The organism is Burkholderia sp. LS-044 (assembly GCF_004803625.1).
In the GTDB taxonomy this organism is placed as follows: Bacteria; Pseudomonadota; Gammaproteobacteria; order Burkholderiales; family Burkholderiaceae; genus Burkholderia; species Burkholderia cepacia.
This window is the reverse complement of record NZ_SSWO01000015.1, coordinates 170,379-218,546: the sequence shown is the minus strand read 5'-3', so window position 1 is coordinate 218,546 and position 48,168 is coordinate 170,379. Positions and strand designations below refer to the sequence as shown.

Below are 48,168 nucleotides of genomic sequence, written 5' to 3'. Positions count from 1 at the left end.
CCATCCCGATGTAGACGCCCGCGTCGCTGTGATAGAGGCGCAGCGGCGTGTGGATGATGCCCAGCGCGATCAGCGTGTGGTTCAGGAGGCCGTCGTCCTTCAGGATGCCGATCCATGCGTACACGCGAATCAGGAACGACGTCCAGAACGGCAGCATCACGGCCATCATCAGCACGTTGCGGCGGTTCGGTTCCGAGCGCGCGATGTAGTACGCCATCGGATAGCCGATCAGCAGGCACAGCACGGTCGACACGGCGGCCATCTTCAGCGAGCTGAGGTAGGTCGCGATGTACAGGTCGTCCTGCAGCAGGAACGCGTAGTGCGACAGCTGCAGCGCGAAGTGCACGACGCCGTCCTTGATCTCGACGAGCGACGTGCACGGCGGGATGCCCATCACCTGGTCGGCGAAGCTGATCTTCAGCACCAGCACGAACGGCAGCGCGAAGAAGATCGCGAGCCACACGAACGGCACGCCGATCGCGACGCTGCGGCCCGACGGCAGGAAGCGCGACAGCATGGAGAAACGGCCCGGGCGCGCGCGGCCGGCGCCGGTGCTCGCGGCGCCGGACGACACCGGCGCGGACGGAGTGGAAGCTGAGGTTCTCATCGTGGCCTCCTCACTGCGTCAGCACGACGCCGCTGGCCGGCGACCACGACACGAACACGTCGTCGTTCCACGCCGGCGCGTTGTCGTTCATCAGGTGCGAGCTCGACAGGTTCGACACCACCGTCTTGCCGCTCGGCAGGCGCACGTGGTACAGCGAGTAGCTGCCCATGTACGCGATGTCGGTCACGACGCCGCGCGCCCAGTTGTGTTTCGAGCCCGGCTTCTCGCGCGACACGTGCACGCGCTCCGGACGCACCGAGATGCCGACCGGCATGCCGAGCGGGCCGGTCACGCCGTGGCTAACGTACATGCGCGCTTCGAGGTCGTCGCTCTCGACGAAGATGTGGTCGGGCTCGTCCTCGACCACGCGCCCTTCGAAGAGGTTGGTCGAGCCGATGAATTCGGCCGAGAAACGGCTGTTCGGGTATTCGTAGACTTCGCCGGGCGAGCCGATCTGCACGATCTTGCCTTCGCTCATCACCGCGAGGCGGCTCGCCATCGTCATCGCTTCTTCCTGGTCGTGCGTGACCATCACGCAGGTCACGTCGACCTTCTCGATGATGTTCACCAGTTCGAGCTGGGTCTTCTGGCGGATCTTCTTGTCGAGTGCGGACATCGGCTCGTCGAGCAGCAGCAGCTTCGGGCGCTTGACCAGCGAACGGGCGAGCGCGACGCGCTGCTGCTGGCCGCCGGAGAGCTGATGCGGCTTGCGCTTCGCGTACTTGCTCATCTGCACGAGCGCGAGCGCGTCGGCCACGCGTTCCCGGATCTCGTTCTTCGGCGTGCCTTCCTGCTTCAGGCCGAACGCGACGTTCGATTCGACCGTCATGTGCGGGAACAGCGCGTACGACTGGAACATCATGTTGACCGGGCGGCGATACGGCGGCAGCGACGCGAGGTCCTCGCCGTCGACGAAGATCTTGCCGGAGGTGGCCGTTTCCAGCCCGGCGAGCATGCGCAGTAACGTCGACTTGCCGCAGCCGGAGCTGCCGAGCAACGCGAACAGCTCGTTCTTCGCGATCGTCAGGTTCACGTTGTCGACGGCCGTGCTGTCGCCGAATTTCTTCACGACGTTTTCGATGCGGACGAAGGCGTCGTTCGGCTTGAGCATGTTCGTCGTCGGTCGATGCATCGCATCAGGTGTACTGAATGAATCCCGTTTCATGATGGTCCGTTTCAAGCAGGTAAGCGAATCTCAGGCGTCACGCGCGACCGGCGGCAGTCGGGCGGTGCTGGCGGAGAGGGATCGAGCGATTCCTCGTCCGGAACGAATGGCGCAACGAAACAGGCAGGGAAAACGCACGGCGATCGATGGCGATCAGTCGCGAACGACCGCGGCCACCGCGCTGGCTGTCATGAAGATTTCATCGGTTTTCATCGGGCTTTCCGCACGTTTTCGTCGTCTCCAGTGCGAATTTTTAAACCCGTCAAAAACCTTTTGGATCGCGGATTTCCGTTCCGGACATTGAACGGGATCGATGTTTGGGGAGGTTGGAAAACGGGGGCACGACCCGCCTCGCGCGGCAGCGCGGGCGCCCCGGCGGCACGGGCGCCGCCGGATGACACGGAAGACGAAACGGAGGGTGGGGAAAACGAGCAGCCGGACGGCTGCAACGCACGGCCTGGGCGCCGCGCAGGTGACGTCACTTCGCGTTCAGTTCCTTCCAGCGCCGGTACACGTCGATCGCGCCGCCGTGCTTCTGCTGCACCATCGGCAACCGGCGCGCCTCGATCGGCTTCGCATATTCGGCGTAGAACGTGTCGAGCTCGAAATACTTGCGGTCGTCGCGGTAGAACGGCGCGTAGTCCTCGCGCGTCGTGATGTAGACCACGCGTTTCGGGCTGCAGTAGTACAGCGCGCCGAGGCACATCGGGCACGGGCTCGCGAGAATGTAGATCTCGCAGTCGGTCAGGTGCTCGGTGCCGAGCTTGCGGCACGCGTCGCGCACCGCGAGGATCTCGGCGTGCGCGGTCGGGTCGCTGGTCTGCGCGACGAGGTTCGGGCTCTCCGCGACGATCTCGCCGTCGCGGACGATCACCGTCGCGAACGGGCGGCCGCCCTCTTCCACGTTCTTCATCGCAAGATCGATCGTGCGTTTCACAAAATCCATGGCTGCGTCCTCGTTGAAACGGCATGGCGCGAACGTGCGCCGGCCGGCGGCCGATGCACGTCGGGCGAGAGCCTGCACGGCACCGCTGCCGCGGCGCCGCGCCGGCGTCAGAACGGCTTGGTCGGCAGGTACTTGCCGTCGAGCGTGATCACCGCACGCGAACCGCCCTCGGGATCGTCGACCTTCTTCACGTCGAGCCGGAAATTGATCGCGCTGATGATGCCGTCGCCGAACTTCTCGTGGACGAGTGCCTTCAGCGTCGTGCCGTACACCTGCAGCATTTCGTAGAAGCGGTAAATGGTCGGGTCGGTCGGCACGCGATCGTCGATGCTGCCGCGCAGCGGGATCGTCTGCAGCAGCAGCACCGCGTCGTCGTCGAGGCCGAGCTTGTCGGCAACACTGCGCGCCGCATCGGCCGGCAGCGCATGCTGGCCGAGCAGCGCGGCCGTCACGAACGCTTCGCTCAGGCCCGTGCCTTCGGTGAGCTGCGCGAACGACAGGTTCTTGCGCGCCTTCGCGAGAACGACGGTCTCCGCGAGCGCGTGGCGGGCGGTCTGGCTGTGCTGGGACTGGATCATGGCAATTCCTCGTGGGTAGGTTGGAGCGAGTCAGGCCGCGACGGGAAGCGTCGCGGGTGTGGCGCGGACCTCGGGATGGTCCGCCAGGGAGACGAACCGGCCGGTCGCGCCGTCATGGGCGTCGATGCAGCCCGATTCGATGTCGTAGACCCAGCCGTGCAGCGCGAGCCGCCCTTCTTCGAGCGCGAGCCGCACGGCGGGGTGCGTCTTCAGGTTCGCCAGTTGCGCGACGACGTTCTCGCGCACCATCGAGTCGATCCGCTCGCGTTCGCTGCGATGCGTGCGCGCCTCGTTCACGACGCGCGCCGAATCGGCATAACGCAGCCAATGGCCGACTGCCGGCATGTGGTCCATGCACTGGCAGGTGGCAATCGCGGTCATCGCGCCGCAATCGGAATGGCCGCAGATCACGACGTCGGTCACGCGCAGCGCGGCCACCGCGTATTCGACGGACGCCGACACGCCGCCCGGCTCGGGGCCGTACGACGGCACGATGTTGCCGGCATTGCGGATCACGAACAGGTCGCCCGGTTCGCGCTGCGTGACGAGTTCGGGCACGAGCCGGCTGTCCGAGCACGAGATGAACAGCGCGCGCGGATGCTGGCTGCGCGCGAGATCGCGGAACAGCGTGGCGCGCGCCGGATACGCGTCGCGCTGGAACTTCAGGAAGCCTTCGATGATGTCCTTCATCGCGTGTTCTCCGGTGCGGGTGGAATCGATGAAGGGCAGGTTACGCCGGACTTCCAATAACGTAAAAGACTGATTTATGATCTACCGGATAAGCAGGACTTATAGGAACCGCCATGCTGCTGCGCCATATCCATTACTTCCTGGCCGTCGCCGAGCATCGCAGCTTCACACGCGCGGCCGCCGCGCTGCATGTGTCGCAGCCCGCGCTGTCCCAGCAGATCCGCCAGCTCGAGGAGACGCTCGGCGCGCAGCTGTTCGACCGCACCGGGCGCGTGACGCGGCTGACCGACGCCGGCGACGTGTATTTCCGCTATGCGCGGCAGGCGCTGCACGATCTCGCGGAAGGCCGGCGCGCCATTCACGACGTGCAGGATCTCAGCCGCGGCTCGTTGCGGATCGCGGTCACGCCGACCTTCACGAGCTATCTCGTCGGGCCGCTGATCGAGGCCTTTCACGGCCGCTATCCGGATGTGTCGCTGTCGGTGCGCGAGATGTCGCAGGAACGCATCGAGGCGCTGCTCGTCGACGATGAGCTCGATGTCGGCATCGCGTTCGACGAGGTGCAGACGGCGGATCTCGAAGCGCAACCGCTGCTGGTCGAAACGCTCGCGCTCGTCGTGAACCGCCGGCATGCGCTCGCCGGAAAACGCAAGGCCGGCCTGCGCGCGCTGCACGACGCGTCGCTCGTGCTGCTCACGGCCGAATTCGCGACACGCGTGCAGATCGACCGCTATTTCCGCGAGCACGACGTGCGGCCGCGCGTGTCGATGGAAGCGAATTCGCTGGGGGCCGTGATCGAGATCGTGCGCCGCACGAACCTCGCGACGCTGCTGCCCGCGACGATCGCGAGCGGCCACGACGATCTCGCCGCCGTCGCGCTGGATCCGGCCGTCCTGCGGCGCACGGCCGTGCTGCTGCAACGCAAGGGGGCATACCGGAGCGCGGCCGCGCGCGCGTTCGTCGAACTGGCGCTGGCGCATGGGGCGGGGCCTGTCAGGCGCGCGCGATGACCTCGGCCGCCGGGGTGCACGCCACGCGCCCTGGCGCTACCGGCAACCGATCGTGCCGCCGAACCGACTCACAGGAATACCGACATGCCGAACCTGCTACGCCGCCTGACACTCAACCCGGTCGCCATCGCGGCATTGCTGGCGAGCGCGGCCTGGTGGATCCACGCACAGACGCGCGCCGACGGCCCGTATCGCGTCGTGGGGTTCAACTACACCGATCGTGGTGTCTACAGTTTCGTGGTGGATGGCTTCGGCGCGGGCAGCGTGCACGCGCGCCAGTTCGGCGGCGGGGGCGGCACGATGTGCTGCATGAGCGTGCCGCGCGGCAAGAAGACCTGGCACGTCAGGATCACGTACGATCTGACGCCTGAAGAAGACGCCCGGAACCAGGCGCCCGACATCGTCGAAACCGACGTCGCCGTGCCGGCTTTGCCGAACCGGCGCGACGGTTACATCGAGTTCCATTTTCTACCCGGCCGCAAGATCGACGCCCGATGGGTGGCGTACCCGACGATGCCGCGCATGCGCGCCACCGGGTGACCGGGAAGGGACTGCGCAGCCCACCCGCCCGGCGCTGCGTCAGTTGTAACCGAGAATCGCCACCGCCGCGACGTCCGGCCGATCGATCGTATTCCCGACGAGCGACGTCATCGGCTCCTGCAGCACGGCCTGATACGACGTCACGCGCGGGGCCTCCGGCACGCCCGCGTCATCCGGTGCCGGTTCGTCGAACGCGGCATCGAAGCCGCTGTAAAACCCCGGTTGCTTCTGCGAAAAAGTCATCTCCACTCCTTTACCTGATCATGTTTTCGATGTTCTAACCGACCTGCTTCAACGCCGCCGCGTGCACCGCCGCGCCGTCATGCGCACTGTCATGCGCCGCCTCCGATCGCGCGAGCTGCGCGCGCGTGCGCCGCGTGATGTGAATCACCGCGAACACGACCGGCGCGATCAGCAGGCCTTCCGCCAGTTCGGGATCGACCGGCAGGTTCATCACGTGCAGCGCCTTGAACGCCGCCGTCGCGAGCGACAGCACGTAGTACGAAATGGCGGCCACCGACAGCCCCTCGACCGCGTGCTGCAGATGCAGCTGGTTGCGCGCGGTGCGCTCCATCCCGGCCAGCAGGCGCGTCACGTCCTTTTCCTGCGCGAGGTTCACGCGCGTGCGCAGCAGGTCGACCGCTCGCGCGATCCGCGCGGCGATCTGCTCGTGGCGCGCCCATACGCTGCGACAGGTTTCCATCGCCGGCGCGAAACGCCGCTCCATGAATTCGGCGATCGTCGGCATCCCTTCGATGCGTTCCTCGCGCAGCTCGTGGATGCGCGCCAGCACGAGCTTCTCGTACGCCCGCGACGCGCTGAAGCGCGCGCCCGATCCCGACAGCGACTCGACCCGCACCGCCAGATGCGTGAGCTTGACGAGCAGCGCGGTGTCGTCGCCGTCGGCGCCGCTCGCGTCCATCCGCTGCATCAGCGCATGGAGCGCCGCGTGGATCTCGTCGAGTTCGCGGCTCATCCGGCGCGCGACGGGCAGCGCCAGCAGGGCCATCATCCGGTACGTCTCGATTTCATGCAGGCGCTGCAGCAGGCGGCCGCCCTGCTCCTCGCGGAAATCCTCGTCGACGACGAGAAAGCGCATGAAACCGTCGTCGCGCACATGCCAGTCGCAGAACACCTTGCCGCCGCCGAGCACGTTGCTGCCGACGAGCGCGGGCCCGTCGATCCAGCGGCGCAGGTCGCCGCAGACGAGCCGCGCGGCGTCGCCCGTGAGCAGCTCCATGCGCACCGCGACGAAGCGGATGCCGGCAAGCCGCGCGAACCACGCGGCCGGAATGCCCTCGATCGCGAGATCGTCGAAATAACCGCTGTCGCGACGCGGCGCGACGAACGTGAAGGTCGAGAATTCGGTGTGGCGCTCCCACTTCAGGTGCCAGCCGCTCGGCGACTGCACCGCGTAATGCGTCGCGCCTTCGTGCGGCGCGGCGATGCCGGTATCGCGACACAGCGCGTGCAGCAGCGTTTCGTGGATGTCGGGCTGGCCGTCCGCGTAGATCGCGTAATGCGTGAGCGACACGGCTTCGGCGAGCCGCAGGAACGGCCGGGCATGCAATTCCGCGGCCAGCGCCGCGCGCAACGGATGGTCCATCATCGATACACCACGCTTCCCTGTTCAGTCCCGCACACCGGATCGTCCGGCCCGAACGCCGCGCCGCCCTCGGGCGAAACGTCAGCGTGATCGCACTATGGCAGACACACAGCAACAATAAAAACGCATAATGCTGATCGTTACGTTCAGTTTTCCTGATACCCATGAAGATGCTCGATCACGACGTGCTGGCCACCGTCGTCGCCGTCGCGGAGACCGGCAACATGACCCGCGCGGCCGAGGCCGTGAACCGTTCGCAGTCGGCCGTGAGCATGCAGATCAAGAGCCTGGAAGACGCGATCGGGCGGCCGCTGTTCGTGCGCAAGCCGCGCAGCATCGTGCTGACGCGCGAAGGCGAGGTGCTGCTGGGATTCGCCAGACGAATGCTGGCGCTGCGCGACGAGGCCTGGGCGGCCGTGGTGCGGCCGGAAGTGACCGGCAAGGTCGTGATCGGCGTGCCGGACGACTATGCGTCGTCGCTGCTGCCGTCGGTGCTGAAGAAGTTCTCGGCGACCTACCCGAAGGTCGAGATCCAGGTGATGGGGCTGCCGAGCAGCGCGCTCGCGCCGCTGATCAAGGAAGGCACCGTCGATCTCGTCTGCGGCACGCGCATCAAGGGGCTGTCCGGCGACTTCATCCGCCACGAGCCGATGGCGTGGGCCGCGATGACGAACGGGCCGCGCGTGTGGGAAGAGCGGCCGCTGCCGATCGCCGTGTTCATGCCGGGCAGCGTCGCGCGCGAGAACGCGATCCGCAGCCTCGAACGCGCGAAGGTGCCGTACCGTACCTCCTATGAAAGCCCGAGCCTGCTCGGGCTGCTCAGCATGGTCGAGGCCGGCCTCGCGGTCGCGCCGCTCGCGCGCTGCGCGATTCCCGCGCAACTGTCGATGCTCGGCCGCGCGCACGGGCTGCCCGACCTGCCGCCGCTCGAACTGATTCTCGCGCGCAGCACGAAATCGAAGCGGCCGCCGTGCGACTTTCTCGCGGAACAGTTGATGGAAGACCTGCAGCGTCAGACCGGGCAGACCGGCGACGCGTGATCAGCGCATCGCGCCGAACCCGGCCGCGCCCAGTGCCGCGTTGACGTTCGCGGCCACCTGATCGACGAGCGCTTCCAGCGTATCGCCGCATACCTGCGTGTGTTCCGGTGCGACATGCTCCGCGCGTTGCCAGCCCCACTGCGCGCCCGACGCGACCGACAGCGTCGCGCCGAAGCGGTTGCCGTGGCGGCGGCCGAAGGTGCTCACGCGCCGCCCGGCCATGTAGTCCTGTTCGGGCAGACAGAGCCGGATCTCGACCGCGACCTGGTCGCGATCGTTGACGCGCGCGGCCGGGCTGACCGTCGCGGCGAACACCTTGCCGATCCGCCAGGTCACGTCGCGCTCCCACGCCGCGAGCGGCCCGCCGGCCGCGTCGACCCGCTCGGTGTCCACCGACCACTGATGCCGGTCGGGCACGACGATCGCCTGATGCAACAGCATTTCGGCCACGCGCACCGTCGTCATGAGCTGACGCGCGAGTTGCTGGCCCGACGGCAGCGACGCCGCCCGTACCCGGCCGTTTGCCGGCTGCACGACAGGTACTGCTTCCAATAGATCCATGACTCCTCCGCATGCATGATCGGCGCCGCGCACGCAGCATCGCGCGCCTGTCCGCCGCCTGAGGGCGGACAGCACGGCGACCGGCGATCGGGCGGCGGATCGGACAAGCCATCAAGGAACGAACCACAACCCACGAGCAACAGCCGTTCCCGACTTCACCGTGCCTTCGGCCCGACCCGCAACCGGCGCGCGACCGGCCCGATCACCGCATCGGCCTGCTGCGCGATCAGCATGTGCAGCGTGAAATCCAGGTCTTCCGGCGCGATGTCGAAGTGCACGTGGACCACGTCGCGCACGGCACGCGCGCCGACGACGTACACGCCGAGCGGGGAATGCAGCAGCGCCGCGAGCCGCGCATGCGCGTGTTCTCCGGAGTCGGCCGTCAGCGTGACGGGCAACTGCAGGCGCGGGCGCGGCGGCGGGAACGGAATGACGTTGTTGCGTACGCCGGCGCGCAACTGGCGGCCGGCGACATCGAAGGCGGGAACGGGATGAATGAAGGTCATGGAGCGGACGGAAGCCGTCTCGGCTGTTCGACACGTCCCCAGCTTAGAAGAGACCGCATAAACGTCGTGCAAAAAAACGGGCCGCCCGTGCAAAAAACGGCACGGGGGACACAACACGTCAATGGCCAGCGGCATGGCGGCCGGCCGTGCGGTCGCGATGCGCGCGCCGCGACCGCCCGCCACCCGCCGCGGTTCGTGCCCATCACGCCGTGCGTCGGCCGCCGCGCTACGCGAACGCTTCGAGCGACGCGCGCCGCCGCTCGTCGACCATCGATTCGATCAGCGACACCAGATCGTCGGTCAGCGGATCGCAGATGCCCGGCGAGCGATGCAGTTCGAGATCGGCCGCCGGCAGCAGCGGCAGCCCGTCCGTCTCGTCGAGCACGCGCCAGTTCTCGGGCAGCGTGCAGCGGTCGATCATCGTCACGGCCGCGCCGTGGTTCACCGCGATCTTGATGCCGGTCGGGCTCTGGCTCGTATAGACGACGTGATACGGCCGCCCGGCCGTCGCGAGCGCCTGCAGCCCGCGCTGCCGGTAGCAGCACGTCTCCGGAAACAGCGCGAGCGGCACCGACGCCTGCGGGCCGAGCACGAAATCGCGGTGCGCGGCCCACACGACATCGTGACGGCCGAGCAGCCGCCCGCCCGCGTTCGGCCCGTGCCGCACGACGAGCGCGACGTCGAGCTCGCCGGCCTGCAGCCGTTCGAGCAGTTCGAGCGACGTGCGGCAATGCACGTGAAAACGCGCGCCCGGCCGCATCGCATAGAACGATTTCAGCAGGTCGGGCAGCCACAGCTCCGCGTAGTCCTCCGGCAGCCCGAAGCGCACGACGCCGCGATCGCTGCTCGCCTGCTTCAGCGCGAGGATCGCGTCGTTCTGCACCTGGATGATGCGGCGCGCATGGATCAGGAAATTCTCGCCGTCGCGTGACAGTTCGAGCCGTCGGCTGTTGCGCATGAACAGGTGCGTGTCGAGCCGCTCCTCGAGCGTGCGGATGCGCAGGCTGATCGTCGACTGCGTGCGATGCAGTTGCCGGGCCGCCGCGGTGAAGCCGCCGCTCTCGACCACGGCGACGAATGCCCGGATCAGTTCCGGATCGAGCGAACTGAGCTTCGACCAATCGGGCCTTTGAATGGCAGCCATCGGAATTACTCGCTTTCGAAAAAAGAAGGGAAGACGAAAGATAGGGCTCGGAGTACGCCGATTGTTGTCCGGATGCGCCCGGCCCTCCAACCCCTGCCCGGGTATGACAAACCCGGAGCCGGTTCACGAACGAGCACCCGGCAGTTCCGCCCCGCCCGTCGTCACGACACCGGCCGAGGCCCGCCCGGCGGGCGTCCGCGTGACGGGCCCAGGGCTTTCCCGGAGACGACGAAAACTCATAGCCCGATCAGAAAACATCGATTCACCGGCCGCGCCGCGGCCCACCACAATCGCCTCACACCCAACCTCATCGACGAGACATCGCAATGACCGCATCCCAACCCAGGCAGCTTTACATCGGCGAAGGCTTCGAAGGCCCCGGCGTCAACCTCGCGCACATCAACGTGCTGGTCGGCCCGCGCAACGGCCCCGCGGGCCAGGCGTTCGCCACGGCCCTCGCGACGCCGTCGGCCGGCCATGCGCCGTTCGTCGTGATCGCGCAGCCGGGCGTGCCGACCAAGCCGCTCACGCTGTACGTCAACAAGGCGCAGATCGCCGGCGATTTCCACGGCAACGCCACGTGGGGCGCGTCGCAGGCCGGCATCGCGAAGGCCGTCGCCGAAGCGCTCGAGAACGGCACGCTGCCGCCCGAAGCGGAGAACGACTGGGTCGTCGTGTCGGCGAACTGGGTGAACCCGCAGACCGACGATCTCGATGCCGTGTTCGAGAACAACTATCGCGCGTGCCGCACCGCGATCGTCGCCGCGATGGAAGGGCTGCCGCATCGCGATGCGGTATTCGCCGCCGCGCGCGACGTGTCGAACCCGTTCTACACCCCGAAGAAAAACTGAAGACGACAAGCGGCCGACACAAGGCCGCACCTGGAGGAAGCATGGAATACGTCCGCCTCGGCCAGTCCGGCCTGAAGGTGTCCCGCCTGTGTCTCGGCACGATGAACATGGGCACCCCCGACTGGAAACCCTGGATCTTCGACGAAGCGCAGAGCGAGCCGATCGTGCGCCGCGCGCTCGACGCCGGCGTGAACTTCATCGATCTCGCCGATTTCTATTCGACGGGCGTCGGCGAGGAAGTGGTCGGCCGCATCCTGAAGCGCAACGCGCGCCGCGAGGAGCTCGTCGTGACGACCAAGGTCGGCTACGACATGGGCAGCTACCCGAACGCGGGCGGCCATTCGCGCAAGCACGTGCTCGACGGCATCGACGCTTCGCTGACGCGGCTCGGGATGGATTACGTCGACATCTTCATGCTGCACTTCTTCGACGTGAACACGCCCGTCGAGGAAACGATGAGCGCGCTGCACGACATCGTGCGCGCGGGCAAGGCGCGTTATATCGGCGTATCGACGATGTATACGTGGCAGTTCGCGAAAATCATGCAGGCCTGCGAACGAAACGGCTGGGACAAGCCGATCAACATGCAGCTGCAGCTGAACCTCGCGTATCGCGAGGAGGAGCGCGAGATGGTGCCGTACTGCATCGACCAGGGCGTCGGCGTGTCGGTGTTCAGCCCGCTCGCGCGCGGCCTGCTGACCTGCGAGCCGCAATCGACGCGCAACCAGACCGACTTCTTCACCGCGCAGATGTACGGCGATGCCTCATCGCTCGCGATCGCGGAATCGGTCGCGAAGGTCGCGAAGCGACGCGGCGTGCCGCCCGCGCAGATCGCGCAGGCGTGGGTGCTGAGCCGCCCCGGCGTCGCGAGCATGCTGGTCGGCGCGGATTCCGTCGCGCAGTTCGACAGCGCGCTCGGCGCGCTCGAGACACAGCTCACCGAAGAGGAATTGCACGAACTGGAGCGCAACTACACGCCGTGCGACCTGATCAACGACTACACGGCCGGCAAGCGCATCGCGCGCGCGTCGCGTCCGGCGCAGGGCAGTTTCGCGACGGACTGACGCACTGAAGGAACGACACACGATGAACGAATTTCTGAGAACCGGCCATTACATCGGCGGTGAATGGCACGAACCGCATGGCGCGAGCGATGCGACCTATCCGGTGCGGAACCCCGCGACCGGCGAAACGATCGCGAAAGTCGCGAAAGGCGGCGCCGACGACACGCAACGCGCCATCGACGCGGCCGCGCACGCGTTCCCCGCGTGGCGCGCACTGACCGCGAAGGAGCGCGGCGCACGCGTGAAGCGCTGGGGCGAGCTGATGCTCGAACATCGCGACGCGCTCGCCGGGCTGCTGACGCGCGAGCAAGGCAAGCCGCTCGCGGAAGCGCGCGGCGAAGTCGCTTACGCGGCGAGCTTTCTCGAATGGTTCGCGGAAGAAGCGAAGCGCATGTACGGCGACGTGATCCCGAGCCCGAAGCCGGATGCGCAGATCGTCGTCACGCGCGAGCCGGTCGGCGTCGTCGCGGCGATCACGCCGTGGAATTTCCCGCTCGCGATGATCACGCGCAAGGCCGGCCCCGCGCTCGCGGCCGGCTGCACGATGGTGCTGAAGCCGTCGGAGGAAACGCCGCTGTCGGCGTTCGCGCTCGCGGTGCTCGCCGAGCGCGCGGGCGTGCCGGCCGGCGTGTTCAACGTCGTGTCGGGCGACGCGGTCGCGATCGGCGAAACGCTGACGAGTTCGCCCGTCGTGCGCAAGCTGTCGTTCACGGGCTCGACGCGGGTCGGCAAGCTGCTCGCGAAGCAGTCGGCCGACACGCTGAAGAAGCTGTCGCTCGAACTCGGCGGCAACGCGCCGTTCATCGTGTTCGACGATGCCGATCTCGATGCGGCGGTCGCGGGCGCGATCGCGTCGAAGTTCCGCAACACGGGCCAGACCTGCGTGTGCGTGAACCGCTTTCTCGTGCAGGACGGCGTGTACGACGCATTCACGCGCAAGCTCGCGGACGCCGTGCGCACGCTGCGCGTCGGCAACGCGCTCGCAGGTGAGGTCGACCAGGGGCCGCTGATCAACGAGGCGGCGCTCGGCAAGGTCGAGCGGCACGTGGCCGATGCGGTCGCGAAGGGTGCGCACACGCTCACCGGCGGCAAGCGTCATGGGCTCGGCGGCACGTTCTACGAGCCGACCGTGCTGACCGGCATGACGGCCGACATGCTGATCGCCGAAGAGGAAACCTTCGGCCCCGTCGCCGGCTGCTTCCGCTTCACGACCGAGGAAGAGGCCGTCGCCGCGGCCAACGATACGCCGTTCGGGCTGTCCGCGTACTTCTATACGCGCGATCTCGGCCGCGCGTGGCGCGTGTCGGGTGCGCTGGAAAGCGGAATGGTCGGCGTCAACGACGGGATCATCTCGACCGAAGTCGCGCCGTTCGGCGGCGTCAAGCAATCGGGGCTCGGCCGCGAGGGCTCGAAGTACGGCCTCGACGAATACGTGGAACTCAAGTACACACTGATGGCCGGCCTCGGCCGCTGACCGCTGACCGCGGTCGACCCGCGCCGCGCGGCGCCCGGCCGCGCGGCGCCTTGCACGGCGCTCGCGGCGCAGCGCCGCCTGCGCGCGCCGCCGCGCGCCAGATAACGATCCAGGAGGCAGCTTGACCCAAGCCGACGTTCAATCCGGCACCGCGCGCGCGTTGCCGCTGTCGCGTGGCACCGATGCGCCGCACCGCCCCGTCGCGCTCGACGACGTGCCGCTCAACCGTTTCCACGTGAAGATCGCCGGCCTGACGTTCGGCGCGCATTTCACCGAAGGCTACACGCTCGGCACGATCGGCTACGCGCTCGCCGCGCTCGGCAGGCAAATGCCGATCGACGCGTTCTGGATGGGGATGATCGGCAGCTCGGCGCTGATCGGTATCTTCCTCGGCAGCCTCGTGTTCGGCTGGCTGTCCGACCGGATGGGCCGCCAGAAGATTTTCCTGACGAGCTTCGTGATCATCACGGCGGCCGCGTTCGCGCAGTTCTTCGTCACGTCGCCGCTCGAACTGTGCGTACTGCGCGTGCTGATCGGCTTCGGGATGGGCGGCGATTTCACCGTCGGCCACGCGATCCTCGCCGAATTCTCGCCGCGCAAGCATCGCGGCACGCTGCTCGGCTCGTTCAGCGTGATCTGGACGATCGGCTATGTCGCCGCGAACGTGCTCGGCCTCGCGTACGGCGACGCCACGCCCGACGCATGGCGCTGGCTGCTCGCATCGGCTGCTTTGCCTGCGCTGATCGTGCTGGTGCTGCGGATCGGCACGCCCGAATCGCCGCGCTGGCTGCTCGGCAAGGGCCGCGTGCAGGAAGCGCGCGCCATCGTCGCGAAACATTTCGGGCCGCACGTGATGCTCGACGGTTCGGCCGAACCGCATGCGAATGCCGGCTTCGCGCGACTGTTCCGGCGTGACCTGATCCGCCGCACGATTTTCAACTGTGCGTTCTTCGTGTGTCTCGTGATTCCGTATTTCGCGATCTACACGTTCCTGCCGACGATCCTGAAGACGATCGGCCTCGCCGAAGGCTTCGGTGCGGACCTGTTGCTGAACGCGTTCCTCGTGCTGGGCGCGCTGATCGGCATAGGGCTGACGATCCGGCTGTCGCGACGCGGCTTCCTGATCGGCTCGTTCGCGGTGACGTGCGCGTCGCTCGTTGCGCTCGCGGTGCTGCCGTCGGCGGCGGCCGTCGCGATGATCGTCGCGTTCGCGATCTTCACGCTGACGATGTCGGCGTTCAGCAACCTCGTCGGCGTGTTCCCGCCCGAGTGCTTCCCGACCGAAGTGCGCGCGAGCGGCGTGGGCCTCGCGATCGCGTGCAGCCGGCTCGGTTCGGCGATCGGCACGTTCCTGCTGCCTGCCGGCATCGCGACGCTCGGCTTTCACGCGACGATGTTCGCGCTCGCGGGCGTGCTGCTGGTGGGGATGATCGTGTCGATCGCGTGGGCGCCGGAGACGAAGCATCTGACGCTGGAGGAGGCGTCGGGGCATTGACGACGGAGGCGGGTGGCGTGCCCGCCTGCTTCGTCACGCTCGGTGCTTTCGCTTCGACTCGCCGCCGATGCGTACCGGCGGTGCCGATCGCGATTCGAACGAACCCGGCCGCGGCCGGGTTCGCGCATTCCGGGCGCGATGCAGTGCGCGCGTTCGTTCAGAACAGAATCGACGCGTAGTCCCGCGCGCCGTGCAGGATGTGAAGAATGTCGATCCGCGCCGGCGGATCACCGACGACCCGATAGAAGATCTGGTAGTTGCCGTACACGCGGTGCCGCACACCGTGACGCTCGAAGCGCGGCACCAGCGGAAACGCCAGCGGCATCGCGGCCAGACTCATGCACTTGTCGCGAATCTCCTGCACGAACGTCACGGCGCGTTGCGGGTTGTCGCGTGCAATGTCATCGGCGACCGCTTCGAGTTCGTCAATCGCAAAATCGGACAGGCGCACGATCAGGCCTGCCGATCCGCCCGCCCCCGATACTTCGCCTCGAGACGGTCGAAGACTTCCGCCGCCTCGGCGCCGCGTCCTGCTTCCGCATCGGCCAGGCTGCGCGCGATCACTGCGTCCAGCGCATTCAGTTGCGTCTCGCGATCCTGGATCAGGCGCACGCCTTCGCGCAGCACTTCGCTCTTGGATCCGTAGCGCCCCGATTCGACCAGCTTCGCGACGTAAGCCTCCAGTTGCTGGCCCAGTTCCGCACTGATCATGCCGACCTCCCGACCGGATTGAATTCGATCCGCCGAGCGTACCTTGGTTATCAACTATTATCAAGAAGACACGCTCCGGACGGAACGGCGCGAACACTTTCACGGCCGATCGGGTGAATGGACGAAACGGGATTCAGGCAGGCTGCGGCGGTGCCGGCATTCATCCGGGTTTCGCCTTCACTCGTGTAGCCTTGCCGAACGCCCACCATGCGAACACCGATCATGATTGAAGACATCGTCACGCCACAACCCGGCCTGAAGGTCTACCCGTCGGACACCGACGTCTTTGCCGAGGCCGATGCCGCACTCGCGCGCCATCTGCATCCGCTCGTGTCGATCGACCTGTCGACGGTCGATCCGTCGTGGCAGGGCTGGGTCCACCTGCTCAGCCCGGTCGAACCTTATGACGGGCTCGTCGGGCAGGACACGGCCGCGTACCACAACGACTATCTTCGCGCGAACTGGATCGGGTTCCGGCTCGACGACAACAACCGCTACACGCTGCTCGGTGACCGGCGCTACTTCTATCTGGAAAACCCGCCCGACCCGCGTGACGCAGGCTATCGCAAGGAACTGGAAGCGCATTACGCCGAACAACAGGCCAGCATCGAAGCCGCGCGCAAGCGGTTCGCCGAATACGGCGTGCTCTACTCGTCGAACCAGTACGCGCCGGACGAGCGCGATTTCAGCCAGGAAAAGCCGTGCAATCTCGTCGACCAGCTTGGCGGATCGGTCGGCTGGGGCAACTGGTCGGGCACCTCGGATTTCCCGGTCGACGACAGCGATCCGGACGACATCCGGCCGATCGGCCCCGACGGGGCGCGCTTTCGCTTCGTTGCCGGCGTGACTGGATGGGAATATCGCGCGGCGGGCGCCGACTGGATTCTCCTGTTTTACGAACCGGTCAGCCGCGTGGCGCTGCTGACGTTCGACTGGTCGTAAGGCGGGCGGGACGGCGGGCGTTCCGCCTCGTGATTGGCCGTTCGGCGGACTCGGCGCGGCGGATTCGCGGCGATAGGCTGGGGTTTTCCGATTTTCGACCGCAACCATGCCCGCCCGCCTTGTCGACCTCAGCCATGTCCTGCCGTACGAGACGACGTACTTCGACGACCGGCTCGCGGTCGAACGAAACGGCCTCGATATTTCCGCGTTGCTGGGTGTGGACGGTCACGTTCCCGACGCGTTGCTGGTTTCGTTGTGCGGCGCGCCGTCCGGCTCCGACGTTCAGGCCTATCTCGACAGCGCCGACAAGTTGACGTTTGCCGTCACCCATCCGACGCTGATTCGATCGGAAAACCGGATATCGGTATTCCGAACCGTTGACACGCGAGTGCTTGAACTCCGTGCAATCGATCTGGCCGACGGCGCGGTCGCCGGATTCGGCGCGGCAATGCTCTGGAGAATCGTTCGAGCGTGTGATACGTTGGACATCGCCCGGATCAGCGCCTTGGCGATGGGGGGCCGCAAATCGCCGCCGGAACCCGGCGGGCCCCGGCTCCATGGATACTACGCATGGCCGAGGTTCGGTTTCGATGCGCCCATTCCGGGCGCGCATGCGGATGAAGCAGCCCTGTTCCAGTATTTCCAGGGATATCCGGTCGGGTTGGCCGACGGGTCACTTCGATCCCTGCGCACGCTCTATGCGACCCGGGTCGGGCGAGACTTCTGGCGAGTCGCCGGATCACATCGGTGGATGACATTCGACGTTACGCCGCATGGTGCATCCGTGCTGACACTGCAGGATTACTTGATCGAGAAGGGGATTTACGGATGACGGGAAAGCACAGCCGAATCGCCGGATTCCAGATTGCGCAGCCTTCGGCGGCACGCAGTCGCACAACGAACGGGAATCGTGTCGTCCGGCGCGCGGAAATGAGACGACTCCTTGAAGAATTCCTCGCGCGCGAACTCCATCGCAGTCTCGCGCATACGTCCGCCGCCGTGCTGGCCGCACCGCCGGCCGGTGCGTCGGCGCCGCCGCCGAGAGCCGTCTTCAACGTGGGGCGCATCGATCCGTCGAAGTCCACGTTGCCCATCATCTCGGAGGCCGAAGCCAAAGCTATCGGGGGCCGGGAAACGTTCATGCACTTCGGTCTGGATCCCGATCTGTACACCGCAACGTGTGACACTCTCTGACAGATCGGAATGGGAGGATCGGTGCGTGAACGATCGACGCGCGCATCGCAATCTCCCCGTCCGCCCCCCCTACCCCTTCCGCCCCACCTGTTCCCTCACCCACGCGGCAAACGCAAGCACGTGCTCGACCGCGACACTCTCCGGCTCGACATCGAGCCAATAGCCGAACGGCCCGATCGGCTGCACCGGCGACAGCCGCACGAGGCTGCCTTCGGCGATCTCCTCCTCGATCATGTTCAGGTCGACCACCGCGAGCCCCGCCCCCTTGCGCGCTGCGCGAATCGCCTGTTCGAGCGTGGAAAACTCGATGCCGTCGCCGATCCGCGCCACCGGCACGCCCGCCTGCTCGCACCAGTCGGCCCACAGCGTCAGGCGCTTGCCTTCGTGCAGCACATGCAGCGACGGCAGCCGGCCGAGCAGCACGTCGAGCGCATCGCCGCGATAACGCGGCGCACCGACGAGCGCATGCCGCTCCATCATCAGCAGCTCCGACTGCATCCCAGTGCGCGCCGCGCGCCCGAAGCGGATGTGGCAATGGCAATCGTCGGCCGGCTCGGTGCGGATCGACAGCTCGACGTCGGGCAGCGCCTCCGCGAGTGTGCCGAGCCGCGGCGAAAACCACTGCGTCGCGAACGTCGGCGGCAGCGACACCGTCAGGCGCCGCTTCGCACCCGGCCGCGTGGCGGCGACTTCGTCGACGCCGCGCTCGATCGTGTCGAACGCCTGCCCGATGAACGGCAGCAAGCGCTCGCCGGCCTCGGTCAGGCGCACGCCCTTGTGATCGCGCTCGAACAGCCGCGCGCCGAGCGCTTCCTCGAGCAGCCGGATCTGCCGGCTCACCGCCCCCTGGGTCACGCACAGCGAAACCGCCGCACGGTTGAAGCTCAGGTGACGCGCGGTCTCCTCGAAAAATCGCAGCGCGATCAACGATGGCAGGCGTCGCATGTTGTGTGTCCCCTTCGTTCGTATCGTTCGTATCGTTCGTATCGTTCACGTCGTTCGTGCCGTTGCCGGCCGTCACCGCCGTCCATCCCGCGGGCCGCCTGATCGCAACCCTGCGCGCCAGCCGCCGCGCCGTAAAAACCCCGAGGGCCCGCGCCCTCGTTCGCCTCCATTCATCGTCCCCGCGCCCGCGCCGCCCGCCTACAATAAGCATCCCGCACCAAACACGACACCGCCCCGTGAGACGCAAGATGCCGGCGCTGAACGCGCTGAAAGCCTTCGAGATGGCCGGCCGCACCGGCAGCTTCACGCGCGCGGCCGAACTGCTCAACGTAACGCAGAGCGCGGTGAGCCGCCAGGTTCGCCAGCTCGAAGGCCAGCTCGGCGAAACCCTGCTCGAGCGGCGTCATCACCAGCTCGAACTGACGGCGGCCGGCCGTGTGCTGCTGCGCGCGCTGCAGCAATCGTTCGACAAGATCGAGCTGACCGTGCGCAGCCTGCAGGAAAAAACCCACCTGAACCGCCTGCGCGCGAACGTGCCGCCCACCTTCGCCGCGCGCTGGCTGATGCCGCGGCTCGGCCGGCTGCGCGACGCGCATCCCGAATTCGAGCTGAGCCTCACGACCCGCATTCACGACAGTCTCGGCGAATCGCGCGTGCTCGACTGCGCGATCCGGTTCGGCGACGGCGAATGGGACGGCTTCGACAACGCACTGCTGATGCAGGAGCAGCATATCGCCGTCTGCGCACCGGCGCTGTATGCGCGGCTGCGACAGGACGGCGCGCCGATCGACCTGAACCGCTTCACGCTGCTGCACGTGCTCGCCACCGACGACCAGCGCTACCTGACCTGGCAGCACTGGCTGAAGGCCGCCGGCATCGCCGACGTCGACACGCGCGGCGGCTACGAATTCGACCTGCTCGACCACGCGATCCGCGCGGCGATCGACGGCCTCGGGATCACGATCGCCGATCGCCACATGGTCGCGCGCGAACTGGCGACCGGGCAACTGATGCAGGTGCTCAACGTGCACGTCGACGGCCATCAGTCGTACTGGTTCGTCACGCGGCCCGAACAGACGAACCTGCCGCACATCGTCCAGTTCCGCGACTGGCTGCAGCAGGAAGTGTGGCTCGCGAAGCGCCACCTCGAACCGTCGTCGCCGCTTCCGCAAGTGCCGCTGGCCTAGCAGCCCCCCGCCCCGAACGACCGCGAACGCCGTCAACCGGCACGCGCGGGCGACACCTTACCGGCTTCCACGCCCGTCCGCATTCTGCCCCGTCTGAAAATGCGGCCCGGCCACCGCCCGCCCCGCGCCCGTCCCCCCCGGCCCGCGCCACGGCAGCCTTGCCGGACGGGCGATTCCGGCCGACAGCCCGAGTAACGTGCGTTTTTCTCATGCCCGGCACGAAAATAAGTCGTTTGTCGTGCGCTAAACGCATGAACAGAATGGCCTCTGTCCCGTGCCGCGCGTGTCGCCACCCGAAGCGATCCGCCTGCATTCATCGGAGGAGTCACTTCATGCGCACCGAACGCAATTACGTGAACGGCCGTTTCGTCGCCCCGGAAAGCGACGCGTTCATCGTCGTCCACAATCCCGCCACCGAAGCGCCGTTCGCGCGCGTGCCGGCCGCGACGCCGGCCGACGCACTCGCCGCCGTCGACGCCGCGGCCGCCGCGCAGAAGGCGTGGCGCAAGCTGCCGAGCGCCGAGCGCGCCGCGTACCTGCACCGCTTCGCCGACGCGCTGACCGCGCGTGCGCCCGAGATCGGCGCGGCGCTCGCGCAGGAATCCGGCAAAAGCGTCGAGGACGCATCGAACGAAGCCGTCTACGCGGGCCAGATCACGCACTATCACGCCGAGTGGGCACGCCGGATCGAGGGCGAGATCATCCCGAGCGACACGCCCGACGAGAACCTGTTCCTGCAGCGCGAGCCGATCGGCGTCGTCGCGTGCCTGATCCCGTTCAACTATCCTGTCTACACGCTGCTGCGCAAGGTCGCGCCCGCGCTGATCGCCGGCAACACCGTGGTCGTGCGGCCGAGCAACCACACGCCGGTATCCGCGTTCGAGATCGCGAAGGCGGCCGACGATGCGGGCTTCCCGCCGGGCGTCGTCAACATTCTGACGATGGATCACGCGACGGCCGAAGCGCTGTGCACACACCCGGCAGTCGGGATGATCACGCTGACAGGCAGCGTGAACGCGGGCCGCAAGGTGCTCGATTACTGCAAGGCGAACATCGCGAAGCCGTCGCTCGAACTCGGCGGCAAGACGCCCGCGATCATCGAGCCCGACGCCGATCTCGAACGCGCGGCCGCCGCGCTCGTCGCGTCGAAGACGACCCATTGCGGCCAGCTCTGCACGGCGATCGAGCGCGTGTATGTACACGACAGCGTGCACGACCGTTTCGTCGCACTGCTGAAGGAGAAGATGGCGGCCGTGCGCATCGGCGACCGGGCGGAAGACGCCACGCGGATGGGCCCGCTCGTCAGCGCATCGGCGCGCGCGCACATCCACGCGATGGTCGAACGCGCGATCGCGGCAGGCGCGACGCTCGAAACCGGCGGCGCGATCCCCGACGGCCCCGGCTTCTTCTACCCGGCCACGCTGCTCACCGGCGTGCGGCAGGACATGGAGATCGTGCGGGAGGAGACCTTCGGCCCGATCATGCCGGTGCTGCGCTACGCGACGATCGATGAAGCGATCGCGCAGGCGAACGACCACCAGTTCGGCCTGTCGTCGGTGCTCTACACCGAGCATTACCGCACCGCGATGACCGTCGCGAACGCGATCGAAGCCGGCGAGCTGTACGTGAACCGCACGCCGGCCGATCCGTACCAGGGCTTCCATGCCGGCTGGAAACGTTCGGGCCTCGGCGGCGACGACGGCAAGCACGGGATGCTCGAATTCACGCAGACGCGCCTCGTCGTCATGAAGTACTGACATCGCGATACCCACGTACCGTTTCCGGCGCGCGCACCAACGCACCACGCCGCGCGCCGGCCCTGCCCCGACCAGACCATAAAAAAACTGCAGGCGTCCGCCTCAAGGACGCCTGATGGAGGATGACATCATGCCGACCCAACCGTCGACGCCAGCGGCGTCGCTCGCGTTGCAAGACAAAGCGCTCGACGCTCACGCGTCGCAGCACTCCCGTGCGCAACGCTACCTGCAACTGCTGCTGCTCGTGATTGCCGCGGGCGCGATCTATCCGATGCTGTATCTGCGGCAGGTGTACCAGCCGACGATGCTGCAGTTCTTCCATATCGACGACGTGCAGCTCGGCTACCTGTATTCGTCGCTCGGCACGATCTTCCTCGTCAGCTACCTGCCGAGCGGCTGGCTCGCCGACCGCCTGTCGCCGCGCTGGCTGATCTGCTTCTCGCTGCTCGCGACGGGCGCGCTCGGGCTCGCCTACGCGACCGGGCCGTCGTTCGACACGCTCGTGCTGATCTTCGGCGGCTGGGGGCTGACCACCGGCCTCACGTTCTGGGCCGCCGTGATCAAGCGCGTGAACATGATCGCGGGCCCCGACGAACAGGGCCGTTTCTTCGGGCTGCTCGACGGCGGCCGCGGGCTCGTCGAGGCGCTGCTCGCGACGATCGCGATCACGCTGTTCGCCTACGTCACGCAGGCGCACGGCGGCACCGATGCGGCCGGCTTCAGGCTCGTCGTGCACCTGTACGCGTTCTTCTGCATCGCGCTCGGCGTGCTGCTCGCGCTGGTGAAGGATCCAGCGGGCGCGAGCGACCGTGCGGCCGCCGCGCAGCGCCGCACCGGCAGCGACCGCCAGGGCAACGTGCTGACCGACCTGAAGACGCTCGCGGCGATCCCCGAGCTGTGGCTCGTCGCCGCGATCGTGTTCTGCGGCTACCAGGTGTTCTGGGCAACGTACAGCTTCTCGGCCTATCTGCACGAAGGCAATTTCGGGCTCAGCGCGACGGCGGCCGGCTTCATCACGACGCTCAAGCTGTGGATGCGCCCAATCGGCGGCATCGGCGGCGGCTTCCTCGGCGACCGCGTATCGAAGGTGTCGGTGCTGTTCTGGGCGCTGCTGCTCGCCGCGCTGTCGCTCGTCGGCCTGATCGCCGCGCCCGCGCACAGCCCGCAGGCGATGCTCGTCGCGCTCGTGCTGTTCATCGGCATCCTCACCTACGCGATCCGCGGCCTGTACTGGTCGCTGCTCGACGACTGCAAGGTGCCGACGCATTGCGCCGGCCTCGCGATCGGCCTGATCTCGGTGCTCGGCTATTCGCCCGACGTGTTCGTGCCGCTGATCAATGGCTACGTGACGCAGACCTTCCCGGGCGCGCACGGCTACCAGCTCTATTTCGGCTATATCGCGGCCATCGCGCTCTGCGGCGCGGGCGCGGCCGCCTTCCTCAAATACCGTCTCACCCGCATTCACCGAATCCAGGAGTCCGCATGAAGATCGTTTCGCTCGAAACCCATATCGTCGCCGTGCCGCCGCCGCATGTCGGCGGGATGTACTGGATCTTCGTGAAGCTGAAGACCGACGACGGCATCGAAGGCGTCGGCGAGATCTATTCGGCGACGTTCGGCCCGAAGGCGATGGCCCCGATCATCGACGACGTGTTCGAACGCCACCTGCTGAACCGCGACCCGCATCACGTCGAACGGCTGTTCCGCCAGGCCTATTCGAGCGGCTTCACGCAGCGACCGGACCTCACGATGATGGGTGTCGTCAGCGGCCTCGAAATGGCGTGCTGGGACATCATCGGCAAGGCCGCCGGCAAGCCCGTGTACGAACTGCTCGGCGGGCAGATCCACGAGCGGCTGCGCTCGTACACGTACCTGTACCCGAAGAACGCGAAGGGCGAATACGACTACGACGATCCCGATCTCGCGGCCGAATGCGCGGCCGAGAACGTGAAACTCGGCTTCACCGCCGTGAAGTTCGACCCGGCCGGCCCGTACACGGCCTACTCGGGCCACCAGCTGTCGCTGGACGTGCTCGACCGCTGCGAGACGTTCTGCCGCAAGGTGCGCGAAGCCGTCGGCAGCAAGGCCGACCTGCTGTTCGGCACGCACGGGCAGATGGTGCCGTCGTCGGCGATCCGGCTCGCGAAGCGGCTCGAGAAGTACGACCCGCTGTGGTTCGAGGAGCCGGTTCCCCCCGGCCAGGAAGAAGCGATCGCGCAAGTCGCGAAGCACACGTCGATCCCGATCGCGACCGGCGAGCGCCTGACCACCAAGTACGAGTTCCACAAGCTGCTGCAGGCGGGCGGCGCGTCGATCCTGCAGCTGAACGTCGCGCGCGTGGGCGGCCTGCTCGAAGCGAAGAAGATCGCGACGCTCGCCGAAGTGCACTACGCGCAGGTCGCACCGCACCTGTACAACGGGCCGGTGGGCGCCGCCGCGAGCATCCAGCTCGCGACCTGCACGCCGAACTTCCTGATCCAGGAAAGCATCATGACGTGGGGCGGTTTCCATGCCGAAGTCGTGAAGACGCCGATCCGCTGGGAGGACGGCTACATCATCCCGTCCAACGAGCCGGGCCTCGGCATCGAGCTCGACATGGACGTCGTGCGGCGCCACACGCCCTACACGGGCGAACGGCTGCACCTGCAGATGGGCGAACACCCCGTCGACGTGAAGGATCTCGCCCCCGCGAAGGGCTGAGCGCAAAGGACAGACATGAGCTACGACTACATCATCGTCGGCGCGGGCTCGGCCGGCTGCATCCTCGCGAACCGCCTGAGCGAATCGGGCCGGCACTCGGTGCTGCTGCTCGAGGCGGGCGAACGCGACGCGTCGTTCTGGTTCAAGGTGCCGGTCGGCTTCACGAAGACCTACTACAACCGCCGCTACAACTGGATGTACTACAGCGAGCCCGAAGCGCAGCTCGCCGATCGCAAGCTGTACTGCCCGCGCGGCAAGGTGGTCGGCGGGTCGGGCTCGATCAACGCGATGGTCTACGTGCGCGGCCAGCGCAGCGACTACGACGACTGGGCGGCCGCCGGCAATCCGGGCTGGGCGTACGACGACGTGCTGCCCTACTTCCGCAAGCTCGAAACCCACGCGGCCGGCACGACCTATCCGCAGCATCACGGCGCGACGGGGCCGATTCACATCACGTCGATGAAGGCCGACGTGCATCCGATCGTCCACGAATTCCTGAAGGGCTGCGGCGAACTGAACCTGCCGCGCACCGACGACTTCAACGGCGCGCAGTTCGAAGGCGCGGGCATCTACGACCTGAACACGAAGAACGGCGAACGCTGCTCCAGCAGCTTCGCGTACCTGCGTCCCGCGCTGGGCCGCGCGAACCTCACGCTGCGCGCTGGCGTGCTCGTGCGGCGCGTGACCTTCGACGGCACGCGCGCCACCGGCGTGGTCGTCGCGGGCGAGCACGGCGACGAAACGCTCGTCGCCGTGCGCGAGGTGATCCTCGCGGCCGGTGCGGTCGATACGCCGAAGCTGCTGCAGTTGTCGGGCGTCGGCGATCCGGCGCTGCTCGCGCGCCGGCGCGTGCCGCTCGTGCATGCGCTGCCGGCCGTCGGCCGCAACCTGCAGGACCACCTGTGCGTGAGCTTCTACTTCAAGGCGAACCGGCCGACGCTGAACGACGAGATGGGCACGCTGCTCGGCAAGGTGAAGATCGGGCTGCGCTACCTGCTGACGAAGCGCGGGCCGCTCGCGATGAGCGTGAACCAGGCCGGCGGCTTCTTCCGCGGCACCGATGACGCGCAGGAACCGAACCTCCAGCTCTACTTCAACCCGCTGTCGTACCGGATTCCGAAGAGCGACCGCGCGAGCATCAAGCCCGAGCCTTACTCGGGCTTCCTGATCGCGTTCAACCCGTGCCGGCCGACGAGCCGCGGCACGATCGAGATCGCGTCGAACCGCGCGGAAGATGCCGCGAAGATCCACGTCAACGCGCTCACCACGCGGAAGGATCTCGACGAAGCCGTGCAGGGCAGCAAGGTGATCCGTGCGCTGATGCGCGCGCCGGCGCTGAAGTCGATGACCGTCGAGGAAATCTCGCCGGGGCCGCAGGTCGATTCCGACGAAGCGTTGCTGCAGTATTTCCGCGAGCAGTCGGGTTCGATCTACCACCTGTGCGGCTCGTGCGCGATGGGGCCGGACGCGGCGACGTCGGTGGTCGATGCGTCGCTGCGCGTGCACGGGCTGCAGGCGCTGCGGATCGTCGATGCGTCGGTGTTCCCGAACATCACGTCGGGCAACATCAACGCGCCGACGATGATGGTCGCGGAAAAAGGCGCGGATCTGATCCTGGCGGATGCGGGGCACGGCGAAGCGTCTGCCGTGAGCGCAAGCGAACGGGAAACGGTCACGCATTGAGGCGGCTGCGTTTTCGCCGATTGCCGTTCCGGCAATCGGCTTCACGACGCAACTCGATGCAACGCGATGCAACGTTAACGCCGCGACTATGCGCAATAGGACAACACGATCAACGGATCCCCCCCTTCCTTCGTTGCTCGCCAATTGATGAACGCGCTGCACTCGACGAGTGCGGCGAAAATCTCCGGGTTGCGCTCCTTCAACGCTCCCGCATCGTCGATCCGCAGCGACACGATGCCGTGCTCGTAGCAATAGTCGCTCATGCAATCATTCCATGCATTCATGTTCCGGCCGTAGTAACCCGGAAATCCGAATTCGCTAGCGAAGTAGTCGTGAAACTTCGCCCAATCGCCAAGCGCTTTTCCGTCCACACTGAATCGATTCATCGAGTCCTCTCGTTCACCGTAAAATCACTGCCGCCGTTCGCTATTCACGCCCCCAAGGCCGGCTCGCCAGCATCGAACAGGTCACACCCGCCCGGGCCGATCCTGCAGATCGCCGACACGTCGCAGCGTGCCGCATCCCGTCCTTCGATTCACATTCAATCCCCCGCTCTGCCCCGCGCGTCCACCTCGTCGAACACCCGCACGATGTGATCGATCATCGCGCTCATCCGCGCGGTATGCCGCAGGTCCTTGTGCGTGACCATCCAGACTTCATAGGGCCGCGCCGACGTGCGCGCCGGCCACACGCGCACCAGCCCGTCGCGCTCCGCGATCGGCACCGGGAGCTCGGCGAGCCCGAGCCCGGCGCGCGCGGCCGCGCGCAGCATGAGATTCGAATTCAGCCCCGACACGATCCGCCCCGCGCGCACCGGCTCGCCGACCACCGTCAGCGGGCTGCGCGCATTCAGGTGCGGCAGGAAGCACACGAGGTCGTGCCCTTCGAAGCCGGTGCCGGGCGCCGGCTCGCCATGCCGCGCGAGATAGTCCTCTGACGCGTACAACGCCGTCGGCCATGCCGCGAGCCGGCGCATGAGCAGATCGGGATTGTCGGGCTTGATCGTGCGGATCGCGATGTCCGCCTCGCGCTTGGCCAGGTTCTCCACCTGCGTCGACGTGTTGAGCAGCACGCGCACGTCCGGATGCTCGTCGTGCAGGTTACGCATCGCGCGCATCACGAATTCGAGCCCGATCGTATCGGTCGTCGTCACGCGCACGTCGCCGGCGAGGCGCCGGTCGACGCCCTGGGTCTGCCGCACCAGATCGATCGCCGACTGTTCCATCTTCTCCACGTTGCGCAGCGCCACCTCGCCCACCGCGGTCGGCACGTACCCGGCCGACGTGCGCAGGAACAGCGTCGCCCCGAGCGCGCGCTCGAGCGCGGCGAGCCGCCTGCCGACCGTCGCCTGGTCGAGCCCGACCGCCCGCGCGGCGCCGCGCAGGCTGCGTTCACGGTGGATCGCGAGAAAAATCCGTGCGTCGTCCCAGTTCAAGCGCCTTCTCCCGGTGTGATGCAAATTTGCATCTGTGGTCGTGAAAATCGCTGCGCGAATTCATCAAGGCCCAAGCCTATACTTTTTTCACCGATCACTCACCTGTCTTTCCGAGGCAAACATGTCCGAAACGCTCTCCCCCGTTCCCGCCGACATGGCGGCAGTCGAAATCACCCGCCCCGGCGGCCCCGAAGTCCTCGCGACCGCACGTCGCCCCGTGCCGCGGCCGAAAGCCGACGAAGTGCTGATCCGGGTTCACGCCGCCGGCGTGAACGGCCCGGACGTGCTGCAACGCAAGGGGCTCTACAACCCGCCGCCCGGCGCATCCGACATCCCGGGCCTGGAAATCGCAGGCGAAGTCGTCGCGACCGGCGAAGCCGTGCGCGACTTCGCGCCGGGCGACCGGGTCAGCGCGCTGGTGACGGGCGGCGGTTATGCGGAATACGCGGTCGCCCATCACCTCACGACGATGAAGCTGCCGCCCGGCCTCGACATGATCGAAGCCGCGGCGATGCCGGAAACGTTCCTGACGGTCTGGCTGAACCTGGTCCAGCGCGGGCGGCTGCAGGCGGGCGAATCCGTGCTGATCCACGGCGGCGCGTCGGGCATCGGCACCACAGCGACGATGATCGCGAAGGCGATGGGCGCGTCGACCGTCATCACGACGGTCGGCTCGGAAGCGCATCGCGCCGCGAGCCTGCGCCTCGGCGCGGATCACGCGGTGCACTACCAGGAAGAAGATTTCGTGGCCGAAGTCGACAGGATCACTGCCGGCAAGGGCGTGGACGTGATCCTCGACATCATCGCGGGCGACTACGTCGCGCGCAATTACCGGGCCGCGGCGATGAACGGGCGGATCCTGCAGGTCAGCGCGCTCGCCGGGCCGGCGAAGGAACTCGACGTGTGGCCGATGATGACCAAGCGCCTCACGCACATCGGCTCGACGCTGCGCTCGCGCACGCCGGAGGAGAAAGGCGCACTCATCGCCGAACTCGAACGGCAACTGTGGCCGCACGTCGCGGCGGGCACGGTCAAGCCGCAGGTGTTCCGCACCTTCGCGCTCGACGACGCGCGCGGCGCGCACGTGCTGATCGACTCGGGCGAGCACGTCGGCAAGATCGTGCTGACGACGGCCGCGCACCGCGCGGCCTGACCGGGCACGACGCGTCAGTTCACGCTCGTGCGCTTCTCGACGAACCGCTTCACGTAATCGTCCGCCGGACGCGACAGGATGTCGTCCGGCGTGCCGACCTGCACGAGCGTGCCGTCACGCAGGATCGCGATCCGGTCGCCGATGCGCAGCGCCTCGTCGAGATCGTGCGTGATGAACACGATCGTCTTCGCAAGCGTCGCCTGCAGTTCGAGCAGCTGATCCTGCATCTCGGTGCGGATCAGCGGATCGAGCGCGGAGAACGCCTCGTCCATCAGCAGCACGTCGGTATCGGCCGCCAGCGCGCGCGCCAGCCCGACACGCTGCCGCATCCCGCCCGACAGCTCGTCCGGGTAATGATCGCCGTAACCGTCGAGCCCGACCTTCGTCAGCCAGTTGCGCGCGGCGTCAGCCGCGTCGTGCCGCTTCTCGCCGCGCGTGCGCAGCGCATACGCGGCGTTGTCGAGCACGGTCTGGTGCGGCAGCAGCCCGAAGTTCTGGAACACCATGCTGACCTTGTAGCGGCGCAGCTCGCGCAGCCCGTGCGCGTCGAGCTTGATCACGTCGCTGCCGTCGATCACGATCTCGCCGGCCGTCGGCTCGATCAGCCGGTTGAAGTGCCGCACGAGCGTCGATTTCCCGGAACCCGACAGCCCCATGATCACGAAGATCTCGCCCGACTCGATGCCGAGGCTCACGTCGTTGAGCCCGACGTTGCAGCCCGTTTCGGCCAGCACGTCGGCCTTGCGCCTGCCCGAACGCAGCAGGTCGAGCACGCGCGCATGCGCGGCCTGCGGCCCGAACAGCTTGTACACGTGTTTGACGTCGATGGTCGCCATGTCTGCCTCCGTTCCTATGCGCGCGACGATTGCGTCGCCTGATTCGAATCGACGCCCGCCGGCTGCGCCTTGCGCGGCAGCCGGTACGGCACGCGCGACGCGCCCTTCTGCCGGCGCTGCTGCGCGAGCCGGCGGCGTGCGCGCCGCTCCTGGCCGAAGCCCTGGCTGATCCGGTCGATCACGATCGCGAGGATCACGATCGCAAGGCCGGCCTGCGTGCCCTTGCCGACGTCGAGCGTCTGGATGCCCGCGAGCACGTCCTCGCCGAGCCCGCGCGAGCCGATCATCGACGCGATCACGACCATCGACAGCGCCATCATCGTCGTCTGGTTGATGCCAGCCATGATGCTCGGCCGCGCGAGCGGCAGCTGCACGTTGACGAGCAGCTGCCAGCGCGTCGTGCCGAACGCACGCGCGGCCTCCGTCACGTCCGGATCGACCTGGCGGATGCCGAGATCGGTCAGGCGGATCAGCGGCGGCAGCGCATAGATGATCGTCGCGAGAATCGCAGGCACCTTGCCGAGCCCGAACAGCATCAGCACCGGGATCAGGTACACGAAGCTCGGCAGCGTCTGCATCACGTCGAGCACGGGCAGCAGCATCCGCCGCAGCCACGCGCTGCGCGATGCGAGGATGCCGGCCGGCACGCCGATCGCGACCGACAGCACCGTCGCGACGAGCATCAGCGCGAGTGTCTGCATCAGCTTGTCCCACAGGCCGAAGCAGCCGATCGCGTAGAGCAGCAGCATGAAGAGCGCGCCGAGGCCGATGCGGCGCGTCGCATTCCACGCGATCGCGCCGACGACCAGCAGCACGAGCCACGGCGGCGCCACGCGCAACGCGCCTTCGAGCGGCACGAGCAGGTAGCGCAGCACGAGCACGCTGAAGTGATGGAAGCTGTCGCCGTATTGCGCGACGAAAGTCTCGAGCGCGCTGTTCACCCAGTCGGCGATCGACAGGTGCAGAAAGAAGCCGTTCATGTTGATTCTCCGTCGCGCCGCGAAGGCGCGTGACGGCGGCGGCGGGCGCGGGCCCGCCGCCGCGCGCAGGTTACGCGCCCTTCAGGCTGCCGGCGATCTTCTGCGCGACGTCGGCCGGCACCCATTGCTTCCACATGTCCTGGCGGGTCTTCAGGAACTGCGTGGCCATCGCCGCGCCGTCGATCTTCTTCGTGGTCATCTCGAGGATTGTCTGGTTCAGGAAGTCCATCGGGAAACGCACCTTGCCGAATACGCCGACGAGATCGGGATTCGCATCGGCGAACGGCTTCGACACGCCGACCGTCAGCCGCGACACCATGTACGACGACGCGCACTGGTGCGTGCTGCTCTCGTCGCGCAGCGTCTTCCAGCATGCGTCGTTATAGGCCGGCATCTTCAGCGCGGTGAATCTGTACTTCGCCATCAGCGCGGCCGGGCCCCAGTAATAGAACACGATCGGCGCGCCGCGCTGGTACGCGGACGCGATCGCCGCGTCGAGCGCCGCGCCGGTGCCCGGATGGAAGTTCGTGTACGACTGGTCGAGCTTCAGCACCTTCAGCAGACGCGTGTTCACACGCTCGCAGTCCCAGCCCGTCGGGCAGTTCAGGAAGCGGCCCTTGTCCGGTTCCTCCTCGTCGGCGAACACCTGCCTGAACTTCGGCAGATCGTCGACCGACACGAGCCCGGGCGCGACCGGCTTGATGTGGCGCGCCGGATCGCCCTTCACCACGTAGTCGGGCACGAACCAGCCTTCGGTCGTGCCGCCCGGCAGCGTGTCGCCGATCAGCTTCACGGCGCCCGACGAGACAGCCTTCGCGGTGATCTCGCTGCGGCCCGTCCACTGCTCGGCCCAGATCTGCAGGTCGTTGCGCGCGAGCGCCGTTTCGGTGGCGGCCGTGCTGCCCGGCACGACGTCCGTCTTGCAGCCGTAGCCCTTCTCCATGATCTGCCGCAGCACTTCGGTCGCGAACGACCCGCTCTCCCACGTGATGCCCGCGAAATGGACCGTCTTGCCGTCGGCGCACGCGCCGCCCGCCGCGTGGGCCGCGTGCGCGGACAGGATCGCCGCGGCGGCGAGAAGGACCGTTTTCAGTCGTCGAATCTGCATGGTGGGTCGTCTCCAAATCGAATCTGTTGTTTGTGCGTCGCGGCATACGCGGCGACCGGCGAATCGTGCATCCGGCCACGTCCGGTCAGCCTGCATGTTTCAGCCGCCAATATGTTTAGGGAAACGAGTAATTCCGATCATGGCTATCGGCAGCGCCAATCGATCTCCGGGCGCCCCGCCAGGCCCGCCCGGCGGGCCTCCCGGCCGATCCTCCCGCACCTGCGCACGGCCCCGGCCAAGCTGCGTCGCGCCCCGTCCGGCGAGGGCGCGACCGGCGTTGGCGCGCGCCGCCGCGCACACGGTTTCGACTGTCGAAACGGCCGGCCGCGACCCCATCGGCGAACCCGATCCCATCCATCGAAATTACTCGCTTCCGGTTCCTCTTCGGCTTGGGAAGAATGCGCGGTGTCATCGGAGGAGACACGACCCGGCACAGCCGGTCGCCGCGCCGCCGCGCATCGCGCGTTTCCGGCGCCGCGCGCGCTGCGCCGGAAACGCCCCGGATGACGGGGCGCGCCTCGCCGGTCGCGCCCACGACAACCGATACAAGAAGCTGGATATCCCGGAGATCTCTCAATGAAAAAGACCCTGACGGCGCTCGCCGTAACGGCAACCTTCGCCGCCCCCGTGTTCGCGCAGAGCAGCGTCACGCTGTACGGCGTGATCGACGAAGGCCTGAACTACACGAACAACGTCGGAACCGGCCACGTCTACGAGATGGCAAGCGGCTACGCGCAGGGCAGCCGCTGGGGCCTGAAGGGCAGCGAGGACCTGGGCGGCGGCATGAAGGCGATCTTCCAGCTCGAAAACGGCTTCGACGTGAACTCCGGCCGGCTCAACCAGGGCGGCCGCATGTTCGGCCGCCAGGCGTACGTCGGCCTGAGCCAGACGCAGTACGGCACGCTGACGTTCGGCCGCCAGTACGACTCCGTCGTCGACTATCTCGCGCCGACCACGGCCAACGGCAACTGGGGCGGCTACCTGCTCGCGCACCCGTTCGACAACGACAACACCGACAACTCGTTCCGCCTCGACAACACGGTGAAGTACGCGAGCCCGAACTTCGGCGGCTTCCAGTTCGGCGGCGCATACAGCTTCAGCAACAGCACGAACTTCTCGGACAACCGCGCGTACAGCTTCGGCGCGCAATACCAGAACAACGGCCTGCTGATCGGCGCCGCCTACCTGCAGGCGAACCGCCCGGGCAACGGCTCGGCCGGCGCGATCACCGCGAACGACGCGAGCTACATCGCGGAGCGCATGCGCGTGTTCGGCGCCGGCATCAACTACACGTTCGGGCCCGCGACGCTCGGCTTCGCGTACACGAACTCGAACTACAAGAACCCGACCGGCAACGGCTACCTCGGCACGCCGGGCGCGATCATCGCACCGGGCGCGACGGTCAGCGCGATCAAGTACCAGAACTTCGAGGTCAACGGTTCGTACCAGATCACGTCGGCGTTCATGGTCGGCGCGCAGTACGTGCTGTCGCTCGAGAAGTACGACGCGTCGACCGGCGACGCGAAACCGAAGATCCACTCGGTCGGGCTGATGGCCGACTACAACCTGTCGAAGCGCACCGACGTGTACGTGCAGGCCGCGTACCAGCACATCGCCGGCGACAAGACGAACTCGATCCTCGACAACGCGTTCATCCCCGGCACCGACGCGCCGTCGTCGACGTCGAACCAGGTGGCCGTGCGTCTCGCGCTGCGCCACAAGTTCTGACGCAACCCGGTTCTCCGTTCTTCACGCGACACCCGCGCCGGTCGGCCCGAGGTGTCTTCACCCGCCCGCACGCGCCAGCCTGCCGGCGGGTTTTTTCATTGTTCCTCGCCGATTTGCGGCGCGCGTGCGACAGCGGCCATCGCGTCGGACCGGACCCGCGCGTTCGACGGCCTCACGAAAATCCACGAAAATCGCTTCCGGCCTTTCATGTCCGCTGGTGCCCGTCTCGGTCCTGCGCACGCGCCGATACGTTCGCAGGGGTCGCGGTATCCGTCCGGCAGCGCACGTTTCGCCACGTTCGGGTCGATCACCGATAAGCCCCGCGCGGGATGAAGGGCGTTCGCGGTGGCGCATTGCTCACAATAGTTTGCAATTCCGCGTCAAGCCGGTCGATATGATCTGCCTGTCACCGTCGGGGCAGCATCGGCATCAACCATCCCGCGGCCGCGAGCCGCAACGAGCCCGAACGGCTCGACGACCACAACGCATCGGGGGCGACGACAATGGAGCGCAATGAAAACCAACAATCGCACGGCGCCGCAGGCTTCTGGCGACGAACCGCCGCCTTTTCGATCGATTCATTCATTCTCGGACTGATCGGGCTGGCAATCGCGATCCTGTTCTTCGATGCCCTTTCGACGATCGGCGATTGGGGAAGGCTGATCGGCTTCCTGATCGGTTCCATTTACTTTGGCCTGCTCGAAGGCGGAAATCGGCACCAGTCGTTCGGCAAGCGGCTAATGAAGATCCGTGTTGCCGATAGCGCCGCGCCTGGCGCATCCGGTCCAGGGTACTGTCGCGCCTGGGCACGGTACGCGCTGATCGCCGTTCCGCTGATACTCGGCGGCATCGGCTTTATCGACCTGCCCGCGCTTCACGATCCGGGCATGCAATGGCTCGCCACCGCAAACAGCGCAATCATGTTCTTCTGGGGCATGGCATTGCTGTATCTGCTCGTTTTCAACAGGCCGAGCCGCCAATCCATACAAGATCTGCTCACCGCCAGCAGGGTCGTGCGTGTCGCGGTGCCCGTCGAGGATACCGCTCCGGTTGGCCGGAGGCACTGGGCAATCCTGGCCGGCGTTGCCGTGCTTCTGTTCGTCGGCAGTCGTTTTGCGGTAACGCGGCTGATCGATGACGATCGCATGGACGACGTCCGTCAGATCCAGCGTGCGACATCCACAGTTCCGGGCGTGATCCAGAGCGACGTCTGGATCGGCAACATACGTGCGGTCGGCCCGGCTGGCCAGACGTCGAAAGCGGTCGCCACCATCACCGTGCTCTCGAGCACGCCGACGCTGCTGAACAAGGCCGGAGCGACCGCGGTTGCACACGCAGCGCTTTCCGCATCGACCTGGCTGCGGCAGCAGGATCTCGTCAACGTGGTGAGCGTCCGCGCGGTCAATCTTGGCATAGCGACGTGGCGAAACCAGTTTTTCATGGGTCGCTCGCCGGCCGACTGGGCCGCAACCGCCAGCAACGGGGTGACGTGATGAAGCGGGCGTTACCGCATCCAGCTCGATTGCGCCATGCCCGTCCGCAGGACGAAAGCAGGCGGGCGCGAAGCGGGAGCGACGGTGCCAACGCCAGCGCACGCGGCCAGTGATTGCGGCGATCGCAGCCCATGCGGGGCAATCGTCGGGAGCCGACAAGCCGTATCATGGCGCCAGTTGAACATGATTGAACGCACATCCACACACAACGGAACATCCTGAATGAGTGACATCGGCATCGACCTGCCGATCTGGGTCATCCCGGTCCTTTACGGCGCCATCTACTGGCCGGTGACGCTCTTTTTCGGATCCTTCTGCCTGTATGTCGGCGTGACTCGCCTGCGCGGCATCGGTCGTATTGCCTTCATCGTCATCGCGCTCCCGCTCATCGCCGTTGCGTGCCTCGGGATCTATTACGCCCTTGCCGGATATTGAGCAACGGCGCATTGCCCCGCGACTGCTCGATATCCGCGGATATCCGGGTTCGATCGTGTCATCCCGTGTCATGAAGCGCCTGCCGCCCGTCAATCGTGACAGGTCGACAGCCGGCGATCCGTCGATACACTGTGTGCCGCCCCATCCCAAGGAGTGTCACTTGAAGCACTGTCGCCGCGCGCTGTTCACCCTCGCCGCCGGCCTTCTGGCCAGCGCGACTTCCGATGCCCGCCCCGTCTGCACCGTCGTCGCCGACGCCGCCACCGGCCAGATGCTCGTGCAGCAAGGCGACTGCGCGACCCGCGTCACGCCCGCGTCGACGTTCAAGATCGCCATCAGCCTGATGGGCTTCGATGCGGGCGTCCTGAAGGACGCGCACACACCGACGCTCGAGTTCCACACCGGCTATCCCGACTGGGGCGGCGCGCCGTGGCGCGAGCCGACCGATCCGGCGCGCTGGATGAAGCTGTCGGTGTTCTGGTACTCGCAGCAGGTCACCCAGGCGCTCGGGCAGGCGCGCTTCCAGCAGTACACGACCGCATTCGGCTACGGCAACGCGGACGTGACCAGCCGGCAGGGTGAACTGAACAGTGTGATGGGCGCATGGGTCAACGCGTCGCTGCGCATCTCGCCGCTCGAACAGGTCGGCTTCATGCGCAAGATCGCGAACCGGACGCTGCCCGTCAGCGCGCACGCGTACGACATGACCGAGCGCATCACGCTGATCGACACGCAGCCCGGCGGCTGGATCGTGCACGGCAAGACGGGCACCGGGTCGCCGGGGCGCAAGTACGATGCGTCGCATGCGTACGGCTGGTTCGTCGGCTGGGCGGCCAAAGGGCCGCGCACGCTCGCGTTCGCGTACCTGATACAGGACGACGAGCGGCAGACGCCGAACGCCGGCCTGCGCGCACGCGACACGTTCCTGGCGACGCTGCCCGCCCTCGCCGAACCGGGCAGGCCGCAATGAGCGCCGGCCCGCGCAACGCGCGGATCGACCTGCTGCGCGGCGTGTCGATCGTGCTCGTCCTGCTGCATCACTTCAACATCCCCTACTCGCTGCGTGAGACGTCGCTCGCGCGCGTATTCGGCTGGGAAACGGTGCATGCGGTGGTGCGCAACGGCAACTACGGCGTGACGATGTTCTTCGCGATCTCGGGCTACCTGATCACGTCGAATGCGCGGCACCGCTGGGGCAACCTCGGCGCGGTCGACGTGCGCGCGTTCTACGTGTCGCGCATCGCGCGCATCGTCCCGTGCCTGCTCCTGCTGCTCGCGCTCGTCAACGGCCTCGCGGCGGCCGGCGTGCCGATCTTCCGGAACCACGCGCCGGAGGGCGTCGCCGTGTCGTTCTGGCTCGTGAATCTCGCGTCGCTGACGTTCTGGATGAACGTGCTGATCGGCGCATACGGGTGGGTCAACTACGCGCTCGGCGTGCTGTGGTCGCTGTCGGTCGAAGAGGTGTTCTACCTGTCGTTTCCGCTGCTGTGCATCGCGCTGCGCCGCGATGCGCGGCTGGTCGCGTTCTGGGTGGCCGTCGCCGCGATCGGGCCCGTGTACCGCTTCACGCACGCCGGCGACGAAGGCGGGTTCCTCTATGCGTACTTCGCGTCGTTCGACGGGATCGCGATCGGCTGCTGCACCGCGTTGCTGGCCGAGCGCAAAAGCTGGCAGCGACTCGCCGCGCCGCTCGTGCAGGGGCTCGTCGCAGCGGCGATGGCCGCGCTGTATCTGGCCTGGCCGATCGCGGAAAGCCACGTCGCCGGCGTCACCGCGATGGCGCTCGGCACGGCCGTGCTGCTGATCGGCGCGCACGTCAACGGCACGCGCGCGCAGGGCCGCCTGCTCGCGCCGTTGCGCCGGGCCGGCACGCTGAGCTACGAGCTGTACCTGTTTCACCTGATCGTGCTCGGCGGGCTGCGCACATTCTGGCCGCCGTCGGCCACGCATGGCGACACCCGGCTGCTGTTGCTGATCGCGTATCTGGCGTTGTCGGCAGTGCTGAGCGCGGCGATCGCGCGCGGCTATGCGACACCGCTCGACCGCTTCATCAAGCGGGTCGCGTCGCGGCCGTCAACGCGCGTGCCGGACGGCGCGCGGTTCTAGCGGATCGTCGGCCGCCCCTGCCGGGTGACACGACTTCGGAAAGAGAAGAAAGCGGCCAGCACCCGGCCTGACCGCAAACCCCGCGTACGCATCGTACGATCGACCGGGCGACAGAAGCCGTTGGGTGATCGGTAGCGTGTCGCCGCCCGCCGGTCAATCCAGATAGTCGGCGTATTCCTTGCGCGCGTAGCGGGCGAGCGTCGTCCACGGCGGCGGCTCGCGCCGCGCGGCCGGCGCCGGTGTCAACGTCAGCTTGCGCACGACGCGGCCGTCGGCACTCCGGTATTCGACCGACAGCGGCGCCTGCAGCGTCTCGCTCCACAGGATCCGGTTCACGCCGCGCGCGCCGGGCGTATCGACCGCCTGCTCGTACCAGAGGGTGCCGGGCGCGTCACCGCGCTTCGCGACCGCGAGCCGCTTCAGCTGCGACGGCGGCGTGACGTAGTACGCGTTGTCCCACGAGCCGTCGAAGCCCGTGGTTTCGTACTCGGCCGGCGGCACGCTGACGACCGTCCGGTTCGCCGCATCGACGTACTCGATGCGGGCCGTCTTGCCGTCGTAAGTCACATGCCGTGCAGCCGCCTGGAAGTTGAAATGCCTGTGGCCCGCGTGGGCGGCCGCCGCGGCCGGCAGCACGCGTTCGACCCACACGTGCCCGTCGCGCCGCACCATCCGTTCGCGATACAGCGTCGTGCGCGTCACGCCGTCGGCCGTCACCGTTCGGCTCTCGTGCAGCAGCACGGCGTCGAGATCGGCCGCTGCACAAGCCGGCAGTGCAATCATCCCGCAGGCGAGCGCACAGAGGATCCGGCGTTTCATCGTGCCATCTCCTGCCTCAGAACCCGAACGCCGAGCGCACGAGACCGAACACCTTCGTGTTGTCGATCGTGCCCTTGAACGCCTTCGCATCGGCGCCGTCGGCGAACAGCATCACGTCGCCGCCGCCGTGCGTTTCCGAACCGGCGCTGCCCATCCGCACGCCGACTTCCTGCAGATACGCATCGTTCGTCGCGGTGGCCGAATCGACCGACGCGCGCACGTTCGGCCGGTTCGCGCCGTTGCCGAACACCAGCGTCGTGTAGGTATTGCCGTCGGCGTCCTTGCTCGGCTGGCCGTCGCGATAGTTGCGGCTGATGTCGAGAATCGGGTTACCGCGCTTCGAATAGCCGTTGATCGTCATCGTGTGGTCGTGGTCGGCCGTCACGACGATCAGCGTGTTCGACAGGTCGACCTTCGACAGCGCGACGCGGATCGCTTCGTCGAATGCCGCCGTATCCTCGAGCGCGCGCTTCGCGTTGGTGCCGTGCAGCGCGTGATCGATCCGGCCGCCTTCGACCATCAGGAAATAGCCGTTCGAATTCTTCGACAGCACGTCGATCGCCTTCGACGTCATCTCGGCAAGGCTCGGCTGCGACGGCCCTTCGCCCTTGCCCGCGACGCGGTCCAGTTCGTACTCGAGATGGCTCGTCGAACTGAACAGGCCGACCAGCTTGCCGTTGCCGGCCTGCGCGAGCTGATCCTTCGTCGCGACGACCGTGTAGCCCTTCGCCTTCATCTCGTTGAGCAGGTTGCGCCCGTCCGCGCGGCCGCGCTTGTTGGCCACCGGATCGAACGGCGTCCAGTGGTTGCGGCCGCCGCCCATCAGCACGTCGACGCCGTCGCCGAGCGCCGCGTTGTAGCCCGCGCCGCCCGGCGCCGCCTGCGCGGCGATATCGTATTGCGCGTCGCGATGGCAGATGTGCGAATAGGTCGCGGCAGGCGTCGCGTGCGTGAGCTCGGTCGTCGTGATCGCGCCGACCGCCTTGCCGCGCGCCTTCGCCAGCTCCAGCAGCGTCGCGACCGGCTGGCCGTTGCCCGGCGCGCAGTTGTTGACCGTCTTGTTGCCGTTCGCGTCGCTGCCCGGTGCAACCGCGCGCGTGTCGGACGACATCGACAGCACTTCGTTGTTCATCTTCACGCCGGTCATGTACGCGGCCATCGACGGCGCGCTGTCGGTCGTCTGCGCGTCGTTCGAGAAGGTCTTGACACGCGCGGTGCGCGCCAGCTTCTCCATCGTCAGTTGTCCCGACTCACCGACCTTGTAGATCCGGCTCGCCGTCACGGTCGTCGGCCCCATGCCGTCGCCGAGAAAGAAAATCACGTTCTTCGCCTGGCCGGCGGCCTGCGCCGCGCCGCATGCGAAACCCGCGACGGCCAGCGCCGCCGCGATGCACTTGATGGTCGACATCCTGTATTCCCCTGTACCCGTATGGTCGGCGCTCACAGCTGCACCGCGTTGCGCACCAGCTCGAAGACCTTGTTGTTCTCGATCACGCCGTGGAACGCATCCGCGCCGCGGCCGATCGCACCGAGGAACACATCGGTGCCGCCGTGCGTCTCGTTGCCCTTGTCCATTCGCACGACCGCCTCCTGGCGATAGTCGTCGGCGCCCGTCACCGCGTCGGTGAGCGCGGTGCCCGCGCGGCTGCCCTGCACGCGGTTCTCGCCGTTGCCGAAGCCGATGATCGTGTACGGCGCGCCGTCCGCGTCCTTCGCGACCGCGCCCGTCTGGTAGTTGCGCAGCACGCCCAGCACGCCGGCCTTGCCCGCCTCGGTCTTGCCGGTGCGCGCCGCATAACCGTTCAGCACCAGCGTGTGGTCGTGGTCGGCCGTGACGACGATCAGCGTGTTCTTCAGATCGGGATCGGTCTTGCGCACCTTGTCGAGCGTGGCCTTGATCGCGTTGTCGAACGCGACCGTGTCCTGCAGTGCGCGCTTCGCATTGGTGTCGTGCAGCGCGTGGTCGATCCGGCCGCCTTCGACCATCAGGAAATAACCGTTCGGATTCTTCTGCAGCACGTCGAGCGCACGCGTCGCCATGTCGGTGAGGCTCGGCTCCTTCGTCGCGCCGCGATCGAGGTCGTAGCTCATGTGGCTCGACGAGAACAGGCCGACCAGCTTGCCGCTCTTCGTCGCATCGGCGGCCAGCAGGTCGTCGCGGTTCTGCGCGAACGCATAACCCTTCGCCTTCAGCTCGTTGACGAGGTTGCGGCCGTCGGTGCGCTTGCCGCCGCCGTCCTTCGGCACGAAGAATTGCGTGCCGCCGCCGAGCACGACGTCGACGCCGTCGCCCAGCGCGCCGTTGTAGCCCGCGCCGCCCGGCACGAGCTGCGCCGCGATGTCGTTCTCGGCGTCGCGATGGCACACGTGCGCATACGTCGCAGCGGGCGTGGCGTGCGTGACGCGCGTGGTCGTCACGACACCGGTGGCCATGCCCTTCGCCTTCGCGATCTCCAGCAGCGTCGTCGCCGATTTGCCGTTGTTCGCGCCGCAATTGCCGGTCAGGCTCGCGCTCGGCTCGATCGCCTTCGTGTCGGGCGACATCGAGATCACTTCGTTGTTGGTCTTCACGCCGGTCATGTACGCCGACATCGACGGCGCGCTGTCCGTCACCTGCGCATCGTTCGAATAGGTCTTCACGAACGCGGTTTCCGGCAGCGTATCGATCGTGAGCGCACCGTCTTCACCGACACCGTAGATGCGTGCGGCCGTCAGCGTCGTCATCCCCATGCCGTCGCCGAGGAAGAAGATCACGTTGCGCGCGGCCGTCTGAACGGGCGGCTGGGTGGGCGACGTGCTGGTCGGGCCGTCGTCGCTGCCGCATCCGGCGAGCGCAAAGGCGCCCGCGCACAGCAGCGCCGCCGTTTTGATTCGATTCATGGTGCCGGTTCTCCCCGCCGTTGATGCTTTCGAAATGAAAGGCGATGGTAGGAACCGGATGTGACGTCAATGTGAATGGAAACTGGAAGGTAGCGAATGAATGATGAAAGGACGCAGCGAGGCGCCACCGCCGGGCGCCGCGCGTGCTGCGGCGTCATTCCGCGTGTTCGGCGGCGAGGTTGCGCACGGTCACGATGCGCGCAGGCGGAATGTTCGCCCAGACGATCCGGCTGCCGCAGGCGACAAATGCCGGATCGCCCAGCGGATGCCGCCCGGGCGGCCGCAGGTCGTACGTGAACTGGATCATCACGCCGTCGGCCGACAGCACGCGATGGCACTGGCCGACGATCGCCGTCACGTCCTGGCGCGGCAGCGTGCGCAGCGGCAGGCACGACACGATCGCGTCGACGCGCGCGTCGGGCGGCAGCAGGCGTTCGAGCTGCCGCGCGTCGCCCGACACGATCGAGATGCCCGGAAAACGTCGCCGCAGATGCTGGACGAACGCCGGCGAACGCTCGACCACGACGAGCCGCCGCGGCGCGACGCCGCGTTCGAGCAAGGCCGCGGTGATCGCGCCGGTGCCGCCGCCGAGCTCGACGACCAGCCCGTCGCCGTCCGGCACCGCGTCGGCCATCTCGCGCGCCAGCTGCCGCGAACTCGGGCACAACGCGCCCACCGCGGCCGGACGGCCGACCCACTCGCGCACGAACAGTGCCGAGACACGCCACGCGTTCGGCCAGATCATGGGCAGCCCTTGAGCGATTGCGCCGCCGGCAACGACGCGCCAAAGACTTCATGGAACAGGGCTACGGCGACACGGGGCTTCGGCATGCGCATCCTCCTGGACGAATCGGTCCGTCGCGGGAAGCGCGACGATCAAATCGATTCTAGGAAACGCAAACTTAAGGCGACGTGAAGATTGACCCTGATTCCCCTGATCAATTCGTACCGGATCAACCGCCGACGCCCGCCCCGTGCGCGGCGCGTCTCACCGCAGGTTGGTTCTCGCCAGCTCGACGATCTCGTCGCCGCGCCCGCTGAGGATCGCGCGCAGCATGAACAGGCTGAAGCCCTTCGCATGCGCGAGTTCGATCTTCGGCGGCATCGCGAGCTCGTACTTCGACGTGACGACGTCGACGACGGCCGGCCCGTCATGCGCGAACGCCGTGCGCAGCGCTTCCTCGACGTTCTCCGAGTGCTCGACCCGCACGCTGAAGATGCCCGCACCCTTCGCGATCGCCGCGAAATCGGTCGGGCTCAGGTCGACGTTCGTATCCAGATAGCCGGCCGCCTTCAGCTCCATCGACACGAAGCCGAGCAGGCTGTTGTTGTACACGACGATCTTGACCGGCAGCTTGAGCTGGCGTGCGGTGAGCAGGTCGCCGAGCAGCATCGACAGCCCGCCGTCGCCGGACAGCGACACCACCTGCCGCCCCGGATGCGCGCCCTGCGCGCCGAGCGCCTGCGGCATCGCATTCGCCATCGAGCCGTGATTGAACGAACCGTGCAGTTGCCGCTTGCCGTTCATCGTCAGGTAGCGCGCGGCCCACAGCGTCGGCGTGCCGACGTCGGCCGTGAAGATCGCGTCCTCCGCCGCGACTTCGTCGACGATCTTCGTCAGGTATTGCGGATGAATCGCGCGGCCCGGCGGCTCGGCCACCGCGAGATCGTCGAGCCCCTTGCGCGCGGCCGCGTAGTGCTTCAGCGCATTCTCGAGGAAACGCCGCTGCGTCTTGCGCGTCAGGCGCGGCAGCAGCGCCGCGATCGTTTCCTTCACGGTGCCGACGAGACCCAGCGCGAGCGGTGCACGATGGCCGAGCTGCGAGCCTTTCCAGTCGATCTGCACGACCTTCGCGTTCGACGGATAGAACGGCCGGTACGGAAAATCCGTGCCGAGCATCAGCAGCGTGTCGCACGATTCCATCGCGTGATAGCCCGAGCTGAAGCCGATCAGCCCCGTCATCCCGACGTCGAACGGGTTGTCCCATTCGACGAACTGCTTGCCGCGCAGCGCATGCACGACCGGCGCGCCGAGCGTGTCGGCCAGCGCGACCACCTCGTCGTGCGCGCCCTGCGTGCCGCTGCCGCACAGCAGCGTGACCGCGTCGGACGCGTTGAGCAGCGCCGCGAGCCGATCGAGATCGGCGTCGGCCGGCAGGATCGACGGCGGCGCCGATTCGCTCCAGGCCGGCGCTTCGTCCGGGCCGTCGCCCAGCGCGATGTCGCCCGGCAGCACGATCACCGCGACGCCGCGCTCGTCGATCGCGGTGCGCATCGCGCGCGCGAGCACGCGCGGGAACTGCGATGCGTTCGTCACGAGTTCCGCGAAGTGGCTGCACTCGCGGAACAGCTCCTGCGGATGCGTTTCCTGGAAGTAGCCGAGGCCGATCTCGGTCGACGGGATGTGCGCGGCAATCGCGAGCACCGGCTGATGATTGCGGTGGCAGTCGTAGAGGCCGTTGATCAGGTGCAGGTTGCCGGGGCCGCAACTGCCCGCGCACACCGCGAGCCGGCCGGTCGACGCGGCATCCGCGCCGGCCGCGAACGCGGCGCTTTCCTCGTGCCGCGTATGCATCCAGCGGATCGAGCCGATCTGGCTCAAGCTGAACGACAGGCCGTTCAGGCTGTCGCCCGTCACGCCCCAGATACGCTCGACGCCCGCTGCCGCCAGCGTCTTCGCCAGGTATTCCGCCATCGTCTGTCTAGCCATCATGCCCTCGCTCGTTGATCGGTCGTCACACGATTGATCCGGCAACGGCGGCCGCCGTTGCCGCTGACGGGACGAGCATACGCGATCGTGCCGCGCGGCGTCGTGACGATGCAAGCGCCCTGCACGCCGCTGCGGCAGCGATCCGTCGCGCCGCACGCCGCCCCTTTCGACGGCGTCGGGCAATCGTCGGCGCTTTGTCATGGTTCCGATTGCAGTCGGCAGCCGGAAACCGGGCAGGGGCGCCTGCGGCTCCCCGCTCAGCTCCAGTCGGATGCCGCCTCGTCCGGATCGACGAGCGTCAGTCCGGACGCCGGCAACGGCAGCGCGGTCTTGTAGCGCACCTGCTTCAGCGCGAAGCTCGACCGGATGTTCGATACACCGGGGATCGTCGTCAGTCGCTCGATGATGAAACGCTCGAGCGTGCGCATGTCGGGCATCACGACGCGCAGCAGGTAGTCGGCGTCGCCCGACATCAGGTAGCACTCCATCACCTCGGGCCGCTGCGAGATCGCTTCCTCGAAGCGCTGCAGCGCGTCCTCGACCTGCTTCTCGAGGCTGACCTGGATGAACACGTTGATCCGCAGCCCGAGCGGCTCGGGGTCGAGCAGCGTGACCTGCTGCCGGAACAGCCCGAGCTTCTCCAGCGCGCGCACGCGGTTGAAGCACGGCGTGGCCGACAGGTTCACCGCACGCGCGAGTTCCGCGTTCGTGATCCGCGCGTTCTGCTGCAGCTGGTTCAGGATGCCGATGTCGATGCGGTCGAGCCGCCGCGGGTTTGAACTCATGGTCGAAATATTCCGGAAGAGTGGCCACAACCGGAATATTTACACTATCGGCGCGCGAAATCCCAATGAAATCAGACGCATATTTTGCAGATCGGCGGGTAGCATGATCCGACCGATTGCCACTGATGCGCGCCGCTTCGAACCGGCGCGCGGGAGACCTGCGATGACGGACCTGTCGAACGGTATCGATGCCACGCGGCGCGCGGGCGGCGCTCACAACGACACCGACCCTGAAGAAACCGCCGAATGGCTGGAGGCGCTCGACGCCGTCGTCGCGCACGTGGGCAAGGAGCGCGCCCAGTACCTGCTCGGCCAGCTCGCCGCGCATGCGCACACCCGCGGGCTCGCGGCGCCGCGCGGCCCGGTCACGCCGTACGTGAACACGATCGCCGCGCACGAGCAGCCGCCCTATCCGGGCGACGCCGATCTCGAGGAACGGCTGTCCGCGGCACTGCGCTGGAACGCGCTCGCGATGGTCGTGCGCGCGAACCGGGCGTACGGCGAGCTCGGCGGCCACATCGCGAGCTACGCGTCGGCATCCGACCTGTTCGAAGTCGGCTTCAACCACTTCTTCCGCGCGGCACCGGCCGGCGCGGGCCATGAAAGCGGCCCCGGCGGCGATCTCGTGTACTTCCAGCCGCATTCGTCGCCGGGCGTCTACGCACGTGCGTATCTCGAAGGCTTTCTCGGCGAAGACCATCTCACGCACTATCGCCGTGAAATCGCCGGGCCCGGGCTGTGTTCGTATCCGCATCCGTGGCTGATGCCCGACTTCTGGCAGTTCCCGACCGGCTCGATGGGCATCGGCCCGATCAACGCGATCTACCAGGCGCGCTTCATGCGCTACCTGCAGCATCGCGGGCTCGCGAACACCGCCGGCCGCACCGTGTGGGGCTTCTTCGGCGACGGCGAGATGGACGAGCCCGAATCGCTCGGCGCGCTGTCGCTCGCCGCCCGCGAGGGGCTCGACAACCTCGTGTTCGTGATCAACTGCAACCTGCAGCGGCTCGACGGACCGGTGCGCGGCAACGGCCGCGTGATCGACGAGCTCGAGGCGCTGTTCGCCGGCGCCGGCTGGAACACGATCAAGGTGCTGTGGGGTTCCGACTGGGATCCGCTGTTCGCACGCGATCACGCGGGCGCACTCGCGCGCGCGTTCGCCGATACCGTCGACGGCCAGTTCCAGACCTTCTCCGCGAACGACGGCGCGTACAACCGTGCGCGCTTCTTCAGCCGCGACCCGGCGCTCGAAGCGCTCGCCGCGCAGCTCACCGACGCCGAAATCGACCGCCTGCGCCGCGGCGGCCACGATGCACGCAAGCTGCACGCCGCATATACGCGCGCACTCGCCCATCGCGGCCAGCCGACCGTGATCCTCGCGAAGACGATGAAGGGTTACGGGATGGGTGCGGCCGGCCAGGGCCGGATGACGACCCACCAGCAGAAGAAGCTCGACGTCGACGATCTGAAGGCATTCCGCGACCGCTTCCGGTTGCCGCTGTCGGACGGCGACGTCGAGCAGCTGAAGTTTTACAAGCCAGCGGAAGACAGCCCGGAAATGCGTTACCTGCATGCCCGCCGGGCTGCCCTGGGAGGCTATCTGCCCAGAAGGCGGATGGCGGCATCGAAGGGGCTGACCGTCCCTTCGATGCCGGCCTGGGGTGCGTTCGCGCTGGATGCGGCCGGCCGCGAGATGTCGACGACGATGGCACTCGTGCGCATGCTTGCCGCGTTGATCAAGGATCGCGAGATCGGCCCGCGCATCGTGCCGATCGTGGCCGACGAAGCACGCACGTTCGGCATGGCGAGCCTGTTCCGGCAGGTCGGCATCTACTCGCCGCTCGGCCAGCGCTACGAACCCGAGGATCTCGGCTCGATGCTCTACTACCGCGAGGACACGCGCGGCCAGATTCTCGAGGAAGGGATTTCGGAAGCCGGCGCGGTGTCGTCGTGGATCGCCGCGGCGACGTCGTACAGCGTGCACGACCTGCCGATGCTGCCGTTCTACATCTACTACTCGATGTTCGGTTTCCAGCGTATCGGCGACCTGATCTGGGCGGCTGCCGACCAGCGCTCGCGCGGCTTCCTCGTCGGCGCGACGTCGGGCCGCACGACGCTCGGCGGCGAGGGCCTGCAGCACCAGGACGGCAGCAGCCATCTCGCGGCGTCGACGATTCCGAACTGCCGCGCGTACGACCCGGCGTTCGCGTACGAAGTCGCCACGATCGTCGATGCCGGCATGCGCGAGATGGTCGAGCAGCAGCGCGACGTGTTCTATTACGTGACCGTCATGAACGAGAACTACGCGCAGCCGTCGATGCCCGGCGACGATCCGGCCGCGCGTCGCGAAGGCATCCTGAAGGGCATGCACCGGCTGCCGGCCGAGTCGAACGCGACCGCGCGCGTGCAATTGTTCGGCGCGGGCGCGATTCTCGGCGAAGTGCTCGCCGCGCAGCGGATCCTGAAGGACGACTGGGGGATCGATGCGGCTGTCTGGAGCGTCACGAGCTTCAGCGAATTGCAGCGCGACGGGATGGAAGCCGAACGGCTGTCACGGCTCGGCGACGGCCCGGCATCGTCGTATGTCACGCGGATGCTCGAAGGCACGCACGGCCCGGTGGTCGCCGCGACCGACTACGTGCGCGCGGTGCCCGAGCTGATCCGCGCCTACGTGCCGCGCCGCTACGTGACGCTCGGCACCGACGGGTTCGGGCGCAGCGACACGCGCGATGCGCTGCGCGCGTTCTTCGAGGTCGATCGCGCGAGCATCGTGCTCGCCGCGCTGAAGGCGCTGGCCGATGACGGGGAACTCGATGCGGCGGTCGTGCGAGACGCACGCGAGCGTCTCGGCAAGACCTCGCCTCCAGGCGTCGCGCCGTGGCAGCGCTGACCGAGTGACGCGACCGGGCAGCAGCCGACGACGATTCGTCGACCAAAGCAATTCTTTGGTCAACCAAACAGGCGGGGATCCAGCACGAACGCTTCTTTGCCGATCACTTTCACGCTTGAAGCAAAATCCGCATGCAGCGGGTTCAGCAGCAAGTTGAAATCGGTCGGGCAAACGTGTGGTTGCTGCCATGGCGACTCCCAAATGGGTTGATTCAAATTCCCATTTGATACTCCCAATCGGGAGTTTTCAATCGACCAAACGGCATATCCGTCACCAACGGGAATCGACGGCGCTCCGCGCTACACCGGCAACGCGTGCGTCGACAGAATCTCCTTGAGCACCATGAACGAGCGCACCTGCCGCACGCCGGGCAGGTACAGCAACTGTTCGGCATGCAACCGGTTGAAGCTCTCG

47 protein-coding genes and 2 pseudogenes (1 of these 49 cut by a window edge) are annotated in these 48,168 nt (G+C 67.2%); 23 read left to right on the top strand and 26 right to left on the bottom strand.

The features are described from left to right. Window positions 1-607 (bottom strand): annotated as a pseudogene (locus E9536_RS31455) (putrescine ABC transporter permease PotH); the annotation flags it as partial. Between the two features lie 10 nt (window positions 608-617). Then, window positions 618-1,739 carry a polyamine ABC transporter ATP-binding protein gene (potA, locus tag E9536_RS31450; RefSeq protein ID WP_226194523.1) on the bottom strand — a complete coding sequence of 374 codons (1,122 nt, stop codon included), beginning with the start codon at window positions 1,737-1,739 and terminating at the stop codon, window positions 618-620. Between potA and E9536_RS31445 the strand changes: the two genes are divergently transcribed. Further along, window positions 1,711-2,076, top strand: coding sequence for a hypothetical protein (locus E9536_RS31445; RefSeq protein WP_162269115.1), 366 nt, complete (start codon window positions 1,711-1,713; stop codon window positions 2,074-2,076). The two genes, potA and E9536_RS31445, sit on opposite strands and share 29 nt — an antisense overlap. Window positions 2,077-2,250: 174 nt before the next feature. Here E9536_RS31445 and E9536_RS31440 read toward each other — a convergent pair whose 3' ends face one another. The 3 genes from E9536_RS31440 to E9536_RS31430 form a co-directional block, all read right to left on the bottom strand. Further along, window positions 2,251-2,718 carry a nucleoside deaminase gene (locus E9536_RS31440; protein WP_124819131.1) on the bottom strand — a complete coding sequence of 156 codons (468 nt, stop codon included), beginning with the start codon at window positions 2,716-2,718 and terminating at the stop codon, window positions 2,251-2,253. 107 nt (window positions 2,719-2,825) lie between these two features. Beyond that, window positions 2,826-3,296 (bottom strand): cyanase, encoded by a 471-nt coding sequence (gene cynS, locus E9536_RS31435; RefSeq protein WP_014900458.1) that lies wholly within the window; start codon window positions 3,294-3,296, stop codon window positions 2,826-2,828. A 30-nt stretch (window positions 3,297-3,326) separates the two neighbouring features. After that, on the bottom strand, window positions 3,327-3,986 hold the full coding sequence (locus E9536_RS31430) for a carbonic anhydrase (RefSeq protein WP_027789886.1): 660 nt from the start codon (window positions 3,984-3,986) through the stop codon (window positions 3,327-3,329). Window positions 3,987-4,099: 113 nt separating this feature from the next. Here E9536_RS31430 and cynR point away from each other — a divergent pair, with 113 nt between their 5' ends. Together cynR and E9536_RS31420 are read left to right on the top strand one after the other, a co-directional pair. Next, the gene (gene cynR, locus E9536_RS31425) at window positions 4,100-4,996 is read left to right on the top strand and encodes a transcriptional regulator CynR (RefSeq protein WP_136472001.1); all 897 of its coding nucleotides are present in this window, start codon (window positions 4,100-4,102) and stop codon (window positions 4,994-4,996) included. A gap of 84 nt (window positions 4,997-5,080) precedes the next feature. Further along, window positions 5,081-5,536 (top strand): DUF3304 domain-containing protein, encoded by a 456-nt coding sequence (locus E9536_RS31420; RefSeq protein WP_211097512.1) that lies wholly within the window; start codon window positions 5,081-5,083, stop codon window positions 5,534-5,536. Window positions 5,537-5,575: 39 nt separating this feature from the next. Here the strand turns inward: E9536_RS31420 and E9536_RS31415 are convergent, their stop codons facing one another. Both E9536_RS31415 and E9536_RS31410 read right to left on the bottom strand, forming a co-directional pair. Further along, complete coding sequence (locus E9536_RS31415) at window positions 5,576-5,779, bottom strand: hypothetical protein (protein WP_136472000.1); 204 nt, start codon at window positions 5,777-5,779, stop codon at window positions 5,576-5,578. A gap of 34 nt (window positions 5,780-5,813) precedes the next feature. Next, complete coding sequence (locus tag E9536_RS31410) at window positions 5,814-7,145, bottom strand: DUF3422 domain-containing protein (protein WP_136471998.1); 1,332 nt, start codon at window positions 7,143-7,145, stop codon at window positions 5,814-5,816. A 161-nt stretch (window positions 7,146-7,306) separates the two neighbouring features. Between E9536_RS31410 and E9536_RS31405 the strand changes: the two genes are divergently transcribed. Continuing rightward, a complete protein-coding gene (locus E9536_RS31405) occupies window positions 7,307-8,182 on the top strand; it encodes a LysR family transcriptional regulator (RefSeq protein ID WP_021160509.1) in 876 nt (291 codons plus the stop codon). Here the strand turns inward: E9536_RS31405 and E9536_RS31400 are convergent, their stop codons facing one another. The 3 genes from E9536_RS31400 to E9536_RS31390 all read right to left on the bottom strand — a co-directional run bounded on the left by E9536_RS31400 (window position 8,183) and on the right by E9536_RS31390 (window position 10,393). Then, window positions 8,183-8,743, bottom strand: coding sequence for a hypothetical protein (locus tag E9536_RS31400; protein ID WP_060194308.1), 561 nt, complete (start codon window positions 8,741-8,743; stop codon window positions 8,183-8,185). Window positions 8,744-8,898: 155 nt separating this feature from the next. Beyond that, entirely contained in the window at window positions 8,899-9,249 is a 351-nt protein-coding gene (locus E9536_RS31395) for a hypothetical protein (RefSeq protein ID WP_136471996.1), read from the bottom strand. Window positions 9,250-9,475: 226 nt separating this feature from the next. After that, window positions 9,476-10,393: a LysR substrate-binding domain-containing protein gene (locus tag E9536_RS31390; RefSeq protein ID WP_027789893.1), complete on the bottom strand. Its 918-nt coding sequence runs from the start codon at window positions 10,391-10,393 to the stop codon at window positions 9,476-9,478. A gap of 326 nt (window positions 10,394-10,719) precedes the next feature. Here E9536_RS31390 and fae point away from each other — a divergent pair, with 326 nt between their 5' ends. The 4 genes from fae to E9536_RS31370 all read left to right on the top strand — a co-directional run bounded on the left by fae (window position 10,720) and on the right by E9536_RS31370 (window position 15,277). Continuing rightward, window positions 10,720-11,244, top strand: coding sequence for a formaldehyde-activating enzyme (fae, locus tag E9536_RS31385; protein ID WP_027789894.1), 525 nt, complete (start codon window positions 10,720-10,722; stop codon window positions 11,242-11,244). A 41-nt stretch (window positions 11,245-11,285) separates the two neighbouring features. After that, window positions 11,286-12,308 carry an aldo/keto reductase gene (locus tag E9536_RS31380; RefSeq protein WP_060316157.1) on the top strand — a complete coding sequence of 341 codons (1,023 nt, stop codon included), beginning with the start codon at window positions 11,286-11,288 and terminating at the stop codon, window positions 12,306-12,308. Window positions 12,309-12,330: 22 nt separating this feature from the next. Next, on the top strand, window positions 12,331-13,782 hold the full coding sequence (locus E9536_RS31375) for an NAD-dependent succinate-semialdehyde dehydrogenase (protein WP_060358874.1): 1,452 nt from the start codon (window positions 12,331-12,333) through the stop codon (window positions 13,780-13,782). Window positions 13,783-13,942: 160 nt separating this feature from the next. After that, window positions 13,943-15,277 (top strand): MFS transporter, encoded by a 1,335-nt coding sequence (locus tag E9536_RS31370; RefSeq protein ID WP_247873541.1) that lies wholly within the window; start codon window positions 13,943-13,945, stop codon window positions 15,275-15,277. Window positions 15,278-15,434: 157 nt separating this feature from the next. Here the strand turns inward: E9536_RS31370 and E9536_RS31365 are convergent, their stop codons facing one another. Both E9536_RS31365 and E9536_RS31360 read right to left on the bottom strand, forming a co-directional pair. Beyond that, entirely contained in the window at window positions 15,435-15,734 is a 300-nt protein-coding gene (locus tag E9536_RS31365; protein ID WP_060373327.1) for a type II toxin-antitoxin system RelE/ParE family toxin, read from the bottom strand. After that, on the bottom strand, window positions 15,731-15,988 hold the full coding sequence (locus E9536_RS31360; RefSeq protein WP_136471992.1) for a type II toxin-antitoxin system ParD family antitoxin: 258 nt from the start codon (window positions 15,986-15,988) through the stop codon (window positions 15,731-15,733). The genes E9536_RS31365 and E9536_RS31360 overlap by 4 nt, the downstream gene beginning before the upstream one ends. 207 nt (window positions 15,989-16,195) lie before the next feature. Here E9536_RS31360 and E9536_RS31355 point away from each other — a divergent pair, with 207 nt between their 5' ends. The 3 genes from E9536_RS31355 (at window position 16,196) to E9536_RS31345 (ending at window position 18,124) form a co-directional block, all read left to right on the top strand. Next, window positions 16,196-16,930, top strand: coding sequence for a hypothetical protein (locus tag E9536_RS31355; RefSeq protein ID WP_136471990.1), 735 nt, complete (start codon window positions 16,196-16,198; stop codon window positions 16,928-16,930). Window positions 16,931-17,036: 106 nt separating this feature from the next. Next, window positions 17,037-17,762, top strand: coding sequence for a hypothetical protein (locus tag E9536_RS31350; RefSeq protein WP_136471988.1), 726 nt, complete (start codon window positions 17,037-17,039; stop codon window positions 17,760-17,762). 98 nt (window positions 17,763-17,860) lie between these two features. Further along, entirely contained in the window at window positions 17,861-18,124 is a 264-nt protein-coding gene (locus tag E9536_RS31345) for a hypothetical protein (RefSeq protein ID WP_124840512.1), read from the top strand. A gap of 69 nt (window positions 18,125-18,193) precedes the next feature. Here the strand turns inward: E9536_RS31345 and E9536_RS31340 are convergent, their stop codons facing one another. Then, window positions 18,194-19,069, bottom strand: coding sequence for a LysR substrate-binding domain-containing protein (locus E9536_RS31340; protein ID WP_124546291.1), 876 nt, complete (start codon window positions 19,067-19,069; stop codon window positions 18,194-18,196). Window positions 19,070-19,317: 248 nt separating this feature from the next. Between E9536_RS31340 and E9536_RS31335 the strand changes: the two genes are divergently transcribed. From E9536_RS31335 to E9536_RS31315, 5 genes are all read left to right on the top strand, one after another. Further along, window positions 19,318-20,256 carry a LysR substrate-binding domain-containing protein gene (locus E9536_RS31335; protein ID WP_011356424.1) on the top strand — a complete coding sequence of 313 codons (939 nt, stop codon included), beginning with the start codon at window positions 19,318-19,320 and terminating at the stop codon, window positions 20,254-20,256. 332 nt (window positions 20,257-20,588) lie between these two features. Then, on the top strand, window positions 20,589-22,013 hold the full coding sequence (aldA, locus tag E9536_RS31330; RefSeq protein ID WP_136471986.1) for an aldehyde dehydrogenase: 1,425 nt from the start codon (window positions 20,589-20,591) through the stop codon (window positions 22,011-22,013). A 130-nt stretch (window positions 22,014-22,143) separates the two neighbouring features. Next, the gene (locus tag E9536_RS31325) at window positions 22,144-23,499 is read left to right on the top strand and encodes an MFS transporter (RefSeq protein WP_247873540.1); all 1,356 of its coding nucleotides are present in this window, start codon (window positions 22,144-22,146) and stop codon (window positions 23,497-23,499) included. After that, the gene (locus E9536_RS31320; protein ID WP_060194299.1) at window positions 23,496-24,713 is read left to right on the top strand and encodes a mandelate racemase/muconate lactonizing enzyme family protein; all 1,218 of its coding nucleotides are present in this window, start codon (window positions 23,496-23,498) and stop codon (window positions 24,711-24,713) included. The genes E9536_RS31325 and E9536_RS31320 overlap by 4 nt, the downstream gene beginning before the upstream one ends. A gap of 15 nt (window positions 24,714-24,728) precedes the next feature. After that, entirely contained in the window at window positions 24,729-26,396 is a 1,668-nt protein-coding gene (locus E9536_RS31315; RefSeq protein ID WP_136471982.1) for a GMC family oxidoreductase N-terminal domain-containing protein, read from the top strand. 86 nt (window positions 26,397-26,482) lie between these two features. Here the strand turns inward: E9536_RS31315 and E9536_RS31310 are convergent, their stop codons facing one another. Beyond that, window positions 26,483-26,782 (bottom strand): barstar family protein, encoded by a 300-nt coding sequence (locus E9536_RS31310; RefSeq protein ID WP_027789908.1) that lies wholly within the window; start codon window positions 26,780-26,782, stop codon window positions 26,483-26,485. A gap of 155 nt (window positions 26,783-26,937) precedes the next feature. Then, entirely contained in the window at window positions 26,938-27,831 is an 894-nt protein-coding gene (locus E9536_RS31305) for a LysR family transcriptional regulator (RefSeq protein ID WP_060174205.1), read from the bottom strand. A gap of 121 nt (window positions 27,832-27,952) precedes the next feature. Here E9536_RS31305 and E9536_RS31300 point away from each other — a divergent pair, with 121 nt between their 5' ends. Continuing rightward, complete coding sequence (locus E9536_RS31300; RefSeq protein ID WP_060180718.1) at window positions 27,953-28,984, top strand: NAD(P)H-quinone oxidoreductase; 1,032 nt, start codon at window positions 27,953-27,955, stop codon at window positions 28,982-28,984. A 14-nt stretch (window positions 28,985-28,998) separates the two neighbouring features. Here E9536_RS31300 and E9536_RS31295 read toward each other — a convergent pair whose 3' ends face one another. The 3 genes from E9536_RS31295 to E9536_RS31285 form a co-directional block, all read right to left on the bottom strand. Continuing rightward, window positions 28,999-29,820, bottom strand: coding sequence for a betaine/proline/choline family ABC transporter ATP-binding protein (locus E9536_RS31295; protein WP_124533822.1), 822 nt, complete (start codon window positions 29,818-29,820; stop codon window positions 28,999-29,001). A 14-nt stretch (window positions 29,821-29,834) separates the two neighbouring features. Continuing rightward, window positions 29,835-30,800: a proline/glycine betaine ABC transporter permease gene (locus E9536_RS31290; protein WP_021160532.1), complete on the bottom strand. Its 966-nt coding sequence runs from the start codon at window positions 30,798-30,800 to the stop codon at window positions 29,835-29,837. Window positions 30,801-30,870: 70 nt separating this feature from the next. After that, window positions 30,871-31,908: an ABC transporter substrate-binding protein gene (locus tag E9536_RS31285; protein WP_136471980.1), complete on the bottom strand. Its 1,038-nt coding sequence runs from the start codon at window positions 31,906-31,908 to the stop codon at window positions 30,871-30,873. A gap of 576 nt (window positions 31,909-32,484) precedes the next feature. On the opposite strand from E9536_RS31285, the gene E9536_RS31280 reads away from it, so the two are divergent. From E9536_RS31280 to E9536_RS31260, 5 genes are all read left to right on the top strand, one after another. Continuing rightward, window positions 32,485-33,636 carry a porin gene (locus E9536_RS31280; protein ID WP_136471978.1) on the top strand — a complete coding sequence of 384 codons (1,152 nt, stop codon included), beginning with the start codon at window positions 32,485-32,487 and terminating at the stop codon, window positions 33,634-33,636. A 503-nt stretch (window positions 33,637-34,139) separates the two neighbouring features. Further along, window positions 34,140-35,129 carry an RDD family protein gene (locus tag E9536_RS31275; protein WP_136471976.1) on the top strand — a complete coding sequence of 330 codons (990 nt, stop codon included), beginning with the start codon at window positions 34,140-34,142 and terminating at the stop codon, window positions 35,127-35,129. A gap of 222 nt (window positions 35,130-35,351) precedes the next feature. Continuing rightward, the gene (locus tag E9536_RS31270) at window positions 35,352-35,564 is read left to right on the top strand and encodes a hypothetical protein (RefSeq protein WP_136471974.1); all 213 of its coding nucleotides are present in this window, start codon (window positions 35,352-35,354) and stop codon (window positions 35,562-35,564) included. Between the two features lie 160 nt (window positions 35,565-35,724). Continuing rightward, entirely contained in the window at window positions 35,725-36,534 is an 810-nt protein-coding gene (gene blaOXA / locus E9536_RS31265; RefSeq protein WP_136471972.1) for an OXA-1043 family class D beta-lactamase, read from the top strand. After that, on the top strand, window positions 36,531-37,670 hold the full coding sequence (locus E9536_RS31260) for an acyltransferase (RefSeq protein WP_060373288.1): 1,140 nt from the start codon (window positions 36,531-36,533) through the stop codon (window positions 37,668-37,670). Before blaOXA ends, E9536_RS31260 begins: the two co-directional genes overlap by 4 nt. 153 nt (window positions 37,671-37,823) lie before the next feature. Here the strand turns inward: E9536_RS31260 and E9536_RS31255 are convergent, their stop codons facing one another. From E9536_RS31255 to E9536_RS31230, 6 genes are all read right to left on the bottom strand, one after another. Further along, entirely contained in the window at window positions 37,824-38,489 is a 666-nt protein-coding gene (locus E9536_RS31255) for a hypothetical protein (protein ID WP_136471971.1), read from the bottom strand. A 16-nt stretch (window positions 38,490-38,505) separates the two neighbouring features. After that, a complete protein-coding gene (locus E9536_RS31250; protein WP_136471970.1) occupies window positions 38,506-39,897 on the bottom strand; it encodes an alkaline phosphatase in 1,392 nt (463 codons plus the stop codon). 32 nt (window positions 39,898-39,929) lie between these two features. Further along, window positions 39,930-41,369 carry an alkaline phosphatase gene (locus tag E9536_RS31245; RefSeq protein ID WP_059498231.1) on the bottom strand — a complete coding sequence of 480 codons (1,440 nt, stop codon included), beginning with the start codon at window positions 41,367-41,369 and terminating at the stop codon, window positions 39,930-39,932. Window positions 41,370-41,523: 154 nt separating this feature from the next. After that, the gene (locus E9536_RS31240; protein WP_059696093.1) at window positions 41,524-42,114 is read right to left on the bottom strand and encodes a methyltransferase domain-containing protein; all 591 of its coding nucleotides are present in this window, start codon (window positions 42,112-42,114) and stop codon (window positions 41,524-41,526) included. 243 nt (window positions 42,115-42,357) lie between these two features. Further along, on the bottom strand, window positions 42,358-44,079 hold the full coding sequence (gene poxB, locus E9536_RS31235; protein ID WP_060373292.1) for a ubiquinone-dependent pyruvate dehydrogenase: 1,722 nt from the start codon (window positions 44,077-44,079) through the stop codon (window positions 42,358-42,360). A 257-nt stretch (window positions 44,080-44,336) separates the two neighbouring features. Beyond that, on the bottom strand, window positions 44,337-44,864 hold the full coding sequence (locus E9536_RS31230; protein ID WP_027789923.1) for an Lrp/AsnC family transcriptional regulator: 528 nt from the start codon (window positions 44,862-44,864) through the stop codon (window positions 44,337-44,339). Window positions 44,865-45,027: 163 nt separating this feature from the next. On the opposite strand from E9536_RS31230, the gene mdeB reads away from it, so the two are divergent. Next, window positions 45,028-47,754 (top strand): alpha-ketoglutarate dehydrogenase, encoded by a 2,727-nt coding sequence (gene mdeB / locus E9536_RS31225; protein ID WP_136471968.1) that lies wholly within the window; start codon window positions 45,028-45,030, stop codon window positions 47,752-47,754. Window positions 47,755-47,813: 59 nt separating this feature from the next. On the opposite strand, the pseudogene E9536_RS31220 reads toward mdeB, so the two are convergent. Both E9536_RS31220 and E9536_RS31215 read right to left on the bottom strand, forming a co-directional pair. Beyond that, window positions 47,814-47,927, bottom strand: a pseudogene (locus E9536_RS31220) (RES domain-containing protein); the annotation flags it as partial. Between the two features lie 126 nt (window positions 47,928-48,053). Continuing rightward, window positions 48,054-48,168: the 3' portion of an Lrp/AsnC ligand binding domain-containing protein gene (locus E9536_RS31215; RefSeq protein ID WP_059696097.1), read on the bottom strand. It continues 386 nt past the right edge of the window; 115 of the gene's 501 nt are visible here — the last part of the coding sequence; the start codon falls outside the window, past its right edge — the gene reads right to left on this strand; its stop codon occupies window positions 48,054-48,056.

Bases quoted from the DNA above. Each gene is read 5' to 3' on its own strand.
- E9536_RS31270 (WP_136471974.1), top strand. From the start codon at position 35,352: ATGAGTGACATCGGCATCGACCTGCCGATCTGGGTCATCCCGGTCCTT.
- E9536_RS31335 (WP_011356424.1), top strand. From the start codon at position 19,318: ATGCCGGCGCTGAACGCGCTGAAAGCCTTCGAGATGGCCGGCCGCACC.
- E9536_RS31375 (WP_060358874.1), top strand. From the start codon at position 12,331: ATGAACGAATTTCTGAGAACCGGCCATTACATCGGCGGTGAATGGCAC.
- mdeB (WP_136471968.1), top strand. From the start codon at position 45,028: ATGACGGACCTGTCGAACGGTATCGATGCCACGCGGCGCGCGGGCGGC.
- aldA (WP_136471986.1), top strand. From the start codon at position 20,589: ATGCGCACCGAACGCAATTACGTGAACGGCCGTTTCGTCGCCCCGGAA.
- E9536_RS31360 (WP_136471992.1), bottom strand. From the start codon at position 15,988: ATGATCAGTGCGGAACTGGGCCAGCAACTGGAGGCTTACGTCGCGAAG.
- E9536_RS31355 (WP_136471990.1), top strand. From the start codon at position 16,196: ATGCGAACACCGATCATGATTGAAGACATCGTCACGCCACAACCCGGC.
- E9536_RS31245 (WP_059498231.1), bottom strand. From the start codon at position 41,369: ATGAATCGAATCAAAACGGCGGCGCTGCTGTGCGCGGGCGCCTTTGCG.
- E9536_RS31230 (WP_027789923.1), bottom strand. From the start codon at position 44,864: ATGAGTTCAAACCCGCGGCGGCTCGACCGCATCGACATCGGCATCCTG.
- potA (WP_226194523.1), bottom strand. From the start codon at position 1,739: ATGCATCGACCGACGACGAACATGCTCAAGCCGAACGACGCCTTCGTC.
- E9536_RS31410 (WP_136471998.1), bottom strand. From the start codon at position 7,145: ATGATGGACCATCCGTTGCGCGCGGCGCTGGCCGCGGAATTGCATGCC.
- cynR (WP_136472001.1), top strand. From the start codon at position 4,100: ATGCTGCTGCGCCATATCCATTACTTCCTGGCCGTCGCCGAGCATCGC.
- E9536_RS31285 (WP_136471980.1), bottom strand. From the start codon at position 31,908: ATGCAGATTCGACGACTGAAAACGGTCCTTCTCGCCGCCGCGGCGATC.
- cynS (WP_014900458.1), bottom strand. From the start codon at position 3,296: ATGATCCAGTCCCAGCACAGCCAGACCGCCCGCCACGCGCTCGCGGAG.
- E9536_RS31405 (WP_021160509.1), top strand. From the start codon at position 7,307: ATGAAGATGCTCGATCACGACGTGCTGGCCACCGTCGTCGCCGTCGCG.
- E9536_RS31255 (WP_136471971.1), bottom strand. From the start codon at position 38,489: ATGAAACGCCGGATCCTCTGTGCGCTCGCCTGCGGGATGATTGCACTG.
- E9536_RS31345 (WP_124840512.1), top strand. From the start codon at position 17,861: ATGAGACGACTCCTTGAAGAATTCCTCGCGCGCGAACTCCATCGCAGT.
- E9536_RS31390 (WP_027789893.1), bottom strand. From the start codon at position 10,393: ATGGCTGCCATTCAAAGGCCCGATTGGTCGAAGCTCAGTTCGCTCGAT.
- E9536_RS31320 (WP_060194299.1), top strand. From the start codon at position 23,496: ATGAAGATCGTTTCGCTCGAAACCCATATCGTCGCCGTGCCGCCGCCG.
- E9536_RS31420 (WP_211097512.1), top strand. From the start codon at position 5,081: ATGCCGAACCTGCTACGCCGCCTGACACTCAACCCGGTCGCCATCGCG.
- E9536_RS31295 (WP_124533822.1), bottom strand. From the start codon at position 29,820: ATGGCGACCATCGACGTCAAACACGTGTACAAGCTGTTCGGGCCGCAG.
- E9536_RS31310 (WP_027789908.1), bottom strand. From the start codon at position 26,782: ATGAATCGATTCAGTGTGGACGGAAAAGCGCTTGGCGATTGGGCGAAG.
- E9536_RS31300 (WP_060180718.1), top strand. From the start codon at position 27,953: ATGTCCGAAACGCTCTCCCCCGTTCCCGCCGACATGGCGGCAGTCGAA.
- E9536_RS31275 (WP_136471976.1), top strand. From the start codon at position 34,140: ATGGAGCGCAATGAAAACCAACAATCGCACGGCGCCGCAGGCTTCTGG.
- E9536_RS31340 (WP_124546291.1), bottom strand. From the start codon at position 19,069: ATGCGACGCCTGCCATCGTTGATCGCGCTGCGATTTTTCGAGGAGACC.
- E9536_RS31315 (WP_136471982.1), top strand. From the start codon at position 24,729: ATGAGCTACGACTACATCATCGTCGGCGCGGGCTCGGCCGGCTGCATC.
- E9536_RS31350 (WP_136471988.1), top strand. From the start codon at position 17,037: ATGCCCGCCCGCCTTGTCGACCTCAGCCATGTCCTGCCGTACGAGACG.
- E9536_RS31325 (WP_247873540.1), top strand. From the start codon at position 22,144: ATGCCGACCCAACCGTCGACGCCAGCGGCGTCGCTCGCGTTGCAAGAC.
- E9536_RS31290 (WP_021160532.1), bottom strand. From the start codon at position 30,800: ATGAACGGCTTCTTTCTGCACCTGTCGATCGCCGACTGGGTGAACAGC.
- E9536_RS31380 (WP_060316157.1), top strand. From the start codon at position 11,286: ATGGAATACGTCCGCCTCGGCCAGTCCGGCCTGAAGGTGTCCCGCCTG.
- E9536_RS31400 (WP_060194308.1), bottom strand. From the start codon at position 8,743: ATGGATCTATTGGAAGCAGTACCTGTCGTGCAGCCGGCAAACGGCCGG.
- E9536_RS31415 (WP_136472000.1), bottom strand. From the start codon at position 5,779: ATGACTTTTTCGCAGAAGCAACCGGGGTTTTACAGCGGCTTCGATGCC.
- E9536_RS31280 (WP_136471978.1), top strand. From the start codon at position 32,485: ATGAAAAAGACCCTGACGGCGCTCGCCGTAACGGCAACCTTCGCCGCC.
- fae (WP_027789894.1), top strand. From the start codon at position 10,720: ATGACCGCATCCCAACCCAGGCAGCTTTACATCGGCGAAGGCTTCGAA.
- E9536_RS31395 (WP_136471996.1), bottom strand. From the start codon at position 9,249: ATGACCTTCATTCATCCCGTTCCCGCCTTCGATGTCGCCGGCCGCCAG.
- poxB (WP_060373292.1), bottom strand. From the start codon at position 44,079: ATGGCTAGACAGACGATGGCGGAATACCTGGCGAAGACGCTGGCGGCA.
- E9536_RS31440 (WP_124819131.1), bottom strand. From the start codon at position 2,718: ATGGATTTTGTGAAACGCACGATCGATCTTGCGATGAAGAACGTGGAA.
- E9536_RS31250 (WP_136471970.1), bottom strand. From the start codon at position 39,897: ATGTCGACCATCAAGTGCATCGCGGCGGCGCTGGCCGTCGCGGGTTTC.
- E9536_RS31260 (WP_060373288.1), top strand. From the start codon at position 36,531: ATGAGCGCCGGCCCGCGCAACGCGCGGATCGACCTGCTGCGCGGCGTG.
- E9536_RS31430 (WP_027789886.1), bottom strand. From the start codon at position 3,986: ATGAAGGACATCATCGAAGGCTTCCTGAAGTTCCAGCGCGACGCGTAT.
- E9536_RS31240 (WP_059696093.1), bottom strand. From the start codon at position 42,114: ATGATCTGGCCGAACGCGTGGCGTGTCTCGGCACTGTTCGTGCGCGAG.